35 protein-coding genes and 2 pseudogenes are annotated in these 57,478 nt (G+C 49.2%); 2 read left to right on the top strand and 35 right to left on the bottom strand.

Annotated elements, in window-relative coordinates; genetic code table 11:
* Window positions 1–153: 153 nt before the first annotated feature.
* The 20 genes and pseudogenes from LZ23_RS23045 to LZ23_RS20335 form a co-directional block, all read right to left on the bottom strand.
* Window positions 154–3,243 (bottom strand): sigma 54-interacting transcriptional regulator, encoded by a 3,090-nt coding sequence (locus tag LZ23_RS23045; protein WP_157493368.1) that lies wholly within the window; start codon window positions 3,241–3,243, stop codon window positions 154–156.
* 525 nt (window positions 3,244–3,768) lie between these two features.
* Window positions 3,769–8,094, bottom strand: coding sequence for a PAS domain S-box protein (locus LZ23_RS23040; protein WP_052507572.1), 4,326 nt, complete (start codon window positions 8,092–8,094; stop codon window positions 3,769–3,771).
* Complete coding sequence (locus tag LZ23_RS20420) at window positions 8,091–8,381, bottom strand: hypothetical protein (protein WP_045217202.1); 291 nt, start codon at window positions 8,379–8,381, stop codon at window positions 8,091–8,093. The genes LZ23_RS23040 and LZ23_RS20420 overlap by 4 nt, the downstream gene beginning before the upstream one ends.
* 127 nt (window positions 8,382–8,508) lie before the next feature.
* Entirely contained in the window at window positions 8,509–10,014 is a 1,506-nt protein-coding gene (locus tag LZ23_RS20415) for a PAS domain S-box protein (protein WP_045217200.1), read from the bottom strand.
* Between the two features lie 146 nt (window positions 10,015–10,160).
* Complete coding sequence (locus LZ23_RS23035) at window positions 10,161–12,254, bottom strand: PAS domain-containing protein (protein ID WP_198146063.1); 2,094 nt, start codon at window positions 12,252–12,254, stop codon at window positions 10,161–10,163.
* 98 nt (window positions 12,255–12,352) lie between these two features.
* The gene (locus LZ23_RS20405; protein ID WP_045217199.1) at window positions 12,353–13,792 is read right to left on the bottom strand and encodes an ATP-binding response regulator; all 1,440 of its coding nucleotides are present in this window, start codon (window positions 13,790–13,792) and stop codon (window positions 12,353–12,355) included.
* Window positions 13,785–18,704: a transporter substrate-binding domain-containing protein gene (locus tag LZ23_RS23030; protein ID WP_052507570.1), complete on the bottom strand. Its 4,920-nt coding sequence runs from the start codon at window positions 18,702–18,704 to the stop codon at window positions 13,785–13,787. Before LZ23_RS23030 ends, LZ23_RS20405 begins: the two co-directional genes overlap by 8 nt.
* 14 nt (window positions 18,705–18,718) lie before the next feature.
* Window positions 18,719–21,136 (bottom strand): ATP-binding protein, encoded by a 2,418-nt coding sequence (locus tag LZ23_RS23025; protein ID WP_052507569.1) that lies wholly within the window; start codon window positions 21,134–21,136, stop codon window positions 18,719–18,721.
* Window positions 21,137–21,169: 33 nt separating this feature from the next.
* Entirely contained in the window at window positions 21,170–21,427 is a 258-nt protein-coding gene (locus tag LZ23_RS20390; protein ID WP_045217197.1) for a hypothetical protein, read from the bottom strand.
* 290 nt (window positions 21,428–21,717) lie between these two features.
* Window positions 21,718–22,692, bottom strand: a complete 975-nt coding sequence (locus tag LZ23_RS20385) for a UDP-glucuronic acid decarboxylase family protein (RefSeq protein ID WP_045217195.1) — start codon at window positions 22,690–22,692, stop codon at window positions 21,718–21,720.
* A 27-nt stretch (window positions 22,693–22,719) separates the two neighbouring features.
* Window positions 22,720–23,187 (bottom strand): hypothetical protein, encoded by a 468-nt coding sequence (locus LZ23_RS25200; protein WP_045217194.1) that lies wholly within the window; start codon window positions 23,185–23,187, stop codon window positions 22,720–22,722.
* Window positions 23,188–23,336: 149 nt separating this feature from the next.
* Window positions 23,337–23,510 (bottom strand): annotated as a pseudogene (locus LZ23_RS20375) (methyl-accepting chemotaxis protein); the annotation flags it as partial.
* Between the two features lie 87 nt (window positions 23,511–23,597).
* Complete coding sequence (locus LZ23_RS23020; protein WP_052507568.1) at window positions 23,598–24,122, bottom strand: hypothetical protein; 525 nt, start codon at window positions 24,120–24,122, stop codon at window positions 23,598–23,600.
* Between the two features lie 56 nt (window positions 24,123–24,178).
* Complete coding sequence (locus tag LZ23_RS20365) at window positions 24,179–26,521, bottom strand: sensor histidine kinase (RefSeq protein ID WP_045217191.1); 2,343 nt, start codon at window positions 26,519–26,521, stop codon at window positions 24,179–24,181.
* Window positions 26,518–29,748 (bottom strand): PAS domain S-box protein, encoded by a 3,231-nt coding sequence (locus LZ23_RS23015; RefSeq protein WP_052507567.1) that lies wholly within the window; start codon window positions 29,746–29,748, stop codon window positions 26,518–26,520. Before LZ23_RS23015 ends, LZ23_RS20365 begins: the two co-directional genes overlap by 4 nt.
* Entirely contained in the window at window positions 29,733–30,656 is a 924-nt protein-coding gene (locus LZ23_RS20355) for a PhnD/SsuA/transferrin family substrate-binding protein (protein WP_052507566.1), read from the bottom strand. Before LZ23_RS20355 ends, LZ23_RS23015 begins: the two co-directional genes overlap by 16 nt.
* A gap of 326 nt (window positions 30,657–30,982) precedes the next feature.
* On the bottom strand, window positions 30,983–33,709 hold the full coding sequence (locus LZ23_RS25410; RefSeq protein ID WP_052507565.1) for a response regulator: 2,727 nt from the start codon (window positions 33,707–33,709) through the stop codon (window positions 30,983–30,985).
* The gene (locus tag LZ23_RS20345; protein ID WP_045217189.1) at window positions 33,706–34,641 is read right to left on the bottom strand and encodes a substrate-binding domain-containing protein; all 936 of its coding nucleotides are present in this window, start codon (window positions 34,639–34,641) and stop codon (window positions 33,706–33,708) included. Before LZ23_RS20345 ends, LZ23_RS25410 begins: the two co-directional genes overlap by 4 nt.
* A gap of 43 nt (window positions 34,642–34,684) precedes the next feature.
* On the bottom strand, window positions 34,685–34,879 hold the full coding sequence (locus LZ23_RS20340; RefSeq protein WP_045217188.1) for a response regulator: 195 nt from the start codon (window positions 34,877–34,879) through the stop codon (window positions 34,685–34,687).
* 321 nt (window positions 34,880–35,200) lie between these two features.
* On the bottom strand, window positions 35,201–36,529 hold the full coding sequence (locus LZ23_RS20335; protein ID WP_045217186.1) for a DUF4461 domain-containing protein: 1,329 nt from the start codon (window positions 36,527–36,529) through the stop codon (window positions 35,201–35,203).
* Window positions 36,530–36,624: 95 nt separating this feature from the next.
* Between LZ23_RS20335 and LZ23_RS24340 the strand changes: the two genes are divergently transcribed.
* A complete protein-coding gene (locus LZ23_RS24340; RefSeq protein ID WP_157493367.1) occupies window positions 36,625–37,158 on the top strand; it encodes a hypothetical protein in 534 nt (177 codons plus the stop codon).
* A 50-nt stretch (window positions 37,159–37,208) separates the two neighbouring features.
* Here the strand turns inward: LZ23_RS24340 and LZ23_RS20320 are convergent, their stop codons facing one another.
* From LZ23_RS20320 to LZ23_RS20245, 15 genes and pseudogenes are all read right to left on the bottom strand, one after another.
* Complete coding sequence (locus LZ23_RS20320) at window positions 37,209–39,149, bottom strand: PAS domain-containing protein (protein ID WP_157493365.1); 1,941 nt, start codon at window positions 39,147–39,149, stop codon at window positions 37,209–37,211.
* A gap of 841 nt (window positions 39,150–39,990) precedes the next feature.
* A complete protein-coding gene (locus LZ23_RS23010) occupies window positions 39,991–41,991 on the bottom strand; it encodes a methyl-accepting chemotaxis protein (protein WP_052507563.1) in 2,001 nt (666 codons plus the stop codon).
* Window positions 41,992–42,669: 678 nt separating this feature from the next.
* Window positions 42,670–43,047: a response regulator gene (locus LZ23_RS20305; RefSeq protein WP_045217179.1), complete on the bottom strand. Its 378-nt coding sequence runs from the start codon at window positions 43,045–43,047 to the stop codon at window positions 42,670–42,672.
* Window positions 43,048–43,075: 28 nt separating this feature from the next.
* Window positions 43,076–43,927 carry an HDOD domain-containing protein gene (locus LZ23_RS20300; RefSeq protein ID WP_198146062.1) on the bottom strand — a complete coding sequence of 284 codons (852 nt, stop codon included), beginning with the start codon at window positions 43,925–43,927 and terminating at the stop codon, window positions 43,076–43,078.
* A 56-nt stretch (window positions 43,928–43,983) separates the two neighbouring features.
* Entirely contained in the window at window positions 43,984–44,472 is a 489-nt protein-coding gene (locus tag LZ23_RS20295) for a chemotaxis protein CheD (RefSeq protein ID WP_045217178.1), read from the bottom strand.
* A 6-nt stretch (window positions 44,473–44,478) separates the two neighbouring features.
* Window positions 44,479–45,531 (bottom strand): protein-glutamate methylesterase/protein-glutamine glutaminase, encoded by a 1,053-nt coding sequence (locus LZ23_RS20290; RefSeq protein WP_045217176.1) that lies wholly within the window; start codon window positions 45,529–45,531, stop codon window positions 44,479–44,481.
* Window positions 45,528–46,418 carry a CheR family methyltransferase gene (locus tag LZ23_RS20285; RefSeq protein ID WP_198146061.1) on the bottom strand — a complete coding sequence of 297 codons (891 nt, stop codon included), beginning with the start codon at window positions 46,416–46,418 and terminating at the stop codon, window positions 45,528–45,530. The genes LZ23_RS20290 and LZ23_RS20285 overlap by 4 nt, the downstream gene beginning before the upstream one ends.
* Window positions 46,418–46,945: a chemotaxis protein CheD gene (locus LZ23_RS20280; protein WP_045217174.1), complete on the bottom strand. Its 528-nt coding sequence runs from the start codon at window positions 46,943–46,945 to the stop codon at window positions 46,418–46,420. Before LZ23_RS20280 ends, LZ23_RS20285 begins: the two co-directional genes overlap by 1 nt.
* Before the next feature lie 104 nt (window positions 46,946–47,049).
* The gene (locus LZ23_RS20275; protein ID WP_045217173.1) at window positions 47,050–47,556 is read right to left on the bottom strand and encodes a chemotaxis protein CheW; all 507 of its coding nucleotides are present in this window, start codon (window positions 47,554–47,556) and stop codon (window positions 47,050–47,052) included.
* Window positions 47,557–47,841: 285 nt separating this feature from the next.
* The gene (locus LZ23_RS23005; RefSeq protein ID WP_052507561.1) at window positions 47,842–50,013 is read right to left on the bottom strand and encodes a methyl-accepting chemotaxis protein; all 2,172 of its coding nucleotides are present in this window, start codon (window positions 50,011–50,013) and stop codon (window positions 47,842–47,844) included.
* A 100-nt stretch (window positions 50,014–50,113) separates the two neighbouring features.
* A complete protein-coding gene (locus tag LZ23_RS20265; RefSeq protein ID WP_045217171.1) occupies window positions 50,114–52,321 on the bottom strand; it encodes a chemotaxis protein CheA in 2,208 nt (735 codons plus the stop codon).
* Complete coding sequence (locus LZ23_RS20260; RefSeq protein ID WP_045217170.1) at window positions 52,314–52,544, bottom strand: ATP-binding protein; 231 nt, start codon at window positions 52,542–52,544, stop codon at window positions 52,314–52,316. Before LZ23_RS20260 ends, LZ23_RS20265 begins: the two co-directional genes overlap by 8 nt.
* 9 nt (window positions 52,545–52,553) lie before the next feature.
* The gene (locus tag LZ23_RS20255; RefSeq protein WP_084591161.1) at window positions 52,554–53,492 is read right to left on the bottom strand and encodes a methyl-accepting chemotaxis protein; all 939 of its coding nucleotides are present in this window, start codon (window positions 53,490–53,492) and stop codon (window positions 52,554–52,556) included.
* A 261-nt stretch (window positions 53,493–53,753) separates the two neighbouring features.
* Entirely contained in the window at window positions 53,754–56,498 is a 2,745-nt protein-coding gene (locus LZ23_RS22995; RefSeq protein WP_052507558.1) for a PAS domain-containing hybrid sensor histidine kinase/response regulator, read from the bottom strand.
* Between the two features lie 105 nt (window positions 56,499–56,603).
* Window positions 56,604–57,152, bottom strand: a pseudogene (locus LZ23_RS20245) (methyl-accepting chemotaxis protein); the annotation flags it as partial.
* Between the two features lie 144 nt (window positions 57,153–57,296).
* Between LZ23_RS20245 and LZ23_RS24840 the strand changes: the two are divergent.
* A partial coding sequence (locus LZ23_RS24840) for a transposase (protein ID WP_045217086.1) occupies window positions 57,297–57,478 on the top strand: 182 nt, incomplete at its 3' end.

Genomic DNA, 57,478 nt, shown 5'->3' with positions numbered 1-57,478 from the left:
TTCCAGGAACCAATGCAGCATCAATCTTTTTTATAGTACCTCGCGGGGACTGTCCCAATTTCCAGAAAAGTGACAGTATCCTAAAGTTACTCGCAGGTTTGGTCCCGGGCCGCCCGGGGGAGGAGCTTTTAATCAATTAGTTCAATAACTTGATTAGGTCCGACCCCATAAGCCCTGGTCCAAGCCGTATTTGTTCATCAGGGAGTAGACAGTCTTGCGGGAGACCCCCAGGAGCCGGGCAGCCTCTGTTTTATTGCCTGAAGCCCGGTCCATGGCATCCTGCAGAGCCTTTCTTTCCCGCTCTCCCAGGGTGGGGAACCCTCCTGTGCCGCTGGCCAGCCACCCTGGCAGATCTGCCGGGCGTATCATTGGTGCCGGGGATGTTTCAGCCAATGTATGCACCAGGTTACGCAGTTCACGCACATTGCCCGGCCAGTTATATCCGCACAGCAGTTCCATGCTCCTTGGAGACAGCTGACGGGGCCGCCTCCTGGAAAGCCTGTTGTATTCATCCAGGAAATGATGGGCCAGAGTAGATATATCCTCGGCACGCACCCTCAGTGGTGGGAGGTGGATTACTGTTTCGCAGAGTCGATAGAAAAGGTCGTCCCTGAACCGGCCTTTTTCCACCATGGCTTCCAGGTCCTGGTTGGCCGCTGCCAGGACCTTGGCCCCAATGGACCGGGGCCGGGAATCGCCCACCCTGGTGACTTCGCGGGATTCCAGCACCCTGAGCAGAGCAGTCTGCATCCGGGAAGGAGCTGCCTCGATTTCATCCAGCAGGATTATGCCGTTGCCAGCAGCTTCAAAAAGGCCTTTCTTGTCGCTTGATGCCCCTGTAAAGGCACCCCGGCAGTGTCCGAAAAGTTCACTTTCCAGCAGGGAAGGGGAGAGATTGGCGCAGTTGACAGCCATGAATTCGCCCCGGCCTCTTAATTCATGTATGGCTCTGGCTGCCAGCTCCTTGCCTGTACCGGTCTCTCCCATGAGCAGCACCACTTTTTCCGTACCAGCCGTTGTCCTGATCCGGGTGTAGACCTCACCCATGGCCCGGCTTGCCCCGCGCAGTCCGCACAACCCGCCCGGGCCGCCCCCGGCCAGGCGGTTCTCCGCTTCATTGAGCCTGTTGCGCAATTCTTCTTCACGCAGGACCTCATCCGTGATCTCCTGGAACATCAGGACCACCTGACTGACGCGACCTTCCGGACCGGGTACCGGTGAGGATGTCAGGCGAAATATCTGCTCATCACCCTTGTGATTTCTGCGTTTTATCCCCTGATGCACACGGTGGTTTTCAAAGGAAACAATACATGGACAGTCTTTGCAGACCTTTTTGCGGGCTGTATGGCAAAAGACGTCATAGCAAAGAGGGGTGTTCTCGGGGCGAAGCCCGGGGAACCACTGCCTGAGCCTGGGATTGGCGCTGGTGATGCGCATGTTTTCATCAATAACAGCCACTCCCATGGCAATATTCTCAGCAATGACCCGGCAGCGGGCCTCGCTTTCCTGATGCTCCTTGCTGGCCTGCAGTCTTGACATGAGGTTGACTATGACCTGGGCCATAAAGCTCAGCAGATACATTTCAGTGTCTGAAAAAATTTTTTTCTTCCTGACTGCGTCAAAGCCGACAAAACCCAGACAATCCCGGTTGTCCATCAAAGGGATGGAAACTATGGACTTGATGCCCTGATCCTCAAGGTGTGAGCGCATGCCAGGATTTTCAATCAACTCGTCCACATCAGGGATATGAACACTCTCGCCCCGTTCATGGGCCGGGATGAATTCAGAAATAAGATCAAAGGGCACAGCCTGGAGGTTGCCGATTTCCGGGTTTATATCTTCAGCGCACCATTCGTGCGTGTTCACTGCAATTTTACGGACATAGTCATAATTGAAGAGGTAAACCCGGTCTACTTCCACAGACCTGCCTACAGCTTCCAGAAGCCGGCTTATTGTGTGCTCGAAATCATCCAGGGGAGCATTGATGGAGTCGGCAGCCAGCTCCATAAGCAGGCCTTCCAGGGCCTTCTGCTTGTTTATGGCCCGCTCGGCTTCTTTACGCTGGGTGATGTCCTGCACAAACCCGACCACCCGCAATGGATCGCCCGCCTCATCATGTACAACCCCGGCTGATTCGCTGACCCAGCAGATCTGACCATCCTTTTTGACTATGCGATGGTCGTATTCCAGAGTAGTGCCTTCCTTCATTTCAATAATGGGCCGGCCTGTGCTGATCACGTACTCCCTGTCGTCAGGGTGCACCCGGTCCAGAAACGCCTGATAAGTCCCCTCAAACTCGCCTTCCTGCAAGCCGAACAGGGCCTCACACTCCTTTGACCAGAACACGGTGCCCTGGTCCATGTCGTGTTCCCAGACTCCGGACTGGGTCAAAGTCTGGGCCCAGGACAGCCTGGACTGACTGGTCAGCAGTTCTGTCTGCGCATTTTTCAAATCCGTAATATCCAGAGCGCTGCCAACGAGTTTAACAGTGCGGCCGTTGATTACAACCGGAGTAAGCCTGCTCAGCCAGGTCCTTTCACCTGCCGGAAGAAGCAGGGATTCTTCGTAGCTGATGTTCTGCTGCAGTTCAAAACACTTGCGATAATTATCCTCTATCCGGGCACCGAGTTCCGGACCAAAGGCCTGCACTGGTGTTTTACCTCTGATGTTCCAAAGGTCCAGCCCGGTTTTTTCCTGATGGTAAGCGTTCAGATTCTCAATAATAAAACGGCCCTGGGGGTCGATATCAATCAAAAAGAATGCACTTTGCACATTATTGAAGATGGTATCATATTCTATCAAAAGTTCGCGTCGCTCAACAGCAGCCTGTTCAAGAAGATCGGCATGGAGCTTGAGATTGATCTGGGTGCGAACTCTGGCCCGGACTATGGAGGGTTTAAAAGGTTTGGTAATGTAATCAGCAGCACCGAGACTGAAACCCAGTTCTTCGTCCTCATCCTGGTCCATGGCGGTCACGAAGATCACCGGGGTGCCACGGGTGCGCTCATCCGCCTTGAGCCGTCGGCAGACCTCGTAGCCGTCCATGTCCGGCATCATAATGTCCAGCAGGATCAGGTCCGGGCTGGTATTGCCAAAGACCATTTCCAGGGCCATGACGCCACCCGCTGCCACCAGCACGTGATAGTCCTCCCGGAGCAGACTGCCCAGAACCTCAATGCTGGCCGGGTGGTCGTCCACAATGAGGACGACGGGTTTTGGGGATGTCTGCTGGTTATTATTCATAATGGGCATGTTTTTTGATTTATTGGTTGCCAGGTGATGACATCTGTTTTTCAGCTCGCTTTATGAACAACTTCTGACACTGTTCCGGGGAGGGGGCGGAAAAGTCTTGGGATGCGGGTTTTTGTGGCATTGTTGCTCCAAGCAGGTTTGGGTAAGACAATAAAAATAACTGAAATTTTACGCTAGACTACGTGCCAGGCCATAGGCAGTCCCAGCTTCCCGTCAAATGATCCATGCGAATGGTATTCCATTCAAGTTCATTTTCTGACTACTGCTCCAAGAATAGCCGTTATGTTCACTCAGTCGTTCATCAGCCACAATGTTTTTTTAAGTACTTTGATCAAGTCTTCTTTCTGAACCGGCTTGGCCAAATAGTCATCCATACCGGCCTCCAGGAACTTCTCCCGATCACCATCCATGGCCCTGTCTTCGGAGGTCAATAAATAAGTTTCGCTGTAGTGTAAATAATAAGCTGGAAAGCGGTTGTTGTCGTTGAAATCAGATAAAGATTCTCAAAATCAGCTTTTAATGTTCCTCTTCCATTACTTTTCTTATTTCCGCCATGCATATTTCAAACTGCCTTTCCAGTTCGGGCAAAAGGTTGCCCATTTGCTCAAGGTTTGCGGCATGACCGGCTTCTTCAATCATTCCGGCAATCTCAGCCATGGCCAGACAGCTGACATTGCCTGAATTGCCCTTGATGGAATGAGCCTCCCGGGTTGCTCCTTCTTTTTGACCCTGTTCAATAAATTTTTTGAGCGCTTCTATGTTTTTGGGTATGGATTCCAGGTAAATGCTCATGATCTCACTGGCCATCTCACTGTCATGCCCAATTCTTGTAATGAAATCCTCCTGGTCGAAGACTGGCATTTTACAAGTAAAAGCGTACCGGGGTTCCTGTTTCGTTTCCGCAGCCTCTCCGGTCCTGAGAACTTCCTCTTTTCCCCCCTGACTTCTGTCCTCTGCCCTCTGTCCTCTGTTTTCCAACAACCACTTCTCCAGCACCCGGGCCAGTTCATCCGGATTGACCGGCTTGGCTGTATAATCATCCATCCCGGCCTCAATGCACCGTTCCCGGTCCTCCTGCATGGCTCCGGCGGTCATGGCGATTATGGGGATTCTGGGATTCTGGGATTCAGGGATTGAGGAATTGGGGGATTTAGGGGTTGAGGAATTGGGGGATTCAGGAATTGAGGAATTTTGGGATTCGCTCTCCAGCCTCTGATCACTGACCTCTGACTTCTGACTTCTGATCTCTGATTTCTGACCTCTGACTTCTGAGGCGCGGATGCGCCGGGTAGCTTTCAGTCCGTCCATCTCCGGCATCTGCACATCCATAAGCACCAGGTCGTAGGGAATGTTTTCCAGTGCGTGGAGGGCTTCCTGGCCGTTGGCCACGGCATCGGCACGCAGGCCCATTTTTTTGAGAATGCCCAGGGCTACCTGCTGGTTGACCATGTTGTCTTCGGCTACCAGGATACGGGCTTTTGTGCCGGAAAAGTCCGGATATCCCTGCCGGATTTTCTCTGGTTCCGTATGCCCTGCAGGCAGGTCCGCAGCGCCTGTTCTTGCCAGGATCTTTTCCAGGCTGGCATAAAGTTCACTTGGCAGGACAGGTTTATTCAGGATGCTGTCGAATCCTGTTTCATGCAGACGCCTGGAATCACCTGTCTGCCCGGTTGCCGATGACATCATGATCAGCCTGGTGTCCTTTAATTGCCCGTCTTCCTTGATATTTCGTCCCAGGGTTTCTCCGTCCATGTCCGGCATCTGCATGTCTAAGACAGCCAACACAAAGGGGTCATTCTCTGCCTTGGCCTGATGCAGCATGCTCAGAGCTGCAGAACCATTGGCAGCTTCCCCGGGCCGCATACCCCAGGAGCCGAAGCGAACCCTGAGTATCTCCCGGTTGGTGGAATTGTCGTCCACGATAAGAGTGCGAACCCCCTGCAGGCAGGCCGGAACTGGCCTTTCCTGCTGCTGTTCATCCTGAACGCCCAGGCGCACTGTAAACCAGAATGTGCTTCCCTGGTCCTCTACACTTTCCAGGCCTGCTGTACCGCCCATCATCTCGGCCAGTTGCCTGGAAATGGCCAGTCCCAGTCCGGTACCGCCGAATTTGCGGGTAGTGGAGGCATCAACCTGGGAAAAGCTTTCGAAAAGACTGTCTTGCTTGTCTTGAGGAATGCCTATGCCGGTGTCCCGGATCTGGAAACAAAGTTCCACAATCCTGGAGTCACCATATTGATCTTTAATACCTGTCTGTTCATGGGACAGGCGGTTCGCCGGTTGATCACTGACCTCTGACCTCTGATCTACGACCTCTGATTTCGACACCCTGATCTCCACCTCTCCATGTTCGGTAAACTTGACCGCATTGCCCACCAGGTTCATGAGAATCTGACGCAACCGGCCCGAATCTCCCCGGACCATGGAGGGTACGTTCGGGTCCATGGAACAGATAAGTTCCAGACCTTTCTCTTCCGCCTTGACAGCCATCATGCCCGAAAAATCCCTGAGCATGGCCTCCAGGTCGAAATCAACGGTTTCAATGTCTAAGCGTCCGGCCTCTATCTTGGAAAAATCCAGGATGTCGTTGATCACGGTCAAAAGGGACTCGGCACTGGAGCGCACTGTGCGGGCATAATGCTGCTGCTCCCTGTCCAGGTTCGTGTCCATGAGCAGGCCGGTCATGCCAATGACCCCGTTCATGGGGGTGCGGATTTCATGGCTCATGTTGGCCAGAAATTCGCTCTTGGCTTTGGTGGCTTCCTCGGCCTTTATGCGGGCTGCATCCAGTTCTGCATTTTTCAGCTCAAGATTTCTGGCATTGCGCTGCAATTCTTCCTGGGCCTGTTTCTTCTGTGTAATGTCACGGACAATGCCTATGGCATGCCACTGCCCTTGGATAAGCACAGATGAAAGAGCCAGTTCCACTGGTATTTCGCGGCCATTCTTTGTCAGGGCGTAAAGTTCCGTAGTTCTGCCTACGGCATTGCCCTGGCCAGTGCTTTGAAATTCTGGGAATGAAGCATGGAAATCCTCGGTGTACCGGGAAGGCATGATCAGTTCATGCAGATCCCGGCCTATGGCTTCATCCCGGGCATAGCCCAGAATGGTTTCTGCGGCCGGATTCCAGTAAGATACATATCCTTGGGCATCCATCATGATTATGGCGGTCTGGGCAGCATCGGTTATTGTTTTCAGGCGGGCCTGACTGTTCTGCAGGGCTTCCTGGGTGCGCTTCTGTTGCACCAGGTCCCAGGTTACATCTGCAAAAAAGGAGATTACTTCGACATCCTTTTTATCATAGGCTGCAGGTTTATTGCCCAGGCCCATGATTGCAACGACCCTGTTATCCCGAATAACCGGAACCACGACTTCGCGAATTACCCTGGCATGTCCCTCTGGCAGGCCTTTTTTGTCCGGCATGGACTCATAATCATTGTGGATAACCGGCCTTTTCTCACGGGCAGCCTGCACCCAGACCCCTGCCTGGTCAATGGGATAATGCATTTTGTTGCCGGGCATGTGACACAGTTCCTTTAATGACCTGGTTGACCATCTCTGCAGGGAAAGGGTCTTCTGATCTTTTTCCACGAAATGAAAAAAGCCAATGGAACTGTCCACAAATTCTTCAGCGTCATCCAGAACCTTGGTCATAAGCTCATCTAAGGAATGAGCTTCTGCATACTCATAAAGCTCCAGCCTCTTCATGGTCAGCAGGTTAGCTGTATGTTCACCGGTGATGTCGCGAAAAACAAGTACAGCTCCAATAATGTTGCCCATGTTGTCTTTGATGGGGGAGCAGCTCTTTTTGATGGTTATTTTGCTGCCGTTTCTAACTATGAGCACTGAATAGGTCTCCTGGCCAACGACACGGCCCTGCTGCAACGCCTTAGATACAGGATTTTCCTCCTGGCTGTGGTCATCTAATGTGACAATGTTGAAGACTTCTTTCAGGGGGCGACCCATGCATTCATCAATGGTCCAGCCGGTCAGGTTCTCTGCAGCCGGGTTCATTTCCTGTATCCGTCCAAGTTTATCGCAGGAAAAGACTCCATCGCTTATGGCATGCAGGGTAGCTGCTGTATGATCCCTGCTTTCCAGCAGCTGCATTTCCGAATGTCGCACAAGACGGTATCCCATGCCCAGCCCCAGCAACCCCAGAACACCGATGAGTGCATGGGCAATCCCCAGATCTGTTTTCTGCTTTGCGCCCTGGGCCATATATGGCTCCCAGGGTACGGAAACACTTATTCCGCCATGAATATCACCTACTGCATAACCCTGATGCCCATGACAGCCAAGACAGTTTTCCTGCGTTACAAGCGGCTTCATAAACCGCAAATATTGGCGGCCATCCATGGTTTCCACAGAAGACGTCCGATCTGCGCCCTGTTCAAAAGACAGCAAGGCCTGAGCCTCCCATTCATCCGGGGCGTTTTCAGGACGCAGGGGATTGAGGCTGGTGATGTGCCCCAGCATATCGTAGTGTTGTAAGCCCAGTGCGTGCACCTGACGGGTCATGTACGATGGGTTGAGCAGGGTCAGATCCTTGCCGCCAGTGGTGGTTACGTCTCTGTCAGGGACATGATCAAGATAAGGGTTGGGTGGGGTGGTCTCGGTGGGCTGGACATAGACACCGCCATGCATGGCAGCCCAGTGCCGGTAGGCAATATCTTTTTCAAAGTAGGCCCTGGCTTCGTTTTCAGCCAGAGTCCTGGTTGTATTTTCCACCTGATGCCAGTTCCAGGCCAGAGACACCGCCAGTACGGCGATCCAGATCACTGCAGCTGTCAGAAGCAGGCGGTTTGTGTTCAAAGAAGTCGTCAGTTTGAGCTTATTCATGACTTTATTCCTTGCTTTAAAGTCTCTGCATTATCTTTGCAGATCGTGCCTGCAGACGGGTTTAGATGCTTTTGCAGCCACGTTTTTTGCAGAAAAAATTCAAGGGGCATATCTTTTGGATGGTCTTTAATGCGCAGATCACAAAGGGAAATGGACATTGCCATGCGAGGGTGACCGGGTGTATATAAAAAGGGGCAGTGCAGGTCATTTCTGCCTAAGGCGCAGTTTTCAAGGTGCAATCCAAATGCGGCAATTTGCTCTGATTTAGAAATATTTAAGTCAGGCATGTTTTCTGATTTAACTTTATTGAAAGTTAATATTTCCAAAATCTGCCACGGTCAATAAAAAAAACAACAAAAAAAGATGAGCAATAGGGTTTAATGCCGTGATGTCTGCACTGTATCGGGCCGGGTTTTAATCCTGGCATCTGCTCCAGACTACCTGAAAAAGGGGCACGTACCATGAAGAACAGCGCAGTTCTTTCAGGGTCTGGTCTTCCTGGGAGGCCTTGCGGTGCAGGGCGGCCAGGAAGATGACCTGCTTTACCCTGAAGCCCCGGGACAGGTAGTTTTCGTATATTCTGCTGCCCCTGTCCGACAGGGCGGTGACTGGAACACCTGCGGTGCAGACAAGATACCTGTTTGCCCAGGGCAGAAAGGTGAACTCCTTTCCCGGGTTATCCTGCAGGGCATCAATGGCTGCAGTGGTCTCCCCGTGGATGTTGTCCCAGGCCGGGTAGGACAGGATGACATGTTCCGGGGACATCTCCCAGAGTTCTTCCCGGGCCAGGTTCTGTTCAACCGGGGTCAACGCAATGTCGCAGGAAATTCTGCTCACCGCTTCTGGTCCGGCGGCAAGAATCTCCGGGGCAAAGGGATGATCCGGACCGCAGCAGAGTACCAGCCTGTCCCTGGCCCGGGTCATGCCCACGTAATAAAGCCTGCGCTCCTCTTCCGGGCTTTCCCGGTCCCCCGGGGTGCCTGCCAGAATCACCGCCGGAAACTCCAGCCCCTTGGCCCCGTGCATGGTGCCCGCCCGGAGAGCGCCGGGAGAGCGGCTTTCCATGCGGCGCAAGTCCCTGGATGAATCCCAGACATGCTCGCAGAACTTATACACAGGTCTGCGCATGGAGCCGCATTCATCCCGGTAATCCCGGGCTATGATTTCCAGGTGGTACAGCCAGAGCCGGCTGCGGGCGCTGCTTTCATTCATCAGGTGCATGACCAGGTCATAAACCTCGCTTCCTGTACACAGGCTGCCGTGAGGGTGTGAACGCCATTCAATGTGGCGATAAGAGCCGTCCTTACTGCGGAAACGGTTGACGAACTGATGAACCGGCTTCTGCTCATCCAATTCAGCCATGGCAGCCAGGGTGGAGTCAATATCATCAGGGTGGACGAACTCCAGAAAGGTGCGCTCTTCCAGCTCATGTACTGTATAGCCCAGTACATTTTCCCATTCAGCATTAACCTTGATGAAATTCCCGGATGTGTCCGCAATGCACAACAGGTCGAGATTGACCGAGAAAAACCGCTCCATCTGCTGGGCGTGTTCCTTCTCTGAGGTGATGTCCTGGATTATGGTCACGAAATGATGCTTTTTGGGAGAGTAGGCACTGACCTTGTACCAGCGCTTCAGGGGTTCAGAATATTGCTCAAACTCCTCCTCGCTTCCTTCCAGGGCGATCCGCCCGTAAAACCCGATCCAGTCAAAAGAAGACTCCTGGATGTCAGGCAAAACCTCAGTCACCTTGCGTCCAAGGATGTTTTCAGCCTTCAGGCCGGTCATTTTTTCAAATCCGGCATTGACCTCAAGAAATTCATAATTCACTGGACTGCCCTGATCATCCAGAATTATCCGGTGATAGGCATATCCAAAAAATGAGCAGTCTATAAAACGCTTATAGCTTTCTTTGTACATGGTAGATCCTTGAGAACAACAATTGACAAACTTTAGCATTCGCTAACATGAAATTTTTCGACCTGTGCGGACGATTTTTTTCAGTTACGGGTCATGAACATCTGGTTTAATGGATCATCTTCAGCCAGCAGAATATTCAAGCATGCTTAGTCATCTTTGGATGGGGATAAAATTTCAGCAGATTCAGCCTGGCTCTCTGCTGGAAGATCAAAAGGCAAAACCACATAAACAGTAGTGCCCTGACCAACCTTGCTTTCCACAGAAATATTGCCATTCACCAAACACACCAGTTCTTTAACCAGGGTCAACCCGAGCCCTGCTCCCTGATGCTCACGTGTATAAGAACAATCCACCTGGACAAAAGGATTAAACAATTCCCTTAATTTATCTTCAGGGATGCCTATTCCTGTATCAGAAATGGAAAACATCACTCTCAAATCTTGACCTTTTATTGGAGAAAGTGCAGATAATCCGACCTGAACGCTACCCTGATCACAAAACTTCAAGGCATTGCCCACAAGATTGAACAGGATCTGCTTGACCCTGACCACATCGCCCACAACCTGTGCTGGAACTTCCTGGTCAATAATGTACTCAAGGTTTATAGATTTTTCCCTGGCCTGGGCTGAAAAAAGATCTGTCATAGACTCCATGAGTTCTTTAACATCAAACCGGGACTTACGCACAGCCACCTTACCGGCCTGAATACTGGACATGTCCAGAATATCCGACAAAAGACGGATAAATCTTTGAGACGACCTGACAGCCCCATCAACATATTCCTGCTGCTCCCGGTTCAGTTCCGTGGTCTGCAACAGCTGCATCATGCCCATTATACCGTTAAACGGAGTGAGAAGTTCATGGCTCATATTGGCCAGAAACTGGGATTTGGCAACATTGGCTGCCTCGGCCTGTTCTTTGGCCCTGGCTAAATCCGTTTCAACAATTTTGCGTTCTGTCATGTCCCGAGTTGCTGACAGGGCGTAGGTTATGCCATTAAGGAAGATCGGTGCGGTGACCACCTCCACAGGTATCTCCCTGCCGTCCTTGTGCAGATCCACACTTTCAATGGCTGATAAGTTCATTTCCTTTTCAATGATCGTTCCTGGGCAGCCCCGAATAGATGGCGCCTGGATATCCGCCAGGGACATGCCAAGCAACTCCTCCTTAGTGTACCCGAGAAGGCGGCATGCTGCATCATTGACATCAAAAAGACTATCGTCCATACGCCATATGAACAATGGGTCGGGGTTTTGCAAAAACAGGACGCGAAATCGTTCTTCACTTTCCCCAAGAGACTCCAAGACTTGCTTACGGTCGGTGATATCAATGCCTGTAACCAGGATTGCCTCTTGTCCATGGTATGTAATCGGGGTCAACTGCACCTGCTCCCAGAGCAGGTCACCGTTTTTCTTCCGGCTGCACCACTCAAATTCCTGGGTTCCTTCTTTACAAGCCTTACGCATCCAGACATGGGAATCTGCAAGGGAATATGGATGTTCAAGCCAGTATTCATAGGTTTTAAATTCTTCTAACGAGGAAAGGCCATAGTAACTCCAGGCCATGGGGTTGGCATCAATAATCTTGCCGCTGTCTGGTTCTTGAATGATCATGGATACAGGAGTAACCAGGAACATCGTCCGGAAATGCATCTCGGCCTGGACCTGGGCACTTATGTCGTTAACCACCAGCAACAGACGTTGGACCCTGTCATCCATTTTTTGATTCAATATTTTACCCGCCACCCTGCCGACACATCTTACGGCAATCTCCCCTTTTGTTCCCTGAACCCGGAAATTCAGCTCCTTGCCCTCAGGCTGATTGAAAAAGGAACGGAAACGGCCATTAAAAACTCTGCGATCCTGGGACACAATAAACTCACTTAATGCCTTGCCGCAGAGTTCGGAATGTTCCTGTCCCACCATGGCTGCAAATGTATAATTGGCATTTTCAATCACCCCGCTGGAATCAAGGACAAGATATCCTATGGGAGCATTGTTGTAGAGACGGGCATAACTTTCTTTGACCCGGAACAGACTGTCCCTGGCCTCTTCAAGCTGTTTCTGAGTGTCACGCAATTCTTCGTTTTGAAGCTCCAGTTCCACCTGATATATCTGGTAATCATAAATCAGCTCTTTGATTTCCTCTTCAGAGAATTCTTCAATGGGCTTGGACATCTTATTCAGCCTCTTCTGGGCCTGTTCACGCAAACGCTTCATCCGGGCATCATTGTTGTTCATAAATCCTTTCATTTTCCTATGATTTCCGTCCCCAGGGAACGATTTTCCTGTTAGAACCAATGGGGTCTACCCATACGATACGCCCATTATGGGACTTTTCAATTACCCTCGGAGTTTGTAACCGCTTCAACTAAAGACAATCTGGTAGTACCCCTTGTAACCGAAATGTCCAGCTTTAGATCGTATCCCATGGTCTTGGCCATGAGCTTTGCGGAATAGGTGCCCAGGCCTGTGCCGCTTGTCTTCCCGAAAGTCTTGTACTTTTCAAAGAAATGATCCCGGATGGGTTCAGGCACTACCCCTTTGTTTTCAATGGAAATGGCAGGTGAGGGTGATTCACTCAGGTTAATTTGAATCTGTTCATCCCTTGGGGAGGCCTCAAAGGCATTTTTTATAAGATTGCAAAGTATACCGTATAGTAATTTTTCTTCGGCCTGCATCTTCAATGGAGAGCTTTCCTGCTGTTGGTTAGTGTTGATCAACAAATGGATATTTTTGGATTTAAAAGCTGGGGCAACATCGTCCACAACCGCCTGTAAAACTGATCTGACCTCCACCTGCCGGGGGGAATACATGTATTCATCTGTCTCCATCTTGAACAGATCAAGGGACATGTCTATCATGCGCAGCATGCGGAGGCCTGACTCATTTATCATGCCCAGCATCTCCATCTGCTCCTGATTAAAACCTTCCTCAGTCAGTAGAAGATCCGAAAGTCCCAGGATACCTCCCAGTGGTGTTTTGAGATCGTGGCGCATGATGCGCTCCACGTCTTCCTTGAGTTTTTCCAGGTCCTTGCGGGCTGAAATGTCTTCCTTGACAGCAACATAGTTGGTGATTTGGCCCCGGGAATTTTTGATCGGACCAATGGAGGCCTGCTCCCAGAAAAGCTCGCCGTTTTTCTTTTTATTGATAATTTCACCACGCCAGACCCGGCCTGAGGTTATGACCTGCCACATATCCCTGTACAATGAATCCTCATGCATCCCGGATTTCATAATGCGCGTATTCTGCCCCAGGGCCTCCTCTGTGCTATATCCGGTGATTTCAGTAAACGCGGGGTTGGCATACTCAATATTGCCCTCGGTATCCGTAATCACAATGGTGCTGGGGCTGTTTTCCACGCAGCGCCGCAGCTTGTTCAGTTCCTTGCGGGAGTTGTGCAGCTCCAGATGGTTTTTGAGCCTGGCCCGCACAATGGCCGGTTTAAAGGGCTTGGAGATGTAGTCCACTGCTCCGCACTCCAGGCCTTTGACTTCATCCTGGGTTGTATTCAGGGCTGTGACGAAAATGACCGGGATATCCCTGGTCTGATCATTTGCCTTCAAACCCCTGCAGACTTCATAGCCGTCCATACCCGGCATCATAATGTCCAGCAGGATTATATCGGGTTGATTTGAGCCGGCGAGCTTCAGGGCCTTTTCCCCGGTTTTGGCGGCGGTAATAATGTATTCGTGTTTAAGGGCTTCCATAAGGAGCTGAATGTTTTCAGGTTCATCGTCCACGATAAGCACTTTTAACCGGGTGTGGTTACTCATTGTATCCCCCTGTTTTTTCCAGATCACGCGCCATATCTTCCAGTTCCAGGGCAGCCTGATCTATTTCAAATTCATCTAAAAGACTAAAAACCCTTTGCCCCCGGGCCAGCATTTCAGGGGGCAAGGGCATATCAAGCAGCACCTGCAGCTTGTCCATGGCCAGACTGAGGTCTTGGTCCGCCATGCCGGCTGCCTCCCGGGCCAGAGCCGCGGCCTGCCCGGTATCCAGATCCCCGGAGGAACCGGCCTCTGAAGCTGACTCGGAAGGGCGGCCCGCAAGTTCTTCCAAAGAGTTGCCCACCGTGCTCAGCCAGGAGCGGACCTCCGCAATCAGCGACGCACTGTCCCGGGCTTTGCTCTCAAGCCCGTGCATCAAGGCCCCTGCCGCCTCGGACAGCTCATCCATGCCCAGGTTGGCTGCCGTGCCTTTGAGCGTATGGGCCAGTCGCACGGCATCCTGAACCTGGCCGGCCTGCAGCAGGCGCTCCATCTCCTGGGCTGAACCAAGATGCCTGCTCTGAAAACCGGCAAGCAGCTTCCTGTACAGGGTCTGGTTGCCCGAGGCCCTGGACAGCCCCAGGCTGGTGTTCACTCCGGGCATTTGTGGCATTTGGGGCGGATGCTCCTTTTGGCCCTCATTCTCCTCCTGTTCCATGCCTGGGGAGGGTTCAACGGTATCGGCCCGCCTGGTTGCGGGCTTGATCCAGGCTGCCAGGACGCGCAGCAATTCCTCTGGATCTATGGGCTTGGTAATATGATCGTTCATGCCCGCCCCCAGGCTCTTGTCCCGGTCCCCGGCCATGGCGTGAGCGGTCATGGCAATGATCGGAATACGCTGCCGGCCTGTCTCCTGACTTCTGACTCCTGACTTCTGACTCCTGATTCTTCTCGTCGCCTCCAGGCCATCCATCCCCGGCATCTGAATATCCATGAGGACCAGATCAAAGTCCTGGCTGGTCAGGGCGGAGACCGCCTCCTGTCCACTGCCCACCACCTGCACACTCATTCCCCATTTGCGCAGATTTTCGACAACGATTTCCTGGTTTATTTCATTGTCTTCCGCCAGGAGAATGCGTGCTCCCTTGATCCGGGTCAAATCTGGAACTTCATCCTTTTTTATAAAGTCGGCTGAATCCAACAGTCCCTGGGCCCGGGTCACTGGAAGCGTAAACGTAAAGCAGGTGCCCCGGCCCAGCTCGCTCTCCACCCATATTCGGCCGCCCTGCTTCTCCACCAGGAGCTTGGTTAGAGCCAGCCCAAGACCGGTTCCTTCAAACCTGCGCGTAGTGGAAAAGTCCACCTGGGTGAACTTGTCAAAGAGCATGTCGAAGTTTTCAGGGGAAATGCCGATTCCAGTATCCCGGACGGTGAAGAGCAAAAGGACAGTGGGACAGTGAGACGGGGGGACGGGGAGACCGTCGGACGGTCGGACGGTCAGACGTTTCTCTTCCCCCTTCCCCCTTCCCGCTTCATCAATCCCAGCATGCCAGTATTCCAGCATCCCCGCATCATCTCTCTCTTCTTCCACCCAGATTTCCACCTCGCCCTGCTCAGTGAACTTGACCGCATTGCCGATTAAATTGTTCAGGATCTGTCGCAGCAGCTTGGGGTCTCCCCGGAGATGGGAGGGCACGTCCGGATGGATATAAGAGTCGAACCGCAAGCCTTTTTTCCGAGCCAGGACAGATGCTCCGGAGCAGCATTGTTCCAGAAATTCTGTCAGGTCGAAGTCCTGGGCCTGAATGTCCAGCTTTCCGGCCTCGACCTTGGATATATCCAGAATATCGTTGACAATACCCAGCAGGGCCTGGCCGCTTTGCTTGATGGCCTGGGCAAAGCGCAGCTGCCTGGGACTGAGGTCTGTATCCAGAAGCAGATCAACCATGCCAATGACCCCATTCATGGGGGTGCGGATCTCGTGGCTCATATTGGCCAGGAAGTCGGACTTGGCCCGAGTGGCCGCCTCGGCCTGAGCCAGAGCAGAGTCCAGCTCCATATTTTTCATTTTCAACTGCTCGGCGGATTGCTGAAGCTTTTCCTCAGCCAGCTTGCGCTCGGTGATATCCAGGTGACACCCTACCATCCGGACTGGCTCTCCATCCTCGGTCCATTCAATGACCCGCCCTGCACAGATCACCCAGACTGTGGAATCATCCCTATGCCGATAGCGAACTTCGCTGTAGTAAGGTTCCCGGCCTCTGCTTTTGACGTGTCGATTAAAAGCCTCAAGCACGCCAGGAAGGTCTTCGGGAAAGATGATTTTCTGCCAGGCTTCCGGGGAACTCTCCATTTCATGATCTTCATAACCGAACATGCGCTTGAAGGTCGGACTCAAGTACTCGGTGTTATTTACCAAATTCCAGTCCCAGTAACCAGATAGAGTTGATTCGAGAATGTCCTTAAGGATTCCCTCGCTTCTCAGTACTGCTTCTTCGGCGCGTTTGCGCTGGCTGACTTCCCTGGCCAGCCGCCGGTTCCAGTAGAGAAAACCGCCCAGCAGGACCATGCCCATGCCCAGCACCTGCCACAGCAAGGTATAGTCGATTTGCTGCGCGTATTGGATGGAGATCCAGTTGTTGTAAATGGCGTTCCTTTCTGATTGGGGGATGCGCTCCAGCCCTTTTTGCAGGATGTTGCGCAATATGGGCTGGTCTCTGGATACCGCCATGCCCAGACGGTACACATAGGGCGTCTCCCCTGCTACCCGGATGGAGGTCAGCCCGGTCTGACCGATGTAATAGCTGGTGGCCACCTGGTTGCCTACAAAGGCATAAGCCTGACCCCTGGCCACCAGGCGCAGTCCCTCTTCAATGGTGGGGGCTGGCACAAGATTCAGCTCTGGGTGATCCTGCTTCAGCCATTGGTGGGTGGCATAGCCCTGCACCACAGCCACTTTTTTTCCGTACAGGGAGGAGATGCCCCCGAGATAGGCGGCCTTGGTATCGGAAAAAATGGCCACCGGGATGGAGAGAAAGGGTTCCGTGAACAGAAAATCCTTTTCCCGGTCCAGAGTCCCGGCCATGGCCGGCAGCAGAGCGATATCGCCCTCCAGCAGACTCCTTTCCGCCTCAGTCAAGGATGAGTGGGCCCGAGGTTCAAAACGCACGCTCAGTATGCCTTCCAAACGTTTCAAGTACTCGGGGGAAATCCCCTGGGGCCTACCTTCCTGATCGGCAAATTCAATGGGTGCCCAGGCCGGGTCAAAACCAAAACGCAGGACCGGATGCTTCTGCATCCATTCCTGTTCTTCCCGGGAAAAGGCCTTTAAATCCTGCTCTTCAGGTCCGAACCAGCGCTCCCAAATCTGCTTTTTCTTTGCTTCACTCAAGGCATGATAGCTCTTGGTCAGAATCGATTCCAGCACGGGCAGGTCCTTGCGGATCATATAGGCATGGGCCTGCATATCCTCAAGTCCCGGGATCTGCGCATATCCTTTGACCTCCAGGTTGTTCAGATAGTTGCTTCTGATCATATATTGCCCGCTGTACAGTTCCTGAATGGCCGCATCCGCCTGGCTCAGAGCCACCAGCCTCAACATCTGCACCCCGTCCTCGGCCATGACAAAGCGGGCATCCGGGATGTGTCCGGCCATATGCGCATGCATCCCGTAATCGGGAAAGGATGCAATGCGTTTGCCGCTCAGAGCGTTCCACCCACTGATCCCGGAGTCATCGTTCCGCCCAAAAATGGCCATATTCAAGGGCGAATGGGAGGGGGAAAAATTGAACCTTCCGGCCCGCTCTTCATTCCAGATCACTCCCTGGATCAGCTCAACCTGGCCATCTCCGGCCTTTTCCATCAGCTCGGACATGGTGGTGAAGATAAAGTTGGGATGCAGACCAACCTGAGAGCTGATGGTGCGGAGCAGGTCAGGAAAGTATCCGGTAACCCGGCCGTCCCTTTCCTGGATGATGTAGGGCGGGATATCCACGGCTCCCGCAGTAAATCCGGGGTGGTCCGCGATCCATTGCTTTTCCCTGGCGGTCAGCTCCACCTGGGGCTCAACCGAGGCCATGGCTGGCTGTGCATACCACTTCTTGAGCAGGGCCTGGCTTGTTTCCGGGCTGATTGCGGCGATGGCCTTGTTCAGAATGGGGATCAATTCCGGCCAGTCCTTGCGAATGGAGAAGACCAGTTCGGTTCTGCTTTCCGGGATCATGCCGGCCATCTCAAAACCGGTCACCAGATGTTTTTTGCGCCAGTACTCCAGGGTGCTGCCGGCAATGGCCGCATCTACCTCCCGGTTGACCAGGGCCGCGGCCACGGCCTCCAGGTCAGGCAGGGGCACTGGTGTTATCCGTGGATGCTGATCAAGAAGTTCTCTGGCTCCCTGCACCTCTTTCTGGTATGCCACCCGTTTGCCGTGCAGATCAGCCAGGTTTTGAAATTCATCAAGGCGCTGCAGATAGGTGTAAATGTAATAGTAGGCATGGGACACGGGCTGGGTAAAGAGAAAATGCGAGGAACGGGACTCAAGCCGCATGCTGGAGGCCAGCCCGTCGATGGTCCGGTTATTGGCCTCCTGAACGATATCCGGCCAGGGTCCCACCTTGAGTTGAATATCTGTATCCAGCAGGCGATTAAGCATGTCCATATACGCGGGCAGCACCCCGGTGAGCCTGCCCTGGGCGTCCTTCATAACCGCCGGGGGAAAGTCCAGGGTGCTGCCCAGGGTGATATCCGGGTGATCATCGAGCCACTGCCGCTCTTCAGGAGTCAAGGAGATGGGGGAGGGGTCGGCTGCCAGGGCCGGAGAGCAGATGAGTCCGGCCAGCCAATAGAGAACTGTGAGCAGTTGGGCAATACGAAACAGAAACTTTGGGACCATATCCTCCACCCTTCTAATTTGAACAGGAAAATCCGAGTACACGAATTCCCTGTCTGTTACTCGAGGCTCTTTCTTCCGGAACATGCACGCTCCTTTGGTTATTCTGCCTTCATGCCGGCAATCAGGGCTTCCAGCTCCTGCCTGGCCTGGTCAGTGTCAAATGCCTGCAGCAGGGCGGCCCCTTTTTGGGCTTGGGCCAACAGATCCCTGGGCAAGGGCAGAGTCAGCACCTGCTGCATCTTGTTCCAGGCCAGGTCCAGATCCTGATCCACCAGATCGGCTGTCTCCCGAGCCAGGGCCGCGGCCTGAGCCAGATCCAGTGTCGAGCCGGACTCGATGAAATCGGATTCCTGGCCGGATGCAGCCGGTTCCTGATGCCGTGTTTCCTCCCGGCCGGATTGGGACTCATTTGTTCCCAGGCTGGGCAGGGTCACTGTAAAGCGAAAGGAACTCCCCTGGTCAGGCTTGCTGGCGACCCGGATATCGCCCTTCATGAGTAAAGCCAGTTGCCTGGCAACGGCCAGGCCCAGACCAGTGCCGCCGTATTCGCGCACCGAGGACGAATCCGCCTGGGAAAACTTTTCAAAAATATGGTCCAGTTTATCCTCGGAAATGCCGATGCCGGAATCCCGGACCTCAAAATCCAGAGTAACCATATTCCGCCCCCCGGAATGAGGATTTTTTTCCTCTTCAAGTATTTGCGCACTGAATTCCACGTGGCCCCGAGGGGTGAACTTGATGGCATTGTCCAGCAGGTTGGCCAGTATCTGCCTGATCCTTTGCTCATCACCTGAAACAATACAATTTATCTCGGGGCCTGCATCAAAGGTGAACTCCAGATTTTTTTTGCGGGCTTTGGGCTGGAATTCTGAGGCCAGTTGCTCCAGAAAGCTTTGCAGATTGAACTCATCAATATCCAGGGAGAGCTTTTCACGTTCAATTCTGGAAATATCCAGGATGTCACTGATGAGGCGCAATAAAGATTCGCTGTTGCGCTGGATGCTCAGGGCGTATTCCTTCTGCCTGGAGGTCAATTCAGTGTCCAGCAGCAGGGAACTCATGCCCATGACCGCGTTCATGGGGGTGCGGACTTCATGACTCATGTTGGCCAGGAATTCGCTTTTGGCCCGGTTGGCGGCCTGAGCCTTGATGCGGGCTGTGTCGAGTTCCGCATTTTTAATTTCAAGATTTCTGGCATTCCGCTGCAATTCCTGCTGGGCCAGATTTTTTTCTGTAATACTGTTTTGCAGAGCCTCCTGTGTGCGTTTCTGCTTGACCAGGTCCCAGGTTACATCCGCGAAAAAGGAGATGATTTCAACATCTTTTTCATCATAGTCAGTGGGTTTATTGCCCAGGCCCATGATTGCGACGACCCTGCCATCCCGAATGACCGGAACCACGACCTCGCGAATCACCCTGGCATGTCCCTCCGGCAGGCCCTTTTTGTCCGGCATGGACTCGTAATCGTTGTGGATAACCGTTTTTTTCCGTTGTGCAGCCTCCACCCAGACCCCTGCCTGGTCAATGGAGTAATGCATCTTGTTGCCCGGCATGTGACACAATTCCTGTAACGATCTGGTTGACCATCTCTGCAGGGAAAGGGTCTTCTGATCTTTTTCCACGAAATGGTAAAAGCCTATGGAGCTGTCCACAAATTCTTCCGCATCATCCAGGACCTTGGTCATAAGCTCATCCAAGGAATGAACAGCTGCATAGTCATGCAGCTCCAGCCTTTTTTGGGTCAGCAAATTCGCTGTATGTTCCCTGGTCACATCGCGAAACACCAGGACAGCGCCGGTAATGCCGCCCGTGTTGTCTCTGATGGGGGAACAGCTCGTTTTGATGGTTATCTTTCCGCCGTTTCTGGACAGGAGCACCGAATACCTGTCCTGGTCCACAGCCAGCCCCTGCCGCAAAACCCTGGATACGGGGTTTTCCTCCTTGCCGCGGTCTTTTAAAGCGACACTATTGAACACCTCCTCCAGAGGACGTCCCACGGACTCGTCAAGAGTCCAGCCCGTCAGGTTCTCAGCGGCCGGGTTCATATCCTGTATCCGGCCGCTTTTATCGCAGGAGACGACCCCGTCGCCTATGGAGTGCAGGGTGGCGGCTTTTTGTTCCCTGCTTTCCAGCAGCTTCACCTCAGACCCTTTCTCTGAGGTAATGTCCTGGATGATAGTCACAAAATGATGCTTTTTGGGTGAATAGGCACTGACCTTGTACCAGCGTTTGAGCGGCTCTGAATACTGCTCAAATTCCTCTTCTGTCTGTTCCACGGCAATTCTGCCGTAAAAACCGATCCAGTCAAAAGAAGAATCCTGGATACCGGGCAAGACTTCAGTCACCTTGCGGCCAAGGATCTTTTCAGCCGTCAGACCGGTCATTTTTTCAAACCCGGCATTGACCTCAATAAACTCATAGTCCACTGGCCGACCCTGATCATTTAGAATAACCTTGTGATAGGCATATCCAAAAAATGAACATTCAATAAACCGCTTATAACTTTCGTGGTGCATGAAACGTCCTTAAGATTACAAAGTTCAACAACTTTACTCCGTGGTGGTCACGTCCCGGTCAGGGAGATGCATGAGATAGGGGTTGGGCGGGGTGGTCTCGGTGATGGGGACATAGACCCCGCCATGCATGGCAGCCCAATGCCTGTAGGCAATATCCTTTTCAAAGTACCCCCTGGCTTCTTTTTCAGCCAGGGCCATGGTGGTTTTTTCCACCTGGCGCCAGTTCCAGGCCAGGGACGCCGTGAGCTTTTCTCCATGGTGTAATATTTCATACAATTTAAAGCATGACAAGTATCTCTCTATCGCTATGCACGTGGCACGGGGACTGGCTCTCCCCTGCTACCTTAGAAAAATGCACATTCCGCGCTTGACCCAAAATGTTCAACATACGTTCTTAATTGAACATTACGCGCTTGACCCGTTTTGTTCAATCTGCGTATTATACGCATAGTGGAACATGCCCCCCAGACTGTCATTTCCGGTTTCAAAGCATTAAACCAGGTTAATCTGTAGTACCCTGTAATAAACCCGTCAGGGTAAAATCCCCTGACGGATTTATTCATGTGAGAGGATGAGTAAAATTAAGACTCGCTCCTGTCGCATCCATGACGAATCAGCTCTTCAAAATAGGCAATTGTCTTTTTTAGTCCTTCCTGCAATGCAATTTTCGGCTCCCAGCCGAACTTCTCTCTGGCCAGGCTGATGTCAGGGCGTCTTTTCTGAGGGTCGTCCACAGGCAAAGGAAGATAGGTGAGTTTTGAGCTGCTGCCTGTCAGGTCAAGCACGGTTTGGGCAAGTTCCTTGACTGTAAATTCCCCTGGATTGCCTAAGTTTACCGGGCCTTGAAATCCATGATCATTGCTCATGAATTTTAAAAAACCATCCACCAGATCGTCAACAAAACAGAAGGATCTGGTCTGCAAACCGTCCCCATAAAGGGTGATGGGCTCATTTCTCAGGGCCTGAATAATGAAGTTGGAAACCACCCGGCCGTCAGCAGGATGCATCCTGGGACCATAGGTATTAAAAATTCTGGCCACCCTGATGTCTAAACCATGCTTGCGGTGATAATCGAAAAACAGGGTCTCTGCACAGCGTTTGCCTTCATCGTAGCAGGAGCGTGGGCCAATGGGGTTTACATTGCCTGTATAGCTTTCCACCTGGGGATGGATTTCCGGATCACCGTAAACCTCGCTGGTGGAAGCCTGAAAAATTTTGCAGCCCAGTCTCTTGGCCAGCCCCAGCATATTTATGGCGCCCATAATACTGACTTTGGTGGTCTGGACTGGATCGCGCTGGTAATGGATGGGCGAGGCAGGGCAGGCCAGGTTCCAGATTTCATCCACCTCTACGTAAAGGGGAAAAGTAATGTCATGACGCAGGGTTTCAAAGTGTTCACTGTCCAGAAGATGGGCAATGCTGTCCCGGCTGCCCGTAAAGTAATTGTCAACGCATAGAACTGAATAGCCGTCTCTGATGAGCCGGTCGCAAAGGTGCGAACCGATAAAGCCTGCACCTCCGGTAACCAGGGCCGTCTTTCTGAAATAGTTTATCATGCTTAACTCCAGCTAAGTTGTTTAAAGTTATTGGGCCAAAACTGTTCGAATCCATTGGGGATCAGGAGTCATTTCTTTAATCAGCCCGGAATCGGCTGCCAGACCAAACCAGATCCAGTTAAGGTCGTAATATCTGTCAGGATCATTAAGAATGGGCCTGATCCTGCTCTGGGAAAGCTCAGACTTGAGAAAGGATTCTGCAAGTGTTGGAAAATGCAGTCTCATACCTGGAAGGAAGCTGCCGTAAAAACTCAGAGAAACAATATCGCTTCCAATCTGGCCGCTGAAAATATCATATCTGGCATATATCTGTCCTTTTTCAGCAATCATGTCATGTATGTTGCTTATCCCGGCTGAGTCAGAACAGGCCCTGGGACGGGGATTTAATATGCAGTCTGCGGCTACTCTCCAGTAAACGCTCATGGCATCAAAGGAAAAATCACTGCGGTTACAAGCCCCACATAACCCGGACCAATTACGGATATTTCCATTCATTCCTCCTGGTTGTCATGTATCTATCCTCTGATTAAAAGAGACAAGTAAGCATGCTTTTGTTTTTAGAAGATTCAGACATGATAAATCCTAAAAAAGTTTAAAAGTGTATGAGTTATCTGACAGTAAGGTTTAACCTGAATATCAATTCATCAGGCCTGTTTTAAATTTTCTATCAGCTTCTGAAGTTCGCTTGCCTGGCCTGCCAGTTCACCAATAGCCTGGGCTGACTGATCCATGACATCAGCGGTCTCACTTGCTATGCGATTAATATCATCAATACTTCGATTTACCTCTTCGCTCGCTGATGACTGTTCTTCTGTTGCCTGAACCGTCATGAAACCTTCTGTGGAGTCTTCAGAATAATTAAGATCAATTATACTATTTCCATAGCTGTTGTCAGGGTAGACACCTTAAAAACTCCCGGGCATTAACAACTGACAGTCTTCACATACTGTGTAAATTACATATATTCCATCTGACAATTCATCATGGTCTCCATGCGGTTCCTTCCATTCTCCCATATTCACTCGACCGCAAATGCTGCATCGTTGATTGATGCCATTCACAGTACTCTCACCGGATTTGATGTTCACAGGTGCAGATCGCTTTTCTATTGAAAGTATTTCATGCTCTATACGAAGAACACCCTCTTTTTCAGGAATAATTCGCATACGCATGAACCTCTTCAAATCAGGCGAATCGCATCTGTAAGGCCGTTCTATTGTTTTGCCGAAAGCTCTCGCATACTGAAAAACCGAATCCAGCCACATTCGAGTTACATCGCCTTTAATAAAATCCCAGATTGATCGTCCGCAGATATCTTTCAAAGATGACCCTGTGCCGCCGTTTTCATCTGCAAACTCATCCCAAACGCCTCCTGTGGAGATTATGCGATTTTGACTATCCAGCACGTATGATACAGTTTGAGTTGTCATGTCATATCCAGTTTTGTCCTATCAATGGGGGAAGCCTAAGAACTATCATAGAGCACTCACCCATTTGGCAGGGTAAAAAATACTGTTGTACCCTTTCCAGGCTCACTTTCCACCCAGAGCTTTTCTCCGTGCTGTTCAATAAACTGTTTACAAAACATCAATCCCAGGCCGGTTCCTTTTTCACCGTCAGTTCCAAGCTGCTGCTTAGCCTTATTAACAGTAAACAGCATGGACTTAACCTCTTCACTCATCCCAATCCCGTTATCTTTCACCGCCATTGTAATTTTACCCTCTGAATGCCGGGCCCTGATTAAGACCTCACCTCCCTGATGACTGAATTTAATGGCATTGGAAAGTATATTGCGCAGCACTGTCTTAACCATGGACTGATCAACCATGACCGCAATATCATCAGGAAAATCAGTTCTAATTACTATGTCCTTGTCCTTAGCCGCACTCTTCACTGTGTTAATCCCGATACTTATCATTTCACTTAAACTGCAGGGCACAGGTTTATAGTCAATTCCCCCCTGGCTCATCTGTGCCCATTGAAGCAACTCTTCGAGAAGCGCATATGTACTTTTGGAATTCTTATGAAGCTCACTGGAAATATAGCGAATATCATCTTGAGAAAATACAGCTAACTGACTGGAAAGCATTTTTGTAGATGAAATCAAACCCGACAAAGGAGACTTGAGATCATGGGAAATTATGGAAAAAAGCTTATCCTTTTCAGCATTGAGTCTCTCAAGCTTTTCATTGGCCTGCTTGAGCTCTGAGGACAGTTTGTTTTGTCTCAGGGCATAGCGGACAATCAATGTAATGGCCACACCCTGGGCCGCCACAAAGGTCACAAGAATAAATACCAGGGCCCGGGTACGCCTTTTAAGAGTTTCGGTCCGCTCAGCCAGGATACCTTCCAGTTGGGCCTGACTGGAAATAATAGAAGTCACATCCTGAATAATGGAAAACAAGACCGGCGTATCCTGAATGTGAACCGGCCAGGAGTTAACCTCTACATCGCGAATTTCTCCGGATGCCATCCGGTGCTTGAACCGGAACCGGTTAACATTCTCCTGTCTGGCCTGCTCAATTTCCATTTGGACCCGGGCTGCCGGGAGTATGTTAAAGTCCATTATATTCATGGTCAGCATCTGCTCCAGGGGATAGCCATAAAACTCAGCCCCGGCTTTATTAATATCTAAGATGCGGCCATCTTCCGGGTCCAGGATCATCATGACTGAACCATGTCCATGAAACATCTCATAGGAGAACTTGGAATCCCGGTCCAGGCCGTCTTGCTGAAGTCGGATCCAGGCTGGGTTCTGGTTGTGAACGACTGAGCCCTCGGGCAGACTGGATGGATGGATAGAGTGCCGAAGCAAAGCCGGGGCATCAAAAAAAGTCCGGTTGGGGCTGTTCGTAACAATGGGTAAATCCTGCGGATGAGCACCCTGAACAATTGCTGCAGCCATGTTTGCGGCAACTCTTCCCTGATCCGCTGCGCTGGCCATGCGCCCGCCAGCAACTCCGGCCCCGAGGTAAAAATCCCAAAGCCCAAAAACCGGGCATGGAGCTGCTTCAGTTATCAATCTCGCGCTTTCCTCGTAAGTGAAGTACCTTCCTTTGGCATCCATATTAAAAACTGTCAGCAGGACAGCATCTGTTTCAGGATCTAAACCGGCTAATTCTGCAAGCAAAGACTCGGTTTCAGGATTGTCAATGTACCTGATTTCCACCTGGTCAAGTTCATGGCTAAGAACCGAACGCGCTGCCCTGGATTCGGCCAGGCCTGTGGGGGTCCCGTCCGAAATCACTGTTACCCGCTTCATTTCCGGCAGCATCATCTGCATCACATCAAACGTACCCCGGGCATCAGTCACTTCCATGACTCCGGTAAACCAGCCGGAATCATCGATCATATCTGGAGTAAAGTAATTAATTCCACAAAATACAATGGGCGTACCAGGAAAAAGGACGGACCGGTATTTCTTGGCAAAGTCCAGGGCATCATTATCGCTGACAATGACTGTGTCAAAGGATGTATCTTCTAACCTGGCGGAAAGAAATGGCAGCAGATAGTCCTCGCTTTGAGACAGGGGGGTGCGTTTTGTATCCATGTATTCAACCGTAATCTCGACACCCAGAGGGGCAAGCACATCAAAAACCGCATCAGTCAGTGCGTCGGTCCAGGACAGGCCCTTATGATAAGAATTTAACAGAAGAACATGCTGCTCTGCATCAACCGCGGCATGCTCGTCACAACGCCCATAAAGGTTCTGTGGATAGAACGCGGCCAAAAGAAAAACAGCAGTCAGCACAATGGCAACCAGCCTCGAGGAGACGTTAACCCATCCAGCATAGTTCAAACAGGAAGAAAAAGATTGATTCTTATTCATGGCTCTTTGCCCATTCCTGTTTGAAGTTTGTACAACACTTTCTCCAAATCCTCCTTACGCACTGGCTTTCCTATAAAATCATCCATACCGGCCTCTATAAACTCTTCCCTGTCTCCGGGCTGGGTATGGGCCGTGACAGCGATAATTGGAATGTGCTTTAAAGGCTGAGAAAGACTGAAGGCGGATGGCGGATGGTCAGAACTTAGACCTCCGAGCTCTGCCTGCCCCGAAAAACCGCTGTCCCCTTTGAAGTGTTTTACCTGGGACTTATGCTCCCCGGACCCTGACTCCTGACTCCTGACTCCTGATATCTGCCCTCTGTCTCCTGCCCCCTGACCCCTGACTCCTGTCTCCTGATCCCTGGCCCCTGACTCCTGTCTCCTGATCCCTGGCCCCTGACTTCTAACCTCATGGGCGCGTATGCGCCTTGTTGCTTCATCCCCGGTCATGACCGGCATCTGGATATCCATGAGGATGCAGTCAAACTCCTTGTCCTGGAAAAGATCTACAGCTTCCTTTCCGTTTTTAGCCAGAGTAACCGAGTGCCCCATTTTTTTCAGAATATGGATCATGAACATCTGGTTTAATGGATCATCTTCAGCAAGAAGAATATCCAGGTGCTTTTTGCCATCTCCGGACAGGGCTGCAGTTGGTGCAGATTCTTTTTGTTTGTCTGCTGGAAGATCAAAAGGCAAAACCACATAAACAGTCGTGCCCTGGCCAACCTTGCTTTCCACAGAAATATTTCCATTCATCAAAGACACCAGTTCTTTAACCAGGGTCAACCCAAGCCCTGCGCCCTGATGCTCACGTGTATAAGAACAATCCACCTGGACAAAAGGATTAAACAATTCCCGTAATTTATCTTCAGGGATGCCTGTTCCTGTATCAGAAACAGAAAACATTATTCTCAAATCTCTCCCCCTGGCAGGAGAAAGCAGGGATAACCTGATGTGGACACTACCCTGATCGCAGAACTTCAAACCATTTCCTACCAGGTTAAACAAAATCTGCTTGGTCCTGATGACATCACCCACGAGTTTTGCCGGTACTTCAGCATCAATCAGGTATTGCAGATTTATTGACTTTTCCCTGGCCTGGGCTGAAAAAAGACCAGCCATTGACTCCATCAGTTCTTTGACATCAAACCGAGTATTGCTCAGCACCATCCTGCCGGCCTGAATACTGGACAAATCCAAAATATCCGACAAAAGACGCGCAAACCGTCTCGATGATATAATGGCAGCATCAGCATATTCCTGCTGCTCCTGATTTAGATCAGTGGTCTGCAGAAGCTGCATCATGCCCATGATGCCGTTAAAGGGGGTACGAAGTTCATGGCTCATATTGGCCAGAAACTGGGATTTGGCAATATTGGCTGCCTCAGCCTGCTCCCTGGCCTGCAGCAAAACTTCTTCAGTCTTTTTCCGGTCTGTAATATCCTCTTTGACTGACATGTAATGTGTTGCTTTTCCCTGATCATTAAACACGGGTCCAATGGACGCTGATTCCCAGAATGATTCACCGTTTTTCCTGATATTTTTGAACTCCCCGCGCCATTCATTACCCGATGAAATAGTCTTCCAAAGTTCGCGGTGTATTTCAGGATCTGTATCAGGAGATTTCCACATTCTTGGATTTTTACCCTTAACTTCATCAAGCGTGTATCCTGTCACGCTGGTAAATGTAGGATTTACATACTCGATATTGCCCTTGAGGTCGGTCATAACCACACTGGCAGGGCTTTGCTCCACAGCTCTGGACAGCTTTCGAAGCTCATCCTGCATCTTCTTACGCTCGGAAATATCTTTGAATACTGTTACAACGCCTGCAACCTGCCCTTCCCGGATAATCGGGCTGGCAGTCACATCTACAGGCAGTATTGAGCCATCACTGCACTTAAACTTTTCCTCATTACTGTATGTTTTAAAATTCTTTACTGTATTTATAATTGGACATTCATTAGATGACAGGTTGGACGGACTGGTCTGTTCATGACTATGAAACAGGTCATGTCCATTATTGTTGAGAAGATCAGTTTCTGTATAGCCCAGAAGGTTTTGTGCTTCAGGATTGACATAGCTGATCCGTCCCTGAATATCGGACATATATAGACCTTCGCCCATGGTCTGAGTAATGGTCTGCAAACGGTTTCTTTCCATGACAGTTTCTCTACGCTGAACATATAACCGCAGAAAAATTGTCATAATGATAATAAGCAGGACTGTAGAAATAGTCAGGGTTATGAAAAACTGATGCTGCATTTGTTTCAACTCAGGAGCCGGAGCAAAGGAAAGCAGCATGGCAGCGTTTTGACCTTTTATATCAGGTACAGCTGTCAGGGTTGCCGCATAATAGCTTCCACCCATCTTGAGAGCAAAGGCAGAGGAACTGCCCTGCTCAAAAGCAGCGTCCAGACCAGGCTCAACAGCTAATATGTATTGAAGTTTCTGAGCTGTTTCACTGAGTGGGGGCGGCGCATGAGGCAGTTCTCTGTGAGGATCCTCTTCGTACCAGCCTGGGTAAACAGGGCTTGACGCATACAAACGCCGCTGCTCCTGGAAAAGCAAGTCATACACATGTGCACCGTTCACCAGAAAAATAAACTCACGATGCTCATGCAGTTCTGCCATGGCTCGGCGCAAAGCATCAAACGGCTGGCTTATCTCCACACTGCCGAGATGTTTTCCCTGGTCAACAATGGGAAAGACATTGCGAAAACCTGAGACCACACGTCCTGCTTCAAACCCTTTAACCGTACGAAACTCCTGGTTGGCAATACGTATGGAGGGCCGGTCATCCTGTAATGCGTCTCCGGAGAGGTGTGGGGCATGAAAGCGTAAAAAACTGCGGCCATCAGGAGTATGGTAATGCAGCTGCTGGACCTTCCTGCTCTTTGCAAGCGAATCATACAGCGGCCAGATAAGTCGGTACAATGTCATCCTGGCTTCCACTTCATGGCCATCATTGTAAGCAAGCTCAAGCTGCCGCAAAACCTCTGGTCGAGTCAGATGGGTTTCAAAATAAGACTGCATACCGGTTTGATGAAGCTGCAGCACTGCCTGCCAGGCTATATCCTGGGTTTGAACCTGAGTATTTAGAAAAAGCTTACGCCCACTTGCCATGTCCTGGTTAAGGTAGCTGAAAATTGCAAGCCAGAGGCCGGTAATAATCAGGGCAAAAAACAGGACCTGGCGCATTGGCAATGCCATTATGGAATGGCGCATATATCCTCCAGAGCATTTTTAAGGAGTGTACAGTCTAAATCTCCGCAATCAGGAATGTCTTCAATTCCATCAAGGAGCAGCAAGTCACAATAGTCCTCACTGCCTGCCTTGCTCATCCCCCATTGCCCCAGTCCCTGCCATTGACTGTAGATATCATCAGGGATTTCAGTTAAAATCGTGGCCAACTCAGTTCTCAGTTTTTCATCCATGACCCGGGCATTGGCAACCATTGCGAATCCTGGCAGCTCCGGCCCCTGTTTAAGTAACTGCAGTCCTATCTGGTCGTATGACTGGCCAATGGCAGACTTCAGTCCTCCCAAGGCGAACTCTCCACGGACAAGAGCCTGAGCCACAGCCTCGTGACTGTCCAGAAAAGTGTAAGGCAGATGCTGAAGATTTGTATCGTAAGCACGTAGCAAATGGGAGGTAGTTAAAAAACCACAGGTGGAAAGAGGCTGGGGCAGAGCTATTGGGCCCTGAGTTGTTGCGGGGTCTTCACTATTGTCTATAGCCGTGGCCAGTGAACATGTGTAGGATGTCCGGCCGTCAGGTTCTCGAAAGAAAATAACAGGTTCAGCATGGGGTGCCAGGGCCTTCAACATAATAAAGGGCAATGGACCAAGATGAACCAGATGTATTTCATCACGGGCAAACTTTCCCAAAATAGTAGCATAATCGTGCTCGTACTGAATCTCCACCTTCAAATCAAGATTCTGCTCAATGTACTGGACAATATCCATACTCTGGGCAATCACGCTATTGGGATTGGTCAGTGGCAATGGAGAATAAACTAAATCACTCTGAGCAGTTACATTTTTTGGTGACAAGAGCAGAACCAATAGTACAACAAGAAACACAATCAACAGGGATGGCATGAAAAACATAAGTTTAAAATTTGCTGAAAACATAATTTTTATTTGCCTCTAAATTTTTTTGTTATGAAAGGCTTGACAATATATCCGAATGATCCGACCTAGAATAGCTTCTATATTACCATTCAAGCCTTCTAAAGGTGACCATGATAAAAGGAATGAAAAGAACTGCATCTTTGTAAATGAGCTGACCATATCGAAGGCTGAAGCTTTATGCTTGTCACGTTAAATGGCTCTCCCGGTCCAAGTAGTGAACAAACAATTTGAAACCATGGATAAACGGTTCGAGGCTTTAGGACGTCGCTTGGACAGATTCATGTTCTGGACCCTGGGATTAACTATATCCGCCACCTTTCTGATCATCAACTTTCTACGATAGCTTCACTGCACTTTGCAAACTGCCTTTCCAGTTCAGGCAAAAGATTCTTCATCTTATCAAGATTTTTTAAGTGACCGGCCTCTTCTATCTCTGATGCAATTTCTGCCATAGTTAGGCAGCCAGTAGTGCCTGAATTTCCCTTGATTGAATGAGCCTCACGTGTTGCATCCTCGATTTGGCCCTGTTTAATAAAATCTTTGAGAGACTGGATATTATCGGGTACTGATTCCAGGTAAGAACTGAGAATTTCTTCCACAAGTTCCTGATCATGCCACATCCTTTCCATAAGGTCATCTTTATCAAACACTGGTTGCGAACAGACAAAACAACTCGTACCCTCTTGTTTTACTTGGTATGATCCTGACTCCTGACCCCTTTTCCCTGACTCCAGTCCCTTGTTTCCCCGCAACCACTTGGACAAGACCCGGCCCAGAGCTTCCGGGCTTACCGGCTTGGCTACATAATCATCCATTCCAGCCTCAATACATCGCTCCCGATCCTCCTGCATGGCTGCTGCTGTCATGGCGATCACCGGCAGGTGCCGGGGAGAGGGCTGAAGGCTGAAGGCTGAAGGCTGAAAGTCAGAGGGATGGCTGGAGTCTCCTTCATTAAGCTCTCTTCCCTCTTCCTGCTTCTTCCTTCCTGCTTCCTCCTTGCTCTTCTTTCCTTCCGCCTTCCGAATCTCCCGCGTAGCGGTCAGTCCGTCCATTTCCGGCATCATAACGTCCATGAGTACCAGATCATAGGGAAGGTCCTGCAAAGCCTGGACTGCTTCAAAACCATTACCCACCACATCAGCGCGCAGGCCCATTTTCTTGAGCATCCCCAATGCCACCTTCTGGTTGACCACGTTATCTTCGGCAACCAGGATACGGGCTTTTGTGCCCGAAAAGTCAGGGTATTCTGTCTTATTTTTCTCTTGTTCAGGCCACTCATTCACCATATTCATACTGCCAGGCCTGCCCAGAATCTTTTGCAGTCCGGCATATATTTCCCCTGACATAACAGGTTTATTCAAAATCATGTCAAAGCCTGCGCGTTGAAGACGACTGGAATCACCCTTCTGTCCAGCGGCAGATGACAGCATTATCAGCCAGGTTTCCTGTAATTTAACATCTTCCTTAATTTGCAAACCAAGTGTTTCACCGTCCATTTCCGGCATCATCATATCCAGAACAGCTACTACATAAGGATCATTGACTGCCTGGGCCTGGTAAAGCATGCCCAGGGCAATAAATCCATTGGAGGCTTCTTGTGGTCGCATACCCCACGAAGTAAAGAGAACCATAAGTATCTCTCTGTTTGTTGAGTTATCATCTACTATAAGAATATGTACTCCCTGCAGACAGGCTGGAAGAATTTTTCCCTGCTGCCTGTTTTGAATACCAAGCTGCACTGTAAACCAGAAGGTACTTCCCCGCCCTTCCTGACTTTCAAGCCCCACTGTACCTCCCATGAGTTCTGCCAGCTGCTTTGAAATGGCCAGACCAAGGCCGGTACCGCCAAATTTACGTGTGGTGGAAGTATCTACCTGGGAAAAACTTTTAAACAGTCTGTCCTTCTTATCTTCAGGTATACCTATCCCTGTATCGCGAACCGTGAAGCAGAGGGATACTTTTAGCATGCCAGCATCATATTTCTCTTTATCTTCAATTCCAGCATTCTCTTTCTGAACTCTAACCTCCACCTCACCTTTTTCAGTAAATTTAATGGCATTACCCACGAGATTCATCAGGATCTGACGCAGTCGACCAGGATCTCCCTGTACCATATTCGGCACACCCGGTTCCAGGGAACAAATAAACTCCAGCCCTTTATTTTCCGCTTTAACAGCCATCATGTCTGAAAAATCTCTAAGCATGGCTTCCAGTTCAAAATCAATGACTTCAATATCTAAACGCCCGGCCTCGATTTTGGAAAAATCCAGAATATCGTTAATAACCGTCAAGAGAGACTCGGCACTGGAGCGCACAGTACGGGCATATTGCTGCTGATCCCTGTCCAGGTTTGTATCCAGCAAAAGACCGGTCATGCCGATGACGCCGTTCATGGGGGTACGAATCTCATGACTCATATTGGCCAGAAATTCGCTCTTGGCCTTTGCAGCCTGTTCAGCCTTTTCAACCATTTTCTGCATTGGGCGGACAACCAGTGCAGGAATAAAAAATAAACCATTTATTAATGCCACAGATATGAGAAGGACTGCACAAGCTGCCATGAGCAGATTCATAGTTTTGACAAGCCTGTCCTGAACCATGGCAGCCTGGCTGACCAAATGTTCAAGCTTTAGACCTAAATCACTTGTGAGATGTCTGACAGTCTCCATGGCCAGAGTTGCATCCTGAATGCGATTCTCCTGAAAGAGAGCGACTGCAATCACCAAGTTTCTATACAGCTCCTGATAGGTAGGCCAAAGGTCTGCATTATTGACTGCCTGGGCAGCATTCAGTTCCAGAATTAATCCCTGCAAGTCGCTGGAGATCCTTGCCGCACCTGCAAAATCTATATCATTTCCTGTGGCTGCACCCTGCATCATGACTGCAAGAACTCGTTCAACATCGCGCATCACCTGCATCGTTTTGATGCTAACATCATTGCTTTGGCGAACCTCAATATTCTGGTAGCGAGACATGAGGGCAAAGCTGAACATTGTTATAATAGCTATAACAAGAGTAGGCACCCATAATCTGGAAAAAGCTTTCCTGTTCATAACTGCTCCTCAACGAGAGGTCTTACAGAAATAAATCCCTGCCGCAAAACTTGGTCCTGACCAGGTTCTGAAAGCATAAAATCAACGAATTTTTCAGCCCGATCATTTCCGCTCAAGAAAACAAGGTTCAACTCCCTGCTCAATGGATACCTGCCTCTGCTGACAACATCATAAACAGGCTTTGAACCGTCAACCTCGAGTATACGAATTGGAACTCCCAATCTGATAAATCTTCTGGCATCACCAGCAGACACATAACCTATAGCGCCGCGAATCCCTCCTACCCAGAGGGTGCTGTCCAGATTGGCCCCTGCTTCCCAGGCCGAAGTACAAATTGTTTCCTGGCCTTGGTGCGGGGAATCAGGATGAAAAGGGCTGACCAGACCGATATAGGACTCAAAAGCACTCAGCGTACCTCGTCCAACCATCTTGGAAATAAGCACAATATCGTTATGACCTTCTAACCCCTCAGGCCATGTCTTTGTTCTGCATGTATATATGTCTCTCAATTCCTTTCTGGTGATGGATTGTTTTGGATTAAAGCTGTTAACAATGACTGCAACCGCGTCATAGCCTACTGTAGCGTGACCGAATTCCTCCTTTTCCTCAGGGGTAAGCTCTCTGCTGACCATGCCTATATCAGCTGTTTTGTCGCGCACTGACGAGATTCCAAAAGAACTTCCCCCCCCAAATGGCTCAACTTCAATACCTGAATAGTCTAAGTATAGATGGACCACTCCCTGAACAACCGGCTGTATAGTTGTGGCTCCAACAATGCGCATTTGTCCGCTGTCAGCTTCTTGCCCGATGCTTGATTTATTCTCAAAAGCAAAACACACCATATTCTGCCAGGGATACAGGAAAAAACAAAGAAATACTGCAATGGGAAACCATACTCTTTGTTGATGGATATAAGCTGAAATACATTTCACTTTTCTCTCCTATGGGAATTGTTGCTGATCATAGTCTTGTTTCTTATGCTCTGATTTTGCCAAGCACGGTTTCCAGTTCTTCCATCGTCACTGGCTTTCCTATGTAATCATCCATACCGGCCTTTAGAAATTTTTCCCTGTCTCCGGGCTGGGTATGGGCCGTGACAGCGATAATTGGAATTCTGGAATGCCGGGATGCTGGAATGTTTACCCCGTGAACTCGGGGAGTACTGGACAATATCCATACTCTGGGCAATCACGCTATTAGGATTGGTCAGTGGCAATGGAGAATAAAATAAATTATTCTGAGCAGTTATATTTTTGGGTGACAGGAGCAAAACCAATAGTACAACAAGAAATACAATCAAAAGGGATGGCATGAAAAACATACGTTTAATATTTGCTGAAAACATCATTTTTATTTGCCTCCATTTTTTTGTTATGAATGGCTTGACAATATATCCGAATGATCCGACTTAGAATAGCTTCTATAGTATCATAAAAAGAATGAATAAAATTGCATGTTTGTAAATAACCATATTGCCTGCCGTAAACCGCGTCACGTCTCTCCGGCGGAAAGGGCGGTACGGGATGCGGGTAGCAGCAGCGAGGTCAGCTCGGAGACAGAAAAATCATGCCGAAGGGAGATTGTCCCGTCGCCGTCAACCTCGTATCTGTCCGTGATGGAGAAAGCATGTCCCCTCACGGAGATTCTGACCTCGCCCGCAAGCGCACCCAGCAGGCGATCAACGGCCGACGCGAAATCCGTGGCCGAAACAAGGATGCCCTTGCGAATTTTCGCGCCTGTCTTGGCTCGAAACATTTCCTGTTTCGCGGCAACCAGGGCGTCCAGGGCGTCTGATTCCCTGCTGAGCGTTCGTGCCTGGTCCAGGGAAGTCTCAAGGAACGCGACCAGGTCTGGGCAACCGAAATCGACCGGGATGACCATGGAGCCAAGGCTGGTCACCCTGTAGGTGTCGCCGATCAGGAAGCTCATTCCCGAGAGATCGAAGCGCCTCAATTCCGGATTGTACTTCTCGAGTTTGCGAATGCTGGCAATGACGTCCTGGGGCGAAATGAAGATATCCTCGCCAATCCATCTGATCCTGTACATTTTGCGCAGGCGGTCAACCAGACTGTCTTTAATCCGCCACCATTCAGGTTCGGCTGGGAAGTCCCGTACAAGCGGTTTACCCCGAATCAGGGAAACGGCTGCCTCCAGGTTGAAATCAGGAGGGATTTCCAGTCTGTCCTCGCTCTTCCAGGAATAATTCGCGCCAATGGTCACATAGTGTCCGGATATCCCGGCATCACGTAGTTCCTCGTGACAGGCGACCATCCTTTTGAGAGTGGGCAAGGCGGCAACCCTCGACATGGCCACCGACACGAACACCTTGATATTCAGTTGTTCTTTCAGGGCCTGCTCTGCCAGGTGGCATTCGTGTTCCAGACGTTCATACTCGGCCTTGCGTAACCTGGACAGGGCGAGAAATTCCGAAAGCACATGCCGGATCTCGAAATGGATGGCCTCTTCGGCATCATCGATTTCCTGGGAGTCGTCTCCATCTTCAAGGCCCAGGGCCGCGGACAGACGCCGGATGCACGACCCGGCAAGACCAGACCGCTCCGCACTGGACAAAAAGCCCGAGGGGGTATCCAGGGAAAAACGCAACTCGTGGATTGCCCCGTCACCTTTACGATAAAAAAAACGCAGCGCGGATGGAAAATCCGGCAGCGTCGAACAGGGGTGTTCCAGAACGTCGAAATACTGCATCAGAGACTGCAATGACCTCTCATTGGTCTTTTGACATGTTTCCTGGTCGTGAAACATGTCCGGATGGATCAACTTGAGAACATTGCGTAGCTGTCTGACTTTGCCCTTTGCCATATTTTCCCCTTTCAATTTTTCATTGCCCCGCTCTCCCGCATCACTTCTTGCAGCGTCGGCGAGCCCCCGCCCCGGCCTTGCCTGGCAGAGGACAGATGACGGAAGTCAGAAGGCAGCCCCGAGCACGCCAGTGCCCCGATTATGCCGTGATCCGTTTCGCACACTTCACGATTCGCGCCTTTCCCTTGGCCATCATCCCCTGGCGCATTACGTTCCAACGATGGAAACATAAGCCTCTTTCTCCCCCACCCCCGCCGCCAGCAGCGGATTTCCTGGCCAATCCGGAATTCAAGGCCATGATCCGCAATGAGCTGTCCGACCTCATGGCCGACTTCATCGCGACCCAGGAAAAGCGAGCTGGCGAGGTCTCGCTGATAGAGGGCATCGTCCGCGTCGAGGAGGCCCAGCGGTCCCATGAACAACTGACCAGGGCTCTGCTGGAACAGATCAATCTGCGCTTTGAGGGAATGCAGCGGAACATGGACAAGCGCTTCGATGCCATGGACAAGCGGTTTGAGTCCATGGACAAACTTTTCGATGGTTTGGGCCGTCGTTTGGACAGATTCATGTTCTGGACCCTGGGATTAACTGTATCCGCCACCTTTCTGATTATCAATTTTCTACGATAAGCAAATATAACTAACCTGAAGGCTGAAGATTGAGGCTCCTGGAAATTATTTTACCCATACGCTATTCCATTATCCTTTAGCAACCGGCGTAAACGTTCATTTTCCTGACGCATTTCATGTTCCATATTTACCCGCATGGTAACATCCCGGTTGGAGACCCTGCGTCCAAGATATGCGCTGTCAGGCCCAACAACGGCAACGCATTTATGCTCAATCCAGGCCACCTGGCCTGACCTGGCAACAATCCTGAAGCTTAACTCGGCTTTTCCCTGGTAACTTGTGGCCATGCAGGCATGCTCATTCCAGAAATGGGCGTCTTCAGGGTGAACAATACTCTGGATCAAATCTGGATCTCTTAAAAAATCATCAACACTGTAGCCGGTGATGCGCTTACAGGATGGAGAACAGAATTCAAGGCTGCCATCAGGCTTAACCCAGTACTCCCAGTCATAGCTGGTGCTGGTAATAAGCTTCAAGCGTTCTTCCTTTTTCTGAAGATTATCTTCAGCATTTTTTCGATCTGTAATATCCAGCCCACTGCCCACAATCTTGACTACTTTACCGCCTTCCATAACTGGGGCTAATTTTGTGAGCCAGGTCCGTTTTCCTGCAGGCAGATGCAGAGTTTCTTCATAGCTGACAACTCTTTTCTCTTTGATACAGCGCTGGTAGTTTTTTTCTACCTGCAAACCCAGTTCTTCTCCCAGAGCCTGAACCGGAGTTTTGCCACGAACAGTTTCAGTAGTCAGGCCGGTCAATGCTTCTTCCTGGCTGTTCAGACGCTGGAAAGTGCAGCGATCCTGCTCATCAACATCGATTAAGAAAAATGTATTCTGGGAATGGTTAAAGATGGTTTCATATTCTTTGGACAGAATTAGCAGGGCTTCCTGTACCTGTTTTTGTTCCGAAACATTTATGGCAACTCCAGCCAGGTAAAAATCCCACCTATCATCTCTGAGCGGAGTAGCCCTGTCCTGCAGCCAGCGCCACTGACCATCTTTTCCCTTAAGCCGGTATTCAACATTGAGTTGTTTTCCCTTTCGGGCCTTTTGTATGGCCTGTTTAACCACAGGCAGGTCATCAGGATGAATTGATTCGTGCCAGAGCATGGGATTATTTTTTAAATCCTGAAGTGAGATGCCAATAATATTTTTCATTCTAAGTGAGTGCCATTCCATTCTACCTATGGAAGGATGAAAAGTATAAAAAACTGCTGGCACTGAGGAAAGTACCATCTGTAACTGGTTACTCTTTTCCCTGGCCTTTTTCTCAGCCCTGTCCCGAAGATCAATTTCCTGCTGCTTTTCCTTTAAAGCCAGATCCAGAGACCCCGTCCTTTCCTGAACTATAGCCTCTACTTGCTCGCTATTATATCGCAGGACAGCGTAAAGTTCCTTAGATTCGGTTAAATCCATAAAGGTCATTGAAGCCATGACAGAATTGTTTTCAAAACCTGGGTGCAAATCTGCCCGGACATGTAAGTGCCTGCAGGAATCATGGTCTGTCACAGTTCTGAGTAAAACAGGTTCAGGGATAGTAATAGAACGAAGAGCCTGATAAAAATCTGTAAAAAGTTTTCTATCATTATCGTGGATATGCTTGACAAAAGAATTAAAGCAGGCCTTTTTGGATGGCTTGAGACTCATCATTCTGGTCAGTGACTTTGTCCAGATCTCCAGGCCGCTTTGAATATCAACCATCCACATACCATGTCTCGGCACCGGAAGCATGTGCAGTATATCGGGCTCATTCTGAAGTTCAGAGCTGCACAGGTAAGGCCGCTTAATACTGACTGCTGAAAAAAGAACTGCTGGATGCATGTCCAGAATTTCACATATCTTGATGGTCAGACTCATTGATGGGGCTGATTCTCCCCTCTCAATGCATCCGAGATGGTGCTGACTGACATCCAGCTTTTCTGCAAGTTTTTTCTGTGAAATACCGGCAATATTCCTGTAAAGCCTGATCTTCTGTCCCAGAGATTTAAGCATACTGCTCAATGAGATATTGCTGTTTAAAGTTTTGCATCAGCTAAGCTCCTTTTTGAAATCTTTATTAAAGGATAATGCACAGTCAGTTTGACTTTCATTTCAGCTTAAAGCTTATAAGTAACTAAAACCAAATTGTCAACAAAATCAGATGGTTATAATTTTCATAATTTTAAGATTTTTACATATGATTGATTCTCAATTTCCAGAAAAGTTCCGTCAAAGATGGGAACTTTACGCCTGGCACAGGGACTGTCCCTCGCTGTGTAAATTTTTCCATTGAAGCAAATTTTTCCAGGAATCAATGCAGTATCAATCTGTTTTATATTACCTCGCGGGGACTGTCCCAATTTTCAAATATGGGACTGTTCTTCAATGTGGAGGCGGCTTCCAGCCGCCTGGAATTAAATAGCCTGCAGGATGCAGGCTCCACTTTAAAGACAGTTACTCACAGGTTCGGTCCCGGTCCGCCGGGTGAAGCGCTTCTAAGTAACTACAAACGTATATGCAATAAATTCAGAGCATTACGGTTTTACGATACAGATTGCTTCGGTCGCTTAGGCTCCCTCGCAATGACAGGTTTTCAGCTACCACATCCCTGTCAGCTCAGGTGTCATTGCGAGCGAGTCTTTTTACCTCGTTGAATACACGCAGTGTAGGCGCAGCCATTCAACTGGGGCGAGCGCGGCAATCCTTGTTGCGAGCGAAGCGAAGCAATCTCGTGTTAAGGCTATTACCTCTTTTTTTGTGGCTCCAGCCACATTTTGAAGAAGTGGATGAAGCCGCAAGAGAAAAACGTTCCCAGGCTGGAGCCTGGGAACGAGGGGAAACTAAATCTTAAAACTTAAATCTTAATCCTAAACATAGACATAAGTTCTTTTAATTTTTCTGCCAAAAGAGAAAGTTCATCAGAACTACTTTGAACACTGGTGCTGGAATCTTTCATCTCTGTGGCATTTGAGCTGACTTCTGCAATCTCCCGGGCAACATCTCCTGTAACATTGGAACTCTGGGCTACATTGGCATTCACTTCCTGAATACCTGCAGCGGCCTGGCTTACATTTTCTGCAATATCTTTGGTGGTTACATTTTGTTCTTCCACTGAAGCGGCGATCATAGAAATTATTTCATCAATATCATTAATGATTTTATCTATCTGAAGGTTTTCAGTTACAGTTTCGTTTGCAGCATCCTGAATTCCCTGAATCTTTTCCTTAATCTCTTCAGTGGCCTGGGCTGTCTGCTGGGCCAACTCTTTAATTTCATTGGCAACCACGGCAAAACCCTTGCCGGCCTCACCAGCCCTGGCTGCTTCTATGGTGGCATTGAGAGCCAGAAGGTTGGTCTGGGACGAAATGGTCATTATGGTTTCAGTAACCTTGCTGATGTCTTGAGCTGCAGTGCCAAGGTTTCTTATCCTTTTAGAGCCAGTTTTAGATTTCTGAACAGCTTCTTCAGTTATTCTCCTGGCTTTATCAGCATTCTGGGCAATCTCTGAAATAGTAGCACTCATTTCTTCAATACCGACTGATACTGTATTTACATTGTTTGCGGACTGCTCCATGGCTGAGGCAACAGAACCCATATTGGCACTCAGCTCTTCAGCTGCAGCTGCTACAGTATTTGATTTCCCAGCTGTCTCCTCAGATCTTTGAGTCATATCCCGGGAGATCGAGTTGAGCTGGGTTGAGGATGAGGCCAGAGTTGAAATGGCAGTGCTTATTTCTTTGAACCTGGTGCTAAGACTGTCTACCATTTCATTCAGTGCTGCAGTCATTTGTCCTACCTCGTCTTTCTGCTTTGTGAACAGCTTGGTGGTCAGGTCGCCTTTAGACATCTTTCCGGCAAATGCGTTTATTGACTGCAAAGGAAGCACTACTTCGCGGCGCAGTATTATAAACATTGCCCCACTTAGAACCACAAAAACCAGAGCCAGCAGAAATATTACCATAACTGCCGCACGCATGGCCTCACTGATTCTTGCCTCAACAACCTGCTGCGGCATAGCCAGAACATGCAGACCTGTTAACCTGCCTGAAACATCCTCAAGGGGGGCTCCTATGGCAAAACGTTCGTTGCCGATAATATAAGGAGAGTCCTGAAATTTGCTCAGGTCCATTAGAGAAATGGCCTTGACTACATCTTCTGAAAACCAGTTATCATTGGCCACCCACATTTCACCTACACGCTGGTTGGATCTGAGCTGCGGTGCTTCAGAAACTGCTGCGTCGTTCACCAGGAGCAGATATTCCATTCCTTCTGCCTCATAGTCTCTGGAAACACTGCCCATACCCTGCAAAAACTGAATATACCCGGCAAGCTCACCTTTATGCCTGACTGGTGCTGCACCGCGAATAAAAACACCATCATGGTCAGATACAAAAGCAGCCAGAGCTTTACCCTGTGACTGAACTTCTCTTAAGACCTGGGCCGCAGGAGCGGATGTATCTCCATACTTACTAAGGTTCCAGCTGCGCAGAAGCGTGGAAAAATCAGGATTAAATATCTGCACCCGAATGCCGCCAAAATTGGACTGGCCTGAAAAGTATCTCAGTATCTCTGAAAACTCGTTCTCAAGGCCTGCCCGGTCCATATTACTGACCATTTCAGCAGTATGGCCGGATAATGCAAGGGAAAGCGCATTGGTCAGTCCAACATCAGTCTTGTTGGCTATTTGTTGTTCCAAGGATTCAACCATCATTGCATGGCTTTGTTCCTGAATCTGCGTAGATATGGCCGAACTCTGCTGAACATAGATCAGATAACTGCCCCCAAGCACAAGCAGAAACATGCCTGCAAAAAAGACCATGACCTTGGCATTGAGTGACTGATGGATTGATTTCACAATGTTCCTCCGAACCGAGTTATGAGTTATCTGCATTTCTTTGCTTTATGCAGACTATTTAGGGAGGGCATCTGCCAGATTTTTGTTGTGAGGGCATAAGTCCCAGCCATCACTTCACAAATTCCAACAATACTTAAAATTCAGACAATGTAAACAAACTAAAACATAGTATTTTTAAGAAATTTTTAATACAAAATTGTCATAATAGTGGCATTTTTAAAGAACCATAATTTAAATTCCATAAAATCAAGGCTTTACGGTTTTGCCATACAGATTGCTTCGGTCGCTTAGGTTCCCTCGTGGGTGACAGTTTTTCAGCAACTATTTGCTCATGATTGATGCACATTTGCCAGAAAATTTCCCTCAAAGATGGGAACCTTGCGCCTGGCACAGCTTCCTGCTCGGAGACTTACAGCCCGGAGGGGGACTGTCCCTCGCTGTGTAAATTTTTTCCTTTATGCAAATTTTTCCAGGAACCAATGCAGCATCAATCTTTTTTATAGTACCTTGCGGGGACTGTCCCAATTTCCAGAAAAGCGACAGACTCGTAAAGTTACCCACAAGTCCAGTCCCGGCCCCCCGGGTGTGGAGCCTCTAAGAAAATTAAACGTCTCTATAGTGTCAATTTAGATGATTATTTTGAAACAGGGCAATCCTGAAAACCTTATGCACCTGCTTTTACTTACTGAAGGCATCATCCATCTTTGCCTCAAGAGTTGCAGCAGTAAAAGGCTTGACAATATATCCGGATACCCCGGCCTGAATGGCTTCAACAACATTTTCTTTCAAGCCTTCTGCAGTGACCATGATAAAGGGAATGTCGTAGAATTCTTCGCTGGATCTGACCGTGCGCAAAAATTTTATACCGGACATTGCCGGCATGTTCCAGTCAGAGATAATGAGGTCAACACGATGCTTTTGAAGCATCTCCCAGGCAGTTGTTCCGTCATCAGCTTCGAGTATAGTATTGTATTTTAATTCTTTCAGAATTCCTCGGATAATTTTTCTCATGGTTGAGAAATCATCAACAACGAGAATAATCTTATCTTTGTTCATACTTCGTCTCCTAAGGTATCTACCAGATTCAACACTGCAGGGCATCAATGGTCTGTTGATACTCCTGCTGGCTATCCAGACTGATCAGTTCCAGATTATGACTGGTTATATTAAAATACGATGAGTATCCGCTGTCCAGCGAGTAAACTAACGTATCCACTCCTGTGCCAACCCCGTTCATCATGGCAAGATAATCCCCAAGGTGAACTGCATATGCAAGTGGCCTGCTTTCTTCCGGAGCCATGCCCGGAGAGTGATGCCAGGCAACAGCATGTCTGAGTGTTTCAGGCAGCTCCCATCTGATCATGAGCAAGGCTCCCACTTCTGCGTGGTCGGTATTTATTGTTTCCTGCTCTTTATGATTGTAATCAGCATGATCTCGCATTGCCTGCTCCACCAGTGCTGAAGCCTGCCCTGACAACCACTGGTCAATGACTGCCTTGCCGATGTCGTGAAGAAGACCGGCTGTGTATGCTGCTTCAGGGCTGAGTTGTGTCCTGGCAAACCTGGCAACCTCGCGAGCACTTATAGCAGTGTACAGACTGTGCTTCCATAAGGCGTCCTGCTCTGACACATAGCCTTCAAGAGGGGCATGATACATATCACCGGCGCTGCTATCTAAAGCAAGGCTTAATATAATCTTGTCTCCCAGAAAGGAAACCGCACGAGTTATGGAGTCCACTTTTTTCATTAGTCCAAATGCAGGACTGTTTACCGTTTGCATCACTCTGACAGCTAACCCGGGGTCAGTTTCGACAATACGCGCAATCTCCACCAGGCTTACCCTTCCATCCCCAAGGGCCTGAGTGAGTTTTCTGGCACTTTCCGATAAGGGAGGAACCTGTTTGACTGCCGCTGCTATTTTAAGAGGCATGCTCATAAAAGCTCGCTTGTTGTATTTTGTTTTATTATTTGCAAAAGTGGTATAATTATTTGTTATAAGTTCCAATCTGGTAGACCAGGTGATGAAATTACAACACGTCCTGTGCATACATCAACTTTAACAGTCCTGCTGATGCGCTCTCCAACATTACTGGCGGCTATGCGCATGTCCATACTCTTGAGAATCCTGGTAATTGCAGTTATATTGCGCTGCCCCACATTGAAAACATTATTTGGATCTGAAACACTGGCTCCGCCGGCCAGTTTAAAGAAATACTTTGCAGTGTTACCGTTGGCCCCAAGTTTACGCATATACTTGAGCAGAGCCGGCAAGCCTGTATCAGCAAAATGTCCGGGACTGACCCTGGCTTTTTCCGGATTAATGGATGAACTTGGCAGGGCAATATGAACCAGACCGACAAAACGTGCCTCAGGATCAAAAGCAATAGCTGCCACGCAAGATCCAAGGGCATAGGTAGTAATTCTTTTTGCGGGTCTGGTTGCTGCACCCATTTGACCAATACCAACAATTATATTATCCATGGAATGTTATGACTCCATTGCATATAATGCTTCGGAAATAGTGTCCGCGATGCGATCCAGTGGCACGAGGCGCTCTGCCCCTCCCCTTGCATAGGCCTCCCTGGGCATACCAAAAACCACGCTGCTGGCTTCGTCCTGGGCATAGCATCTGGCCCCGGCCTCGCTCATTCGAAGCATGGCATCAGCTCCATCAGAACCCATGCCAGTAAGCATTACGCCTACAGCATTGTTTCCAACATGTTCGGCCACTGATTCAAACAAGGCTTCCACAGATGGACAATGGCCATTGATTAGCATACCTTTCTGGACTCGGGCCAGGTAGATGCCTCCGGAGCGTTGAACCCGCATATGCATTCCACCGGGTGCCACCAGAATCCGTCCGGGTCTTATTCTGTCCTTATCATCTGCTTCCTTGACATCCATGGCGCTCAAGACATTCAGACGTTCAGCAAATCTTCTGGTGAATCCTGCGGGCATATGCTGAACTATAACCACGCCTGGAAAGCTTGCTGGAAAACGGGTAACCACTTCGCGAATAGCTTCAGTTCCGCCAGTGGAAGCTCCTATAGCCACAATTTTATCTGTTGACTCGGCCAGACTGCGGGCAGCAATACGCTGTCCAGGCCGGTCTGCTGAACGTTTCGATCGTACCACTTTGGCCCTTGATGCCGTGTACACCTTGGTACGCAATTCATCCATCATTGCATTAAGGCCGCGAGCCACATCCGCCTTGGGCTTGGAAACAAAGTCCACAGCTCCGGCTTCTAAAGCGTCCAGAGTGATCTGCTTGCCTTTTTCAGTAAGGGCACTGACCATTACTACCGGCAAAGGATACTGAGGCATTAGCCGGCGCAGGAACTCTACCCCGTCCATCCTGGGCATTTCCACATCAAGTGTCAGCACGTCGGGGCGCAAATGCACGATCTTGTCCCGAGCCTGATATGGGTCTCCAGCAACCCCCACAACCTCGATGCGCGGGTCCGCGTCCAGTCCCTGGCGCAGTATTTCCCTGACCAAAGCTGAATCGTCCACTACGAGCACCCGAATTTTTTTCATCATGTGTGCGTCCTTTGATAAACAGCAGGCTTTATGTAAATAAAATCTTTGCGAGCCCGGCTGATGCTCTCGGAATGACCAATAAACAAATACCCGCCCGGGATTAAAGACCGTGCCATTCTGGTTACCAGTGCATCTCTTGTGGGCTGATCAAAATAAATCATCACATTTCTACAAAAGATCAAATCAAAGGGGCGACGAAAAGGAAAGTGCTGGTTCATCAAATTGAAACGCCTGAAAGTGATTTCTCTTCTGATGTCAGGGCGAACAGTCCAGTCCCCACCTGCCTCCCTCTGAAAGTACTTTCTAAGCTGGGGCGATGAGACACCCTTAATCCGTTCCTGGGAGTACTGTCCAGCTATTGCCTTTTCAAGAGCTCTGGCCGATATATCCGTGGCCAGGAGTCCCGCATCCCAGCAGTCATATTCTGATCCAAAATAGTCCAGCATGGTCATGATGATGGAATAAGGTTCCTCGCCACTTGATGCTGCAGCGCACCAAAATCTCAAATCCTTGTGTCCTGTTTTATCTCCCCTGGCTTTAAGCTCAGGGAGAATTGTCTCGCGCATAAAATTAAAGTGCTCGGGTTCGCGGAAGAAAAAGGTGTGGTTTGTGGAAATACGGTTTGCCAAGGCATCAAGAAACTGGCCACTGGTATCCTTTTCCAGAAGCCGGCAATAGGAACTGAAATCCGGCAGATCCATTTCCCTCAGAAGTCCCTGCAGCCTTCCGGTCACCAGGGAACGCTTTTGTTCCGTCAATTGAATACCAAAGCATTTCCGGACCAGGTCGCTAATGATCCGAAAATCATGGTCGGACAGACGGGTGCATGGAAATCCTGTTCCCAAAGCCATTTGCCCAGTATCGACTTTTCTCGTATCACACTTCATTATACTGATCTCTCCTGTTCCTGAATAAGCTTGAAGTCTGGGTACCAGTCAGTTTCTCTGACCTTTTCCACCCTGGCTACCACGGTCTCACCTGTGGCCGAATGAAATAATATTTTTCGAGCCATAGTTCCGCCTACATCCTTTCCTGTCAAAGCAATCCCCAGCCTGTCCAGCACCTCCTCACCAACCTGCACGTTTTCCTGACCCAACCCGGGGACGTACCGTCCAGCCCCTGGATTTTCAGCGCCACCGAAAATGTAAGCTGTCAGATTCCCGGCTTCACATCCTGCTGCAAACAGCATTTTTGCCATAACTACAATGGCCGGAGCAGCGAATACAGTGGTTGAAAGACCATCCTGTCGTATGGGACGAATATAATGGCCCATGCCACCACACCTGCGACCAGCGTCATAAAGAGTCACCACAACCCCGGAAGCAGCTACAGCTGCCAGCCGTGTTGGCTCAGCAGGCACACTTACGTATCCAGGATGGAGATAATAATCACTGGTTTGAATGCTTTCACTCATTTCTAAGACTCCTTGCGCCGATCACGAGTCTTAACTGCATAGGCGGACAATTTGGATCTAAGCGCTTCTTGGAATTTCAAACTGTCATTCTGCTGATTGTAACATCAGGCTTCATGGTTCTGCAGGGCCGCAATCTCATCATCTCGCAATAACTTGCCAACATCCAAAAGAATGTTAACATCCTCACCCACTTTTCCCATGCCCAATATATAACGAGTCTTTTCGGACTGGCTTAACAGTGGAGGGGGTGACACATTCTCCGGCAAAATTTCCCGAACTTCCTGCACAGTATCCACGATCAAACCTACCACGCTACTGTTGATATCCACTACAATGACACAGGTTCGCTCATCATATTCACGAGCCGGCATATTGAAGCGTAACCGGACGTCCATAACTGGAATTACCTGTCCGCGAAGATTGATCACTCCCTTAACAAATTCAGGCATGTCAGGAACTTCGGTTATTTTTTGCACCACCACGATTTCGGTCACATAGCAGATCTCGATACCATAATCCTCGTCACCGAGACAAAATGTCAGGTAGCGGCTGGACAGGGTATCCTCATGCTCACCGTATACCTCGTCTTCCATCAAGTCAGTCTTATTCATAGTGCACTCCATTTTAGTAATAACTTACCGTTTCAACCCGGTAGAAAAAAACAAGCAATTTATTTAATCTTGTCAGTCTTCAGCCTTAAGCCTTAAGCCTCCCGCCTTCAGTCTTCAGTCTTCAGTCTTCAGCCTTCAGCCTTCAGCCTGAAAAGTAAAGTTATCGCCTAAACTTAACGCTTCATGTTTAAATTGGGTTGTGGGCACAGCCCGCATTAGTTTGTATTTCCCATGCTGCTGCGCGGGAACTTAAGGACCAGGGGCGAACATCCAGGGTCGCCCTGATTAATATTTCCCAAACTCCCTGTCATCTAATGGGATTTCCTGGCTTGGATTCACCACGCGCTGTCGATCCACCGGCTGGCCCTGTACTCCAGCCCATTGTCTATGAGCTGGAAAACTCATGCCTTGCCTGGCCTGACCATTTACGACCGATTGTTCCCTGGCGCTGGTTTGCTCATGGTTATTTTTGAGTCTATACCAGGCCAGCATTTCCTGAAGCTCCCTGGTCTGGCCTGACAATTCCTCTGCTGCAGATGCTGTTTGCTCTGCATGGGCCGTGTTTTTCTGAGTAACATCGTCGATCTGCTCAAGCCCCTGCCCCACCTCCATCACACCACGAGCCTGTTCAGTACTTGCTGCAGCTATTTCGGCCACAAGATCAGAAGCCTTGGTAATCCCTTTCGCTATCTCACTAAGCGCCTCAGCAGTCTGATTAGCAATGGCCGCTCCATGCTCCACCTTGATGTTGGACGATTCAATCAGTTCTTCAGTCTCTTTAGCCGCTCTGGCGCTGCGAGCCGCGAGAGAACGAACTTCTTCAGCCACCACCGCAAATCCCTTACCGTGCCTTCCGGCCCGGGCAGCCTCCACAGCTGCATTGAGAGCAAGCAGGTTGGTCTGAAAGGCAATCTCATCGATGGTCTTGATAATCTTGGCGATCTGCTGACTGGAAGCCTTGATCTCACCCATTGCCTCAACCATCTCATCCATTCGTTGGCTGCCCTTTTCCACAGCATCTCGGGCTTCAGCCGCAAGGCAGTTGGCTTGCTGTGCATTATCAGCATTCAGTTTGGCCTGGGACCCAATTTGATTCATGGACGAAGAAATTTGTTCCAGACTGGCTGCAGACTCTGTAGCCCCCTGCGACAAAGACTGGCTGGCATCTGATATCTGTACAGCCCCGGAGCCAACCTGCATAGATGCTTCAGTAACTTTGGACAGAGATTCATTCATACGCTCAACCATTTCCCGAAGGGCCTTACCCAGGGCATCTTGATCAGAAAGAACCTTCACAGAACCTGTTAAATCACCCTGAACAATCTGCTCAGCCAGGCGTTTTTTATCCTGTAAACTCGCAATCATTCGGTTCAGCTCATGGCCGGTTCTGGCAATATCGTCCTTGCCGCTAACTTTCATACTAAGATTTAAATCGCCTGCAGCCATTTGCCCGCAGATCTCGCGCATCCTGTAGAGGGAAGAACTAAATCCACGCAGCACCAGTAAACCCAAAACAATTGAAGCAAGAACTGCCAGACCGAGCATACCCATAGTCATTGTCATGCCACGGGCACTTTCAGCAATAAATCCCTGGGCACGAACAGCAATCGCATCCTGTTCCAGTGTAATAATCTGTCCGATGGCGTCCACATACCGGGTCACCAGGTCAAAGGTCTGGAGTCCATTTAGTTCGAAAACCTCTTTTCCACCGATCAAGTCTTCTGTCATAGTGCTGATCTCTATCCAGGTAGGACTTTGCCGAACTGTCTCCAAAGCAATGACCGCCTCTCCACCCAAAGCCAGTGCCGGGCTGTTCAGGTTAGCCTCCACTCCAGCCAGCAAACGGGCCAAAAGCAGCAACCGACCCTGATCCAGAGCGTCCGGCGCAGCCACACTGCGACTGAGGTTTGCCCGCAACAAACCAGCGTTTTCACGACCTTCTTCCAGCAAAATCAATCCGCTCATTCTTTTACCAAGTCCTCGAGCCGTTCTGGCGTCTGCTGTTTCACCGGCCAGGCTCAGGGCATCCCTGATAATCCTGGTATAAGCGGCAAGCACAACTGAAGCCTCATGGCCGGCATCAAATCCCTGCCGGGCATTGCGCAAATCAGAAACAAGACTGTTGGCCGACTCAACTGGATCAGAAGCAATCCTGGCCGAGCTTGCCTGTTTTATGAATATATTAGCTGCTGAATCGGTTTGGTCTCGCCTGCTTAAAACTATTCCTCGCTCAGCTCCGCCTGACAGGGCCAGACCCGAAATTCCCCGCTCAATCTGCAGTTCACGAACAAAATCTGAAGTTACATTTAAAAATTTGATATTAGCATCCATCTCTTGCAAGACTGCCCTTTCACGCAAGTTGCCAGACAATGATTGCCATGACTGAATAGCAAAAAAAAGAACCGGCAAAAAAATAGCAAGAGCAAGTTTAATTCTATAGTCAACCTGTAACCCCATATCATGTTCTCCTTTGCTCATAAAAAAATCGTGTTTAAAGCGATATCTGCCAGTAAACTCCGCACCTGTCTATGCACTCAAAACAGGTTGTGGCTGCACCTCATTCACCTCGTTCTTCCACCAGACCGGCCACGTCCAGAATCAGACTGACCTGACCGTCTCCAAGGATGGTACAACCAGATATGCCAGGAGAGTGTTCGAGATAGTCTGAAAGACCCTTGATCACAGTTTCCTGACGGCCCAGAATCTCGTCCACAAACAAAGCAATGATCCGCCTGTCGCATTCCACAAGGATCAGTATGCCCTTGTGGATCTCTGTGTTGTCCGGGTTCATGTTAAAACGTCGGTGCAAACGCAGTATTGGGTGGAATTCGTCTCGGATACGGACTGCTTCCTGACCGTCAGGTGTAACATTTATCCAGGAAGGTTCAGGCCTGAAAGATTCTTTAATTGTCAGCAGTGGAATGGTGTACCTGGCTTCTCCTACTCTGACCACCATTCCCTCGATAATAGCCAGAGTAAGGGGAATACGCAGGATAAACGTACTTCCCTGACCAGGCCTGCTGCGAATATCAATTCGGCCTTTTAGCTTTTCAATATTTTTCTTAACCACATCCATGCCCACCCCACGCCCGGAAACATCAGTGACTTTTTCTGCTGTGGAAAAACCTGGTTCAAAGATCAGCCGAAAAACCTGCTCATCCTTCCATTCATGGGTGTCTTCACCCACGAGAGAATTTTCCCGGGCCTTGTCAAGGATGCGCTCCCGGTTTAAACCACGACCGTCATCGCTGATCAGGATCCATACCTCGCCGCCCTCGTGACGACCCTCAATGGTGATGCTTGCCTGCTCATCCTTGCCGGCCCGGCAACGCTCCTCCGGGGTCTCGATTCCATGGTCTGCAGCATTGCGTATGATGTGCACCAGGGGATCGCCTATCTGTTCGATAACGGTCTTGTCCACCTCTGTACCCTCACCCACGAGCTTCAGTTCAATCTGTTTGCCGGACTTGCCGGCCAGGTCGTGAACCAGACGGATCATCTTGCGAAATGTTCCAGCTAAGGGAATCATACGGGCAGACATGACCACGTCCTGCAGATCACGGGAGACTCGACGCAGCATATGCGTAGCCCGTTCAAGGCCCTCACATTCAATACCAGCTACATGAGGATGACGGGTTACCATTGATTCAGCGATAACCAGTTCACCCACCAGATTGATCAGAGCATCCAGTTTATGGATATCTACCCTGATATCCTGGCGGACTTTTACCGGTTGTAATGGAGTGGAAGATTTTGGCGCAGGTTTTTCCGGAGTAAAAGCAGGCCGTTCAGGAGATGGCATGTCTGACTGCAATGCAGGTGAACCATTATCAGAACTAACTGGCAAAATATCATCCAGCAATTCCAAGTACAGGTCCAAGCCTTTGATTTCCCCTGTTGCACCTGAAGAAATTGATGAATTAGCTTCTCGCAAAACATCAATCAGCTTGAGCAGCACTCCGATTCCTTCATCCCCAACTTGCCTTTGACCATTGCGCATCAAGTCCAGAGCTGTCTCCATTCTATGGGCCAGACGCTCCATATGCGGGAACCCCATGAATCCACTGTTGCCCTTTATACTGTGCAAAGCTCGGAAAGCAGACCCGAGATCGTCTGAGACATCCTGATCCTTATTAATTTGTGCATTGAGCATGGCTGTTTCAGCCTGATCAATCAATTCTTCACATTCCTGTGAATAAGACTTGCGCATAGCGGATGTAATTTTGACCTCAGGCAAGTCTTTCTCTATAGAAACCTGACCTGGGTAATTTATATTTACTCCATCTGCATGATCTTCTTCCGTGGCAGATTCTTTCTTCTCACCATTATCCTGTTGGATATGATTAGTTTCTGAAACTGATTTCATCCCTGAAATCATATCCTGTAATTGCTTTATTATAGCATGTGTTTCATCTTCCCGGCCTGAATCCGATCCTTGCAGAGCAATGTTCTCAAGCAGAGATCGGATAAAATCAATGCTGAGGCAAAGACCTGTTACATGTTCATTTTGCAGTGCTTTTCCGCTTTTTCTAAATAAATCCAACAGCGTTTCAGCTTCATGGGTTACACCACTTATATTTGTCAGCCCTAAAAATCTGGCGCTTCCTTTCATGGAGTGAAAAAGCCTGAATACAGCATTAAGTGTCTCTTGATTTATTGCACAGGAATCGCCATCCTGGATCAATTCAATGAGCTTGGGTTCCACTTCGTCCAAAAGGTCACATGTTTCTGAGGTAAAACTGTCAATCAGATCTTGTTCAACCATTTTTTACTCCTTTAGTCTTGGACAGCATGAATGGAAGGGTCACATGCACTGCTGTCCCTTCGCCCTCAGTACTTTCCACTGAGATATTCCCGCCCAGCTGATCCACCAGCTTCTTAACAACGGCCAAGCCCAGACCCGCTCCCTGGTATTTGCGGGTGTAGGACCCTTCCACCTGGACAAAGGGCGCGAACAGGCTTGAAAGCTTGTCTTCCGGAATGCCCACGCCCGCCGCTCAGAATTTCCCGAATTCCTTGTCATCCAGCGCTATTTCCCGGCTTGGGTCCACGACTTCGCGGCGGTCCGCTTTCGGCTGCGAAACTCCGCCCCATTCATGGCGGACCGGAAACCTGGCAGCCGAAGTGGTGGTGTTGTGAGCTTGGCCGGTTGCCTGCTGTCCTTCGTCCTTCAGCCGGAACCGGGCCAGCATTTCTTGCAGATCTCTGGCCTGAGCTGACAGCTCCTCGGCTGCGGAAGCAGTTTCTTCTGCATGGGCCGTGTTCTTTTGGGTCACGTCGTCGATCTGCTCCAGTCCCTGGCTCACCTCGGACACGCCCCGGGCCTGTTCCGTGCTGGCCGCAGCAATTTCAGCCACCAGATCCGCAGCCTTGGTGATCCCGGAAGCTATTTCGCTCAATGCCTCGGCGGTCTGATTGGCAATGTCCGCACCGTTTTCCACCTTTTCATTGGAAGACTCAATCAACTCCTCAGTTTCCTTGGCTGCTCTGGCGCTGCGGGCAGCCAGGGAACCGACCTCCTCTGCCACTACAGCAAATCCCTTACCGTGCTGCCCGGCCCGGGCAGCCTCAACTGCTGCGTTAAGAGCCAAAAGATTAGTTTGAAAAGCTATTTCATCAATGGTCTTAATAATCTTGGCTATCTGCTGGCTGGAAGCCTTGATTTCTCCCATAGCCGCAACCATCTCACCCATTCGTTGCCCACCCTTGTCAACTGCTGACCTTGCTTCGGCCGCAAGCTGACTGGCCTGCTGAGCATTGTCGGCATTCAATTTGGCCTGGGATCCAATTTCAGTCATGCTCGAAGAAATCTGCTCCAGGCTGGCCGCGGACTCGGTGGCCCCCTGGGACAGGGACTGGCTGGCGTCAGAAATTTGGACCGACCCTGCTCCCACCTGGTGCGAGGCCAGACTCACTGCTCCAAGTGCCTGGTTCATCTGTTCAACCAGAGAGCGTGTTGTTTTGAAATTTGATAAATTCAGCTTTAGCCTTGATCACAGGGGCACGGTCTTATTCAAATATTGCATTGCAGCTTTTAGGAGTCTTTTGATTGGAAGCTGAAAGCTGAAAGCTGAAGGATTAAGGATTAAGGATTAAGGATGAAGGATGAAGGATGACAAGATTCAATAAATTGCTTGTTTTTTTCTACCGGATTGAAACGGTAAGTTACTGAACAATGGAGGGAAACATCATTGATTCTAAAGGTTACCTGAAGATTTAGCATTGTTGCTTAAAGAAAAAAGTCGATTAAACACCCTCTGAAAGTCCTCCCTATTAACAGGTTTGCCGATGTACTCATCCATTCCGGCCTCCAGGAACTTTTCCCTGTCGCCTGGCTGGGTATGAGCAGTTACTGCTATGATGGGAATATCTTTCTTTGCCCCTATGGTAGTTGACTCCCGGATTACCCGTGTTGCTTCAACTCCGGTCATGACCGGCATCTGAATGTCCATAAGGATGCAGTCGAATTCTTTTTCCTGTATCATGTCCACTGCCTCCTTACCATTTTCGGCAAGAGTCACTTTTTGTCCGTCTTTCTCCAGCATTCTTTTGATGAGCATCTGGTTGATGGGATCATCTTCAGCCAGAAGAATATTCAAGCTGCCTGTTTTTCCGGCTGGCTGAACTTTTGCATGAACATCCACAGAAGGTGCATTTTCAGGTATTTTGAAGGGCAGAACCACATGCATGGTGGTTCCTCGACCTGGCTCGCTTTCCACAGAAATATTGCCGCCCATCATGTTGACCAGCCGTCGAACTATGACCAGGCCAAGACCTGCACCCTGATACTGTCTGGTCATGGATCCATCCGCCTGGGTAAAAGGATGAAACAGCTTGTCTAACTTATCTTCAGGGATGCCTGTACCGGTATCAGTAATGGAAAATAAAATACGCTTATGGCCATTTTGCTGTAATACTGGAGATATATTCAGACTGACACTGCCATTCTCAGTAAATTTTACAGCATTGCCCACAAGGTTAAAAAGCACCTGCTGCACTCTGGTGTCGTCGCCTATAATTTTTGCCGGAAGGGAAGAGTCAAGAGAACAGTCAAATTCAATTCCTTTTTCTCGGGCAGGAATGGCATAGAGATCATTTAATGAATCACAAATATTTTTAAAGCTGAACTCTTTTTCCCGGATGATCATTTTTCCAGCATCAAGACTGGAAAGGTCCAGAATATCTGACAACAGCTGGGTCAGTCTTTCGGCTGAAACATTTCCCAGGTTGACCAGTTTCTCCTGTTCCTGACTCAGGCCTGTTGATAATAATAACTGCATCGTTCCCATTATTCCGTTCAGGGGAGTTCTAATCTCATGGCTCATGTTTGCCAGGAATTCGCTCTTGGCCAGGTTGGCAGCTTCGGCCTCTTTCTTGGCATTTATTAGATCATGCTCTTGTAATTTTCTTTCAGTTATATCCCTGCAAATTACATATGCACCTAAGTAGTTCTTGTTGGAATCATAATTAAACCTGGCATTATCTTCTCGCCAAATATAGTGACCTTTTTTATGCTTTATTCGAAAAGAATAAAGCAGTTCCTGTTTTTTTTCTGAAATTGCCTTGTAAATTTCTGGAAATATATGCCTATCCTCAGGATGAATAGACTCATAAATATCTTCTGTTTTTAGAGCAAGGATCTCATCAGAGTTGTAACCTAACTGCTTTAAATAGGCAGGTGAAGCATAACCGATTTGATAATCAGAATTAAAAAGAACAATTCCATCTGATGTATTTTCCCCAATTAGTCGGTATTTTCTTTCACTTTCTTCGGCCTGCTCTTTAGCTTGAATCAAGGCTTTTTGTGCCTGTTTGAATTCAGTAATGTCAGATGATATGATCCCAATGGCAAAAGTTTTGGCTTTTGAATCTGCAATAGGGAATTTTTTGGTCAAAAAAGTGCGCTTTACACCACCTGGAAAAATGACGGGTTCCTCTCGGGTAATAATTTCTCCACGCTTCAGCTGCATAGCCTTTAAATCGTCCTGTCTATAAGAATTGACTGGTTCAGAGTCTGAAGAAACACGAAAAATCTCTGCATCATTCTTACCAATCATTTCTGATACTGAATGCCGACCAGCAGCACGTACAAAGGCCATATTTGTCGCAATAACTCTGCAATCCAAGTCCTTGACTACAATAATGTCATTGTTATTTTCAACAAATGCCGCCAGAGCTATTTTTTCCTGTTCAGCCATCTTACGCTTATGGATGTCTGTGTGTGCACCAATCACACGCAATACCTTGCCCTGAGAGTCACGCTCCAAAGCCCGCCCGCGGGTGTATATCCATTGATAATCCCCTTTTTTGTTTTTAAGACGAAATTCAAGTTCGTAGGAAGACTTACGGCCATTGAGGTAGTCTTCAAAGGCCTGCTGAAATCTCATTTCATCATCAGGGTGAATGTTGTCAGCACAGAAACAACCGTAATTATTTATTTCATTTTGTTCATAACCAAGCATTTCAGAAAAGCGTTCCGAGCATTGAAATTCGCCGCTGTCCAGATTGTAGTCCCAAATGCCATCATTGGTAGCCTCTAATATATTTTGGAGATGCTCTTCTGCAGTCTTTCGAGCAGTGATATCCTGATAAAAACCCTGATATGCAATCACATTGTTCTCATGATCTCGTATTGCACGAGCATTTGCTAAAACCCAGAAAAATTGTCCGTTACGACGGCGAAAGCGGTATTCACGGTTAACCAGTTTACCTTTTTTCTCCATGCGTCTCATGTAGTCTTTCCTGTCAGATGGATTAGCATAGACTTGACTGGCGATATCAGTGATCGACTCAATCAGTTTTTCTGGGGAATCATATCCGAGCATCTGAGCCATAGCCTTATTGGCTGATAAAAATCGGTCTTCCGGAGTGGACGTGAAGATGCCGATGGGCGCATCCATCAGGATGTCATGTGGGTCGAAAAAACTGTTTGGATCAGACATAATAAAACCTCAAACTGTTCCCAGGCTGGAATCTGGGAGCAGTGGACAAGTTACAAAAAGTGTATCATTTCTCTGAGAGTAAGGTTCAACCTGTAGACCAATTCATCAGGCCTGTTTTAAATTTTCTATCAATTTCTGAAGTTCGCTTGCCTGGCTCGCCAGTTCACCAATAGCCTGGGCTGACTGATCCATGACATCAGCGGTTTCACTTGCTATGCGATTAATATCATCTATGCTTCTATTTACCTCTTCGCTCGCTGATGACTGTTCTTCCGTTGCCGTAGCAATTGAACTGACCTGTTCAGCGACTTCCCGGGCAAGCTGGACAATATTTTTCAGGGACTCACCGGATTTGTTTACCATTGCAGTAGCTTCTTCTACAGCGGTTACAGCTCTGTCCATGCCTTCAATATTAGTCTTTGCACCTTCTTGAATAGTTTGTATGGCTGTCCCTACTTCTTTGGTGGCATTCATGGTCTTTTCAGCTAGTTTTCGAACCTCGTCTGCAACTACGGCAAAACCCCTTCCGGCATCACCGGCTCTCGCTGCCTCAATGGCTGCATTTAAAGCCAAAAGATTGGTCTGATCTGCTATGTCTTCAATAACGTTCATTATTCTGCCAATCTGTTCGGCCTGGGTTCCCAGATTGTCAAGACTGTCCCCCATGTGTCAGGATAGATGTCGCCTTGGATGAATTTTGAGGGAGGGCCAAGAGGAGGCCCCCCGGGGGGCCTCCTCTTGGAGCCAAATATCTCTTTCATCCTATTTTTAATATCACAAGGGGCAGGAGTTATTTCAATGTCTTACTCTTTGCATTTTAAGGAAAATGTAGTCAAAATGGTACTTACAGGTTCTAATTCTCAAGCTCAGGTCGCCAAAGATATGGGAGTACCTGCGTCTACCATGCGATACTGGCTTAAAACAATCCAGCACCCAGGAAGTACCACGATGGCTAAACATGAAAAACGTCCCCAGGATTG

The organism is Desulfonatronovibrio magnus, assembly GCF_000934755.1.
GTDB lineage: Bacteria > Desulfobacterota > Desulfovibrionia > Desulfovibrionales > Desulfonatronovibrionaceae > Desulfonatronovibrio > Desulfonatronovibrio magnus.
This window is presented reverse-complemented; position numbering and strand designations above follow the sequence as displayed.

Bases quoted from the DNA above. Each gene is read 5' to 3' on its own strand.
- LZ23_RS23045 (WP_157493368.1), bottom strand. From the start codon at position 3,243: ATGAATAATAACCAGCAGACATCCCCAAAACCCGTCGTCCTCATTGTG.
- LZ23_RS23040 (WP_052507572.1), bottom strand. From the start codon at position 8,094: ATGAATAAGCTCAAACTGACGACTTCTTTGAACACAAACCGCCTGCTT.
- LZ23_RS20420 (WP_045217202.1), bottom strand. From the start codon at position 8,381: ATGCCTGACTTAAATATTTCTAAATCAGAGCAAATTGCCGCATTTGGA.
- LZ23_RS20415 (WP_045217200.1), bottom strand. From the start codon at position 10,014: ATGTACAAAGAAAGCTATAAGCGTTTTATAGACTGCTCATTTTTTGGA.
- LZ23_RS23035 (WP_198146063.1), bottom strand. From the start codon at position 12,254: ATGAACAACAATGATGCCCGGATGAAGCGTTTGCGTGAACAGGCCCAG.
- LZ23_RS20405 (WP_045217199.1), bottom strand. From the start codon at position 13,792: ATGAGTAACCACACCCGGTTAAAAGTGCTTATCGTGGACGATGAACCT.
- LZ23_RS23030 (WP_052507570.1), bottom strand. From the start codon at position 18,704: ATGTTCCGGAAGAAAGAGCCTCGAGTAACAGACAGGGAATTCGTGTAC.
- LZ23_RS23025 (WP_052507569.1), bottom strand. From the start codon at position 21,136: ATGCACCACGAAAGTTATAAGCGGTTTATTGAATGTTCATTTTTTGGA.
- LZ23_RS20385 (WP_045217195.1), bottom strand. From the start codon at position 22,692: ATGATAAACTATTTCAGAAAGACGGCCCTGGTTACCGGAGGTGCAGGC.
- LZ23_RS25200 (WP_045217194.1), bottom strand. From the start codon at position 23,187: ATGAATGGAAATATCCGTAATTGGTCCGGGTTATGTGGGGCTTGTAAC.
- LZ23_RS23020 (WP_052507568.1), bottom strand. From the start codon at position 24,122: ATGACAACTCAAACTGTATCATACGTGCTGGATAGTCAAAATCGCATA.
- LZ23_RS20365 (WP_045217191.1), bottom strand. From the start codon at position 26,521: ATGAATAAGAATCAATCTTTTTCTTCCTGTTTGAACTATGCTGGATGG.
- LZ23_RS23015 (WP_052507567.1), bottom strand. From the start codon at position 29,748: ATGCGCCATTCCATAATGGCATTGCCAATGCGCCAGGTCCTGTTTTTT.
- LZ23_RS20355 (WP_052507566.1), bottom strand. From the start codon at position 30,656: ATGTTTTCAGCAAATTTTAAACTTATGTTTTTCATGCCATCCCTGTTG.
- LZ23_RS25410 (WP_052507565.1), bottom strand. From the start codon at position 33,709: ATGAACAGGAAAGCTTTTTCCAGATTATGGGTGCCTACTCTTGTTATA.
- LZ23_RS20335 (WP_045217186.1), bottom strand. From the start codon at position 36,529: ATGGCAAAGGGCAAAGTCAGACAGCTACGCAATGTTCTCAAGTTGATC.
- LZ23_RS24340 (WP_157493367.1), top strand. From the start codon at position 36,625: ATGACGGAAGTCAGAAGGCAGCCCCGAGCACGCCAGTGCCCCGATTAT.
- LZ23_RS20320 (WP_157493365.1), bottom strand. From the start codon at position 39,149: ATGCTTAAATCTCTGGGACAGAAGATCAGGCTTTACAGGAATATTGCC.
- LZ23_RS20305 (WP_045217179.1), bottom strand. From the start codon at position 43,047: ATGAACAAAGATAAGATTATTCTCGTTGTTGATGATTTCTCAACCATG.
- LZ23_RS20300 (WP_198146062.1), bottom strand. From the start codon at position 43,927: ATGAGCATGCCTCTTAAAATAGCAGCGGCAGTCAAACAGGTTCCTCCC.
- LZ23_RS20295 (WP_045217178.1), bottom strand. From the start codon at position 44,472: ATGGATAATATAATTGTTGGTATTGGTCAAATGGGTGCAGCAACCAGA.
- LZ23_RS20290 (WP_045217176.1), bottom strand. From the start codon at position 45,531: ATGATGAAAAAAATTCGGGTGCTCGTAGTGGACGATTCAGCTTTGGTC.
- LZ23_RS20285 (WP_198146061.1), bottom strand. From the start codon at position 46,418: ATGAAGTGTGATACGAGAAAAGTCGATACTGGGCAAATGGCTTTGGGA.
- LZ23_RS20280 (WP_045217174.1), bottom strand. From the start codon at position 46,945: ATGAGTGAAAGCATTCAAACCAGTGATTATTATCTCCATCCTGGATAC.
- LZ23_RS20275 (WP_045217173.1), bottom strand. From the start codon at position 47,556: ATGAATAAGACTGACTTGATGGAAGACGAGGTATACGGTGAGCATGAG.
- LZ23_RS23005 (WP_052507561.1), bottom strand. From the start codon at position 50,013: ATGGGGTTACAGGTTGACTATAGAATTAAACTTGCTCTTGCTATTTTT.
- LZ23_RS20265 (WP_045217171.1), bottom strand. From the start codon at position 52,321: ATGGTTGAACAAGATCTGATTGACAGTTTTACCTCAGAAACATGTGAC.
- LZ23_RS20255 (WP_084591161.1), bottom strand. From the start codon at position 53,492: ATGAACCAGGCACTTGGAGCAGTGAGTCTGGCCTCGCACCAGGTGGGA.
- LZ23_RS22995 (WP_052507558.1), bottom strand. From the start codon at position 56,498: ATGTCTGATCCAAACAGTTTTTTCGACCCACATGACATCCTGATGGAT.